The organism is Streptomyces flaveolus (genome assembly GCF_000716535.1).
GTDB classification, from domain to species: domain Bacteria; phylum Actinomycetota; class Actinomycetes; order Streptomycetales; family Streptomycetaceae; genus Streptomyces; species Streptomyces flaveolus_A.
Genome location: NZ_JNWV01000053.1, coordinates 1 through 45,042, shown reverse-complemented (window position 1 = coordinate 45,042; position 45,042 = coordinate 1). Strand labels below are relative to the sequence as shown.

The window sequence follows — 45,042 nt, the reverse complement described above, 5'->3', positions numbered from 1 at the left end:
GCCCCCGACGGCTCCGGACAACGCCTGATCCTGCTCACCGCCGAACCCGGCAGCCCCTCCCACGACGCCCTGCGCATCCTCACCTCCTGGACCGCCGCGGAGCCCAGCACCGACCGGACGGAGGATGTGACCCGATGACCGCTTGGACACCCGAGGACCAGACCCTGCTCTCCGAGACCTACGCCCTCACCCTCGTCGCCGGCGACGGCGCTCACGACGGCGTGGAGATCGGCATGGTGGTCGTCGACGGCGAACTGTACGTCCGCGCCTACCGGGGAGTCGGCTCCCGCTGGTACCGGGCGGCGCGGGACCTCGGCCACGGACGGATCCAGGTGGCCGGCGTCACCCGCGACGTCCTCCTCCAGACCCGTGACCTGGAACTCTCCCCCGGGCTCGACGCCGCCTTCCGCGCCAAGTACGGACCACTCGCCGACGCCCTCGTCAGGAGTCCGCAGGCGCGCGCCGCGACGATCCGGATCGACCCGGCGCCCGTGCCGGGTTCCGGCACCGCTCCGGCCCACTGAGTGCCCGCGGCCCGCGCCCGGAACACGTGGTCGTCGGCCATCGGCCACGTCGTGGAGTCCCGGCACTCCCGCTGGGCGAGGTGGTGAGCGCTACCCGTCCCCAGGCGAGGCGCCGGTGCACCTCGGCGCGCTACGACGAGACCCGCGTCGAACTCGCCGACCGGCTGTGCTCCGGGGGCTGGAGGAACACCGGCAAGGCGGCACTGACTGGCGGGGTGTGGCAGGGCGGTCGGGGTCACTTCCCCGGCCGGACGACCAGACGGCCCCGGACCGCGCCGCGGCGGATGCGGTCCAGGCCTTCGTTGAGGTCGGCGAACGGGATCTCCTCCACGACCGGTTCGATGCGGCCCTGGGCGATGAAGTCGAGCACCTGCCGGTACTCGTCCTTGCCGGCGCCGTACGAGCCACGCAGTTCCACGCTCTTGCGGATCAGGTTGCCGGTGGCGAAGCTCGTGGTCCTCGTCCCCAGGCCGACGACGACAACCCGGCCGCGGCGGCGTACGACGTCGACCGCGGCGGACGTCGTGGACCCCACGCCCGCGAAGTCGACGACGGCGTCGGGGCGCAGGTCGGCGAGTGCGGCGACGTCGGTGAAGCAGTCGCTCGCCCCCGCCGCGCGAGCCGCGTCGAAGGTGTCCGGGTTGATGTCCACGCCGTAGACCGTGGCTCCCGCGAGCACTCCCGTACGGACGCCGTTCAGGCCGAGGCCCCCCAGTCCGACGACGGCGATCACCTCCCCCGGCCTGGCGCGGGCCTCGGTGCGGACGGCGTGGTAGGCGGTGACGACCGAGTCCGTGGCGACGGCCGCGTGGACCGTGGAGACGCCATCGGGTATGCGAACGAGGGTGGAAGCGTGGGCCACGAGTCGTTCGGCGTAGCCGCCGTCGACACCGATGCCCGGCGCGTAGTGCGCCTGGACCTCGGGGTGCGCGATGATCGCGACGGCGACGCGGTCGCCCACCACGTACCCCCGCACGCCCTCGCCGAGGGCGGAAACGGTGCCCGCGACCTCGTGGCCGAGGGTGAAGGGCGGGCGCCGGGTCAGCTCGATCGTGCCGTCGAGGGCGTGGACGTCGGAGTGACACAGACCGGCGGCATCGACGTCCACCACGACCCAGCCGGCCTCCGGCAGCGGGTCCGGCACGTCCATCAGCCGTAGGGGCGTGCCCTGGGACACGTATCGGAAAGCCTTCATCGGCGAACTCCAAGCCTCGGTCCGAGCGGACCGGCGCGGTGCGGCACCGCGCCGGTCCTCCTCCATGAGGTGTACGGTCCGAAGGCCTCGGATGGTTCGCCCGGTCCGGCACCCGGGGTGTGTCCGGACACCTCATCTCGGCGGCTCCGGCGCCGGTTTGGCCTTCCCTCATCGCATGCCCACTGGCCCCCGGACAGGGACCGAAGTGACCGTCCGTCCGATGGACGTCGACGGCGCCTTCCGCGAGGCACGCGCAGCGGCAGCCCCGCCGTCGTCACTGAGCGCGGGCGAGGAGGGCGAGCAGCTCCGTCCAGTGCCGCTCGGCCGCTTCGGGGTTGTAGGCGGCGGTGTCGGACTGGGTGTAGCCGTGGTGCGCGCCCTCGTAGACCTCGCACCGGTGCTTGACGCCTGCCTCGGTGAGCGCCTGCTCCAGGCGGCTGACCTGCTCCTCGGGCATGGACGGGTCGTCGTCGGCGTGCGCGAAGTACAGCTCGGCGGTGACCCGGCCGGCGAGCAGATGCGGGCTGTCGGGCGCCTCGCTCGCCAGCCAGCCGCCGTGGAAGCCCGCCGCCGCGGCGACCCGGTCCGGATGGGCGCCCGCCGTGTACAGCGCGAGCCGGGCGCCCATGCAGTATCCGGTGATGCCCACCGGCCCGTCCGTGACCTGCGGCGCGTCGGCGAGCCACGCCAGGTAGGCCCCGGCGTCGCGCTCGATCAGGTCCGGCGTGAGCGACTCCATCAGCGGTACGACCTTCCCGACGATGTCGGGGCGGGCCTCCATGTCGATGAACTCGGGCAGTTCCACGACCGGGGCGCGTCCGTGCCGGTGGAAGACGTTCGGGACGAGCACCGTGTAGCCGGAGGCCGCCAGCCGGTCGGCCATCGCCTTCAGATGCGGGCGCAGCCCGAAGGCGTCCTGGTACATGAGCACCCCCGGGTGTGCCTTCCCGTCGTCCGGGTGGGCGAGATAGGCGTCGGCGGTGCCGTCCGCGGTGGTGATGTCGACGATGGTTCCGATCACGGCGTTCATGGGTGGGTGCCTCTCTGCCAGGGCGAGATCGAGCATGCGGCGGCTTCGCGGGGCGACCCCCCGCTCACACGTGTGAACACACCCGTTCGTCTCCGGATTCCCACGCATAAAAAGTGACGGCCGTCCCAACGGGGGTTTGGGGACGGCCGTCGTTGCCCCCCGCTCCTCGACCGAGCGACGGACGTGCACACATTACAACGAATCAGGTCGGCTTTGGGCCCACACCCGGGTCGGTGCTCCGGCGACGTGTGTGCTCTGGATCTCTGCCTTCCCCCAACTGTTCGCCCACGGCGGTGAGTTAATTTCCGCCAGCGGGCGGGTCTGCTGTCAGGCAGCCGCATATGATCCGTTGCGACATGCCATGACCACATGTCACGGAGCCGGTCGCCCGGCCCTTCCCTCACACTTCGAGGACGAGACTGACGTGAACGACTTCCACCCTGGCCGCCGACGCCTGCTGAAGATGTTCGGACTGAGCGCCACCGCGACCACCGCGGCCGTCCTCCAGGCCGACCCGGTGCTCGCCGCGACCCTCGGCCACGACGAGAAGACCGGTGTCTCCCCGGCCACGTACAAGGCGCCCAAGGGGCTGGCGCAGGACACCGCCGCCAAGCAGACCGCGCTCGGCTGGATCACCGCCAACGAGGACGTGATCACCAAGCTGAGCGACGACGTGTGGCAGCACGCGGAGCTGTCACTGCGCGAGTGGAAGTCCTCCCTCGCCCACGCCAAGCTGCTGCGGGACAACGGCTTCACCATCGAGTGGGGCCCGGCGGGCTTCCCGACCGCCTTCGTCGCCACCTACGGCACCGAGGGACCCGTCCTCGGCTTCAACGCCGAGTACGACGCCCTGCCGGGGCTGTCACAGAAGAAGGGCGTGGGCACCCACGACCCGCTGGTGTACAACTACGACGCCTACGGCCCCACCTACGGCGCCGGCCACGGCGACGCCCACAACACCCTGGGCGCGGGCGGCACCGCCGCCGCCATCGCCGTCGCGCGGGCGATCCGCGCCCACGGGCTGAAGGCCACGGTCAAGCTGTTCGGCAGCGCGGGCGAGGAGCAGCTGGTCGGCAAGGCGTACGCGGTGAAGGAGGGCGTCTACGACGGCCTCGACGCCTTCCTGGACTGGCACCCGTTCAACATCACGGTGCCGTTCTGGAACACCACCAGCGCACTGATTTCGGCCACGTTCACCTTCCTCGGCGCCTCCGGCCACGGCGGCACCCCGCTCGGCAACAAGAGCGGCCTGGACGGTGCCCTGCTGATGGCGACGATGTCGGAGTACCTGCGGGAGAAGAACGTCGCCCCGTCCGGGCGGTTCCACTACGCGATCATCAACGGTGGCGGCGCCCCCAACGTGACCCCGGACATGTGCTCCATCTGGTTCTTCGTCCGCGAGGGCAGTCCGGCACGCGCCCGGGTGCTGTACGACAAGATCGTGGACTGCGCCAAGGCCGCCGCGCAGGCCAGCCAGACCCGGCTGGTGCACAAGTTCCACTCCGCGACGTGGAACCTGCTGGCCAACAAGGCCGGCGCGGAGCTGCTCAACGACAACATGCGGCAGATCGGCGCTCCCAAGTTCACCGACGCCGACCACGCCCTGGCCAAGAGCATCCAGAAGTCGCTGGGCAAGCCCGAGGTGGGCATGCCGACCGAGCTGACCCCGCTCGCTCCCCCGGCGGCCGCCTACACCGGCGGGCTGGCCACCGACACCGCCGACATCAGCTGGCAGGCGCCGACCGCCGTGCTGCTGTCCGCTGCCTACCCGCCCGGCCTGCCCAACCACAACTGGGGGGTCACCGCGACGGCGGCCACCAACATCGGCCACCAGGCGCTGCTGTCCGCGGCGCGTTACCTGGCGGCGGGCGCGATCGACCTGATCGAGCAGCCGGAGCGGCTGGACGCGATGAAGCAGGAGTTCAAGGACCGCACCCAGGGCGTCGAGTGGGCCTCGATGATCCCCGACGGCACACAGCCGCCGCTGTACGAGCCGCCGGCCGAGTTCCTCAAGGCAACCGGGCAGAGCTGGCCGCCGAAGGGCGTGACCTGGCCGGTGCCGCCGGTGGTGGCGACCGAGCAGCTCGGCACCACCGGCCCGAACCTCCCGCCCGTCACCTGATCCCGGGGGCAGTACCCCGTTACGGGACCGGCCCCCGCTCTTCCCTCTCCCCCGCCCGTGGACTCCTCCCCGTCCCACGGGCGGGGGCTCGCGTCTGCGGCCCCGGGTCCCCCCGCGCCTCTTCCGGCCCCCTCACTCCGCCAGCGAGGCGGCGTCCCCCATCACGATCACCGGGTGCAGCGTCGGGTCGAGTGTGCGCAGCAGTTGCCTCATGTGCTCCTGCGACAGACTCACACAGGCGTGCGTGGGGCCGCCGTGGTCGACGTGCAGCCAGATGCCGCCGCCCTTGTCCGCGCCCTGCGGCCGGGTCCAGTCGAGCGGGGAGGTGCCCCGCACGCGGTTGTAGTCGATGGCGACGACGTAGTCGAACGACCCGGCGAGGGATTCGCCGTCGAAGCCGGTGCCGCCGACGGCGAACCCGCCGGACCGCGTGTACGGGAGCTTGGAGCCGGGGTCGGACAGCAGGCCTCCCGCGTCGCTGAGGGTGAACACACCGATGGGTGAGCGCAGATCACCGAGGTGGTGGTCCGTCGTCCAGCCCTTGAGGGCGTTGTGGGCCGGCCAGGTCGCGCCTCCCTCCCAGCCGGACGCGGTCCGCCGGTACAGCACCACGTGGGAGCGGGAGGAGTTCTTGTCCTGCCCGGTGACGAGGACGACCTGCCGGGCGTTCGCGGGGATGCGGGCCGACGTCTTCGGGCCCAGACCGGGGAGGTGGGTGACGGTGGCGGAGGCCGGGTCGGCTGCCGTCACCGTAGCCGGCGTCGCGTCGCTCGGCGTCGCGTCCGGTGCGACGGCCCGGGCCCCGTGGGCGGGATCGGCGGTGGTCGCGCCGGTGGTTCCGCATCCGCTGACGGAGACCACGGCGACCAGGGCGGCCGTGGAGAGCGGCAGCCGCCTGCCGGAGCCGGCGAGCAGTGCGCGTAAGCGGTCGCCGGTCGAGGGCGCGCGGTGACGGCCGGTACCGGCGCGCTGGTAGGACGAGGACATGTCTGCGGTGACCCCCACTTCAAGGTGCATGTCGGTGTGCGGCAGGAACTCGCACGGATGCGTGCCGGCGACGCCGGGATCCCGTCGTCCATGTGTGGCACATCGCCGATTGAGGCACGTATGAAGTTGAAGATACATGCACCGTGACCGCAGTCCGACGGCACCGGCCGCTCGGCGGCTTCCCGGCACGGGACAGCACATTTACTTACGTCGCGTTCCTCTTGCTCCGCAGGGCGCGTCGCCGCGCCGTCGGCTGCCCTCTCGCGCCCCGTCCTTTGACCGTCAAGTGACCGATGTGCGGGGTGGGCCCCGGGGCGAAGAGTGAGAGGCGCAGACTTCCTACCACGGAGGGGAACTCCCGTCATGCACCGTGATCAGTCACCACTGCGGGCGCGGTCGACGCCCCGGCATCTGCCTTCGCTCTTCCTGGACCTCGACCAGATGCTCGACGAATTCACCCGGCAGCCCATGCAGGCGGAGTTCCGGTTCGACGCGGACATGCCCGCGGTGATCACCGTCGAGTTCCTGGCGGAGCGAGGACCGAGTCTCAGCTGGCGGATCGGCCGCGAACTGCTGTACCGCGGTCTGACGTCGATGAGCGGGTACGGCGACGTACGCATGTGGCCGACACTGCCCGGCGAGCGCCCCTCGTCCTGGCTGCTCCTGGAATCGCAGGAGGTGGAAGCCCTCTTCGAGTTGCCCACCGGGCCGCTCGCCGAGTGGCTGGAGGCCACCTACCGGATCACCTCGGCCGAGGCCGAGATGGACGGTCTGAACTGGGACGACTTCCTCGTCCAGCTGCTCGACGGTCCGGCAGCGCCGTCCGAGTGAGCACGTCCGGGCCCGGGCGGGGATGACTTGCGCCCCGCTGCGTCACCTGTCAGAGTGGTGACGCACAGGGTTGCCGGACGTCGGCCCGGTGGGCGACACGGTCACACGTGTGCCGCCCCGGACACCCGACCACAACGCTGTGCCGCAGGCCGCACCCGCGGCGGACGTAGGAGGAATGACGTGAAGAGCAGCAACCCGATCTTCTCCCGCTGGGGCGCCGCCCGCGACGCCGCCCCCGCCGACGCGTACATGCGTCACCCGGTGGGCGCCCCGGCCGGAGCCCGGCCGTCGGACGACTACCTGACCAACCCCTACGCCCCGGCCGCCGGCACGGGCCCCGACACCGGCGTACGGACCACGGGGACCGCGGTCACGATGGACGACGTCGTCGTCCGCACCGCGACCACCCTCGGCACCGTGGTGCTGACGGCGGTGCTGTCCTGGCTCCTGCTGCCCGTCGACGAGGCGAACATCGGCCGGTCCTACGGCATCGCGGTGGGCGCCGCCCTCATCGCCTTCGTCCTGTCGATGGTCCAGGCGTTCAAGCGGGCGCCGTCCCCGGCACTGATCCTCGGGTACGCGGCCTTCGAGGGCGTCTTCCTCGGCGTCATCTCCAGCACCACCTCGACGTACATCGCGCCGGGCGTGGTCGTCCAGGCGGTGCTCGGCACCTTCGCCGTGTCCGCGGGCGTCCTCATCGCCTACCGGATGCGCTGGATCCGTGTCGATCAGCGGTTCGCCGGGTTCCTCGCCGCCGCCGCGACCGGGTTCTTCCTGCTGCTCGTCGCCGACCTGCTCTTCTCCGCCTTCGGCGCGGGCGACGGCCTGGGCTTCCACAGCGGCGGCCTCGGCATCGTCTTCGGCGTGATCGGCATCCTGCTCGGCGCGGGCTTCCTCGCTCTGGACTTCCGGCAGGTGGAGGACGCCGTCGCCTACGGCGCCCCCCGCGAGGAGGCGTGGCTGGCCGCCTTCGGTCTCACCACGACCCTGGTGTGGATCTACCTGGAGGTGCTCCAGGTGCTGTCCATCTTCAACAGCGACAACTGAGTTCTCCGACGCCGGAGGGGGCATGCGCATCGCGCATGCCCCCTCCGCGTGTCCGCTCGCGGGCCGGCCGGGCTGAACCCGCGCGGGACGCCGCTCGTTCTCACATCACGACGAGCCGACCCCGCGTCGGGTGCCGTCCGGGCCCGCCCCGGGACAGTGCCGGACCGCCAGAACGAGAGGCATCCATGAGCGCGCACGAGCACTGCCCGTACCAGGACGGCAGGGTGGTCATCGATCAGGCCTTCAAGGCGGACTCCCCCGCGCGGTACGCCCGGCTCCGGCGGCTCGGCCCCATCCACCCGGCCGAGTTCCACCTCGGCCTGAAGGGCTGGGTGATCGTCGGCTACGACCTGGCCCGGGAGGCGCTGACCCATCCCGCCCTGCTCAAGGACGCCACGCCCGCCGCGGAGGCCCTGGCCGCCGCCGGTTACGTCCTCCACCAGCCCTCGGTGGGACTCGGCGCGCAGATGATGGAGGCCGACCCACCCGAGCACACCCGCCTGCGCCGGCTGGCCTCGGACGCCTTCACTCCCCGCCGTACGGCCGAACTGGCACCGCGCATCGAGCGGATCGCCCACGATCTGATCGACGCGATGCCGCCGTCGGGCGAGCTGGACCTCGTCGAGGCCTTCAACGCCCCGCTGCCCGCCACGGTCATCGCCGAGCTCCTCGGCATCCCGCGCCGGCACCACCTGGACTTCCGCCGCTGGTCGGGGCAGGCGCTCCGGGTGGCCTCGCCCGAGCACCGCCCGGCGCTGGCCGCCCTGCACGGGCTGCTGGCCGGCCTGGTCGCGGACAAACGCCGCCGTCCCGAGGACGACCTGCTGTCCGCCCTGGTGGCCGCGCGCGACGAGGAGGACGGCCGGCTCTCCGAGGAGGAACTGGTCGGTACGGCCATGATGCTGGTCGTCGCGGGTCACGAGAGCACGGTGAACCTGCTGGGCAACGCCGTGCTGGCCCTGTTGCGACACCCCGGCCAGCTGCGGCTGTTGCGCGAGCGGCCCGAGCTGGTGCCCGGCGCGGTGGAGGAGTTCCTGCGCTACGACACGTCCGTCGAGCGCTCCACGAGCCGCTACGCCGCGGAGGACCTCGAACTGGGCGGGGTGTCGATCCCCCGGGGCAGCATGGTCGTGGTCGCTCTCGGCTCGGCCGGGCACGACGCCCCGCAGCCGGACGGCGACGACCCCGCCGTTCTCGACGTGACCCGGCCGAACGCCCGCCACCTGGCCTTCGGGCACGGCATCCACTACTGCCTCGGCGCCCCGCTCGCCCGCCTGGAGACGGCCATCGCCCTGCGCACCCTGCTGTCCCGCGTCCCCGAGCTGGAACTGGCCGCACCGCCGGACTCGCTCGACTGGATCGGTTCCGGGATCATCCGCGGCGTGCTGTCCCTTCCGGTGCGCTACCGCGTCGGCTGACGGCCACCACCGGCCACCGGCCACCGGCGAAGGGCCAACGGCGAAGGGTCCCGGCCCGGCGCACGGAAAAGTCCCGGCCCGCGCCACGGGGCGCGGGCCGGGACGACAACCGGTCAGGGGCGGTCAGACCGTCCGGGTGCGCAGCCGACGGGCCTTCCAGCCCAGCAGCAGAGCCTGGAGGATGAACCACACCCCGCCGCCCGTGGCGTAGACGGACAGCACGTCGAGCGAGGGATTGTCGCCCGCCGCCTGGATGTTGTAGAAGAAGCCGACCAGGAAGGACAGTCCGCCCGAGATCAGGGTCGGCCACTGCTTGCCCAGCTCGGGACCGCGCCGCCGCAGCCCGACGACCACCTGGGCGGCACCGGAGACGACGGCCCAGGCACCGAACACATGGAGCACCGGCGCGACGCCGCCGGCCCCGGCGATGCCGACCGCGATGGCTGCCACGGTGCTGAGAGCCCCGTTGAACGCGGTGACCCGGCGCTCGGAACCGTCCGGGGTGGCGCGGTAGTCGATCAGCGAGGAGACCGCGTCGATCAGCGGGTAGACGACCAGCAGGGTGATGGCCACGGCGTCGACGCTGTCATGGGCTCCGGCGAAAGCCAGGGCCCATGCCACGGCGAGCACGCCGCGGCCCAGGTACAGCCTCAGCAGGGAGGAACGTGCTTCCGCCGCCGTCGAGTTCGACGGTGCCGCTGTCTGCGTGCTCATGGGGGTGGGGCCTTTCTCGGGTGTTCAGGTGGTCAGCGGTCGGTCAGTGCCGGGACGGGAGGACGCACCGGAAGCTGGAGGCGACGGCCGGGTCGCCGTGGCCCTCGTACCGGGACACCTGCGGGTAGCTGCACAGGTTGCGGGTGACGGTCTTGCCGTCGGCGTTGACCAGGGTGGCGGGCAGCGTCTTGGGGGCCTTGCCCTGCTCGACCCAGGTGCGCAGCGCGCCGAGGTCGTCGGTCGTGGCACCGCTGCCGTTGTTGAGACCGCAGTGCGCCGTGCCCGGGGCGAGGAAGAGACGGTAGAAGTCGTCGACCCGCTTGGCGCCGCCCAGCTCCTGCTCGACCTGCTTGCGGTACTTCACCGTGCCCTGGGTGGGGATGTACTGGTCGGCCTGGCCGTGCCAGCTCAGCAGCTTGCCGCCGGACCTGCGGAAGGCGGACAGGTCCGGGTCGTCGGTGCCGATGACCTTGTCGTACTCGGCCTCGGACTGCTTGAACAGCCGCGTGAAGTCGCTGTAGGTGATCTTCGCGAGGTCGAAGGTCGGCTGCTTCTCCAGCCAGGTCTGGACCCAGGCGGCGGGCACCGGGAAGGGGGCGCCCTTGACGTTGCCGTTCGCGTCCGGCGGGGTGAGGCCGGCCAGGGCCGACAGGTCGGCCCCGATCGGGACGCCGGACCACAGCTTCTTGCCCGACGCGGTGCGCGGGCCGTCCCAGATCTTGCGGACCACGGCCGCGTCGGCCGCCGTGATGGTCAGTTCCTCGCCGTTGCACACCACCTTGGTGCCGATCAGCCGGCGCGGGTCGAAGTCGCACCGGGACGGGTCGTTGACCAGGCCGTCCTTGACGCCGTCGAGCGGGTCACAAGCCTTGACGGCGGCGTCGGTGAAGGCCTTGAACTCGCAGGACGTCGGGTAGGTCTTCTCGTTGTTCATGACCACCTGCGGCCACAGGGTGGCGACCTCGAACTCGTCCCAGTTGATGGCGGGCGCGTTGGCGAGGATGCCGTCGTAGTCGCCCGGGTAGCGCTGGGCCTCCATGTAGCCCTGGCGTCCGCCGGTGGAGCAGCCGTTGAAGTACGCGTAGGAGGCGGGCCTGCTGTAGAAGCCGTCGATGACGTCCTTCGCGACGACCGCGGCCTCGTGCTCGGAGCGGCTGGCGAAGTTCTTCAGCAGCGTCGTGTCGACCTTGCCCGCGCTGGTCAGCGCCCAGCCGGTGTCGATGTAGGTGCCGACGCCGGCGTCGGTGGTCGCGGCGGCGTAACCGTTCTTGACCGCGGCGGCCAGGCTCGCGCCGTAGTCGCCGGCGGCGTAGGCCGAGCCGCCGACCGTCTGGAGGCGGCCGTTCCACCCCTTCTGCGGGAGCCAGACGTGCACCTTGGCGTGGTCACCCTGACCCGGGTGGGTCAGGGTCACCGTCACGTCGCAGAACGCCGGTACGTCGGGGATCTGCGCCCCGGGCAGCGGGGGGACCGGGGGCACGTCCACGGTGCCCGCCGCGTGGCCGACCACGGTCACGCTCTCCACCTTGGTACCGGCGGGGGCCTTCACGGGCAGCGAGCGGCAGCCGAGCGACGTGGAGGCGGTGTTCTCCGGCGCCGCCGACGCGGTCGGCACCCACAGTGCCGCGGCCAGCGGCACACCGGCCGCGAGGACAGTCAGAAGTGTGCGTCTCATTGGTTTCCATCCCGGAAGTAGATGTGGCGCTGACCGCGGTGACACAGGCGCACGGCACATGAGGTGAACGAGGTCGGCGGGCCCCCCGCGGGCGGTGTCCGCACGCGTGCCTCCGCGACCTCGGTATGCGACCCGAGACGGCTCGGGTCGCCGAAGACTGAGCCAGACACTATCACCGGTCTAACCGGTGATGGAAGGGGTGGGGTCACATATCTCGGTGACACATGTGAACCGCGGCGGGTGACGCGGTCCCCTCGGCCTGTGGTCACACTCTGGCCCGGGCACCCGCGACACGACAACAGTCAGTTGACGGTCCCCGGCCACGGCTACGGGCGGGGCTGCCGTGAACGGGCTGTTAGGTCATTCGACGCTCTGCCGGGCCGCCGCCGCGACCCCGGGGATCTCCATCTCCAGCCAGACCGTCTTTCCCCGGCCGCTCGGAGAGGTGTTCCATGTGTGTGCCAACGCGTCGACCAGGTACAGACCGCGGCCGTGTTCCGCCCGCGCGCTGCCCTCGTCGGTGAGCGAGTAGGCGGTGGGCACGGGCGGGTCGCTGTCCGAGTCCCGCACCTCGAGACGGACCCGGTCGCGCGACGCCCGCAGCCGCAGGTCCACATCGCTGCCCGCGTGGATGAGCGCGTTGGTCACGAGTTCCGAGGCGATGAGTTCGAGGTCGTCCGACAGATCGGCCAGACCCCAGTCGCCCAGGCACCCGCGCACGAACCCGCGGGCCGCCCTGACCGCCCGCAGGTCCCGCCGGTGGATGTGGAAACGAGCGGTCCGGGGCGCCGCGGAATCGTCCGCTCCCTCGTAGCGGGCCAGCAGCAGGGCGGCGTCGTCGCGCCGGCCGGGTGCGTCCGTCAGCAGGCGGTCCGCCAGGATCTCCAGATCGGCGCCCGCTCCGCGGCCTTCGGCGGCCAGGCGTGCGACGACGTCGTCGCGATCCGGTTCGTGCACTCCGTCCGAGTAGAGCGCGAGCACGGTTCCGGGCGGGAGGGTGTGCTCCTGGGAGCGGTAGGGGGTGCGCCCGTGCAGTCCGAGCGGCACGTTGGCCGGTGCCCACAGCGGGCGGACAGTGCCGTCGGACAGCCGGGCGAGCGGCGCCGGATGCCCGGCCAGCGCCACCTCGGCCACCCCTGTCCCGGTGTCCACGGCCACCACACAGCAGGTGGCGAGCAGCTCGGTGCCCAGCCGGGACAGCAGTTGGTCGGTGCGTTCGAGCAGCGCGGCCGGCCCGTGGCCCTCGGTGGCGTAGGCGGCCACCGAGGTGCGCAACTGGCCCATGACGGCGGCGCTCTCCAGCGTGTGGCCCTCGACGTCCCCGAGGACGAGCATCACGCGGTCGTCCGGCATGGTGATCACGTCGTACCAGTCCCCGCCCGCCTCGCTCGCGGCCTGGGCCGGCCGGTAGCGGGCCGTGGTGGGCAGGCGGGGCGCCTCGGGCAGGACGGCGGGCAGCAGCCGCCGCTGCATGCCCTCGGCGAGCACGTGACGCGCGGCGCTCAGCTGGATGCGCTGAACCGCCGCGCCCAGCAGCCCGGCCATCATGGTCAGCACGGCCCGCTCCTCGGGCGGGAACGTCCGCGGCCCGTCGAACGACAGGCAGCAGACCCCGACGATCGGGGCGGCTCCGGCCATCGGCAGGTCGACCACGTGCCGGCTGCCGACGAGCGGCAGGTAGGCGGCGGCGTGCCGCCCGTCGCCGCCGTCGCGCGGCACACCGCTCGACGGGTCCCCGGGCTCGGCGTCCAGGTCGCGGCCCGCGGACGGTGGGCGGGAGGAACCATGGACGAACAGCGCGCGGCCCCGCATCGCCCGCGCGGCGGGTGTGTCCGCGAGCAGAGCGCTGCCGTGCAGCTCGGACACCAGGTCCCCGGAGTCCCCGCTGTGGCCCAGGACCCACAGCCGGCCCTCGGCCGCCGAGGTCAGTGCCAGCGCTCGGGCGCGCATCGGCGCCATGACGCAGAACTCCGCCGTCCCGACGACGTGTTCCATGGTGGTCGCCCGGTTCAGCAGGTCCGTCAGCCGCTGGAGGGCGTACAGCAGGGTCATCCCCGCGGAGCCGGGCACACCCGGCACACCCCGGACGACGGCCTGCTCCCCGGCCACGGCCGACGGTTCGGTGCCGAACACCGGCACCAGCACGGGCAGGCACCCGGGCGCGATCGTGGCGCCGCGGGCGTGGAGCCCGGCCAGCAGGACGGCCAGCCGGTCACCGATCCGGGTGAGCCCCCGGCAGTCCGCCTCGGTGTAGTCACCGCTGTCCTCGGTGCGCAGCACGGTCAGCGAACCGAAACGATGCCCTTCCGCCTCCAGAGGGACCGAGGCGACGGTGTAGGGGTAGGCCAGCGCCCCGCGCTCCGGTTCGGCGAGCGGATCCGGTTCGGCCAGGAGCGCCACACTCTGCCCGGCCAGGGCGCGCGCGGAGGCGTAGGGCGAGTCCAGCTTCATCCGGCCGGGGAGCGTCAGCACGGACGGCGGGCTGCCGCCGATCACGGCGGCGCGCAGTTCGCCGCCGTCGGGGGCCAGCAGGTACACGGCCGCCGCGACGGCCTCCAGACGGTGAGCGGCCTGGTGGACGGCACGGTGCAGCACCGCCGTCAGCTCGTCGCCGAGCACTCCGGCGGACTCACGTCGCCGGCCGTCCGGGGACCCGGCGTCAGGAGCGCTACGGTCGTCCATGAGCCCTTCCGGCCAGGCCTGCCCCTCCTCGGGGGACATGTCACACCTTGTCCGCTTCCTCGGTTTCACCGGTCACGGTACCCATCCCCTCCTCCTTCAGCCACCGGGAGTGGTACCGCTCCGCCCAGGACCGGCTGACATACCCGGTACGCATCCCGAGTCTCGCCTCCGGATCCTCGAACGCCCGGCGCATGTGTCCGAGGAGGACGAAGGTGATGGCCCAGGCCAGGAGGTCGTGGACGAAGATCGCGCTGGTACGGGAGATCAAGGGCAGCAGCCCCATGAACCACATCAGCAGACCGGTGAACATCATCACCAGCACGGCCCCGGCGATCCAGCCCGCGTAGAGCTTCTGGCCCGCGTTGAACTTGCCGGCCGGACGCGCCTCGGGCCACGTCCGGCGCTTGCGCACGGCCCGCAGCCACTGCCGGTCGTACACCGCGAACCGGTTCAGCCTGCGCAGGTCCGCGCGGAAATCGGCGGAGAGGAGCCCGAGCAGGAAGGGCAGCGGCAGCGAGATGCCCGACCACTCGTGCAGCGTGACCATCAGGTGGCGCCGCCCGACGAGCTGGGCCAGCGGCCCCAGGTACAGGCAGGCGGCGGTGACCAGGCACACGAGCATCAGGTAGCCGGTGGTCCGGTGGACCATGCGCTCCGCGGTGCTGAACCGGCGCAGACGGCCGGACGGTTCAGGCGGCGTCGCTGTGCCGGTCCGCGTCGTCGAGCCAGCCGTCGACCGCATAACCGCGTTCCTCCCAGTAGCCGGGAACGACCTTGTCGGTGACCGAGATGCCGGACAGCCACTTGGCCGACTTGTAGAAGTACATGGGGGCCACGTAGAGGCGGACCGGTCCGCCGTGCTCGTGGGTGATGGGTTTGTCCTGCATGTTCAGCGCCACCAGAACGTCCGAGCGGCGGGCCTGTTCCAGGGTGAGGCTCTCGGAGTAGGCGCCGTCGAAGCAGGTGAAGCGGACCGCCGCACCCGGGGAGCGCACCCCCGCGGCGTCCAGGATGTCCGCCAGCTTCACCCCTTCGAAGGGTGTCTTGTCCACACGCCATCCGTCCGTGCACAGCACGTCGTGGACGACCCGGGTCTGCGGCATCGCGCGCAGCTCGTCGAGCGTGTAGGTCTTCGGCTTGTCGACCAGACCGCCGACCTTGAGCGCGTAGTTCGTCGCGTCCTTGTGCGGCACCGAGCCGACGACGCTGTAGTACCGGAAACCGCCCGGATTGGGCAGCAGACCGGTCAGGCCCGTGGCGTCGACCTGGGAGGCCGCACCGAGGAAGCCCTCCCAGCCGCGCTGGAGGTAGGGCGCGGCGGCGAGGCCGGCGGCGCCGGCGCCGAGCATGCCCAGCATCGCCCGCCGTCCCACCGCTGCGCCCTCGGCCCTCCGCTTCGGCTTTCCTGCCATGGTCAGTGTGCTCCTTAGAGGTGGCGACGATCCCGGCGAGGTGCGACCGGGTGGGCAGGCGCCGGTTCGGGCCAGCCCACACGTGTGAACACCGTCGGCTGCTTGCGACACCGTCACCTATTCAACTGGTGACGATGGTGACACGACCGTCCACGCACTGTCAACCAAAGGGCACATATGTATGAACCTTCGCCTCCACGAACGCCGGGACGCCCACCTGTTACACTGGGGTGGAGCTTGGACCGTGTGAATCGAGGAGTCGCAGACGTGGTGGGTGAAGACGACATCTCCGGGTGAGATCCGGACCTGACGGCCACCGGCCGGTGCTTCAGGAGCGCCGCCGACGTGGTCCGTCCAGTCGTACCCATTTCTTCCATGTCTTCCCAGGGCAGAAGTCCATGCTCTGCCCTCAGTACCTTCGAGGTCGCCTTCATGTCCGACGCCGCCGTCGTCTGCTCGAACCTGTCCTTCGCCTGGCCCGACGACACCCCGGTCTTCCACGACCTGTCCTTCACCGTGACCACCGGCCGCACCGGCCTGGTCGCCCCCAACGGCTCCGGCAAGAGCACCCTGCTCAAGCTGATCGCCGGGGAGCTCAAGCCCGCCACCGGCTCGGTGTCGGTGGCCGGCACGCTGGGCTACCTCCCGCAGAGCCTTCCCCTGACCGGCAATCTCACCGTCGCCGAGGTGCTCGGCGTCGCCGCGGTGATCCGCGCCATCGACGCCGTCGAGTCCGGGGACGTGAGCGAGGAGCACTTCACCACCATCGGCGACGACTGGGACATCGAGGAGCGCACCCGCGCCCAGCTCGACCGCCTGGGCCTCGCCGACCTCACGCTGGACCGCAGCCTGAGCACGCTCAGCGGCGGCCAGGTCGTCTCCCTGGGGCTCGCCGCCCAGTTGCTCAAGCGCCCCGACGTGCTGCTGCTCGACGAGCCGACCAACAACCTCGACCTGGAGGCCCGGCGCAAGCTCTACGACGTGCTCGGGGACTTCAACGGCTGTCTGCTGCTCGTCAGCCACGACCGCGCGCTGCTCGACCGCATGGAGCGCATCGCCGAACTCGGCAGCGACGAACTGCGCTTCTACGGCGGCAACTTCACCGAGTACGAGGAGGCCGTGCGCGCCGAGCAGGAGGTCGCCGAGAAGAACGTGCGCAACGCCGAGGCGGAGCTGAAGCGGGAGAAGCGGGAGATGCAGCAGGCCCGCGAGCGCGCCGAGCGCCGCGCGAGCAACGCCGCCAAGAACCTCAAGAACGCCGGTCTGCCGAAGATCTTCGCCGGCAACATGAAGCGCGGCGCGCAGGAGGCCGCGGGCAAGGCCGGCACGATGCACGCCTCCCGGGTCAGCGAGGCCAAGGCCCGCCTCGACGAGGCCGGACGCGCGCTGCGCGACGAGCAGCGCCTCACCCTGGAACTGCCCGACACCCAGGTGCCCGCCGGACGCAACCTCTTCCTCGGCGAGGGCATGCAGGTCCACCACGCGGGCAAGGCCGTGTTCGCCGACGGAGGCGTCGACCTGACCATCCGCGGTCCCGAGCGCATCGCGCTGACCGGCCCCAACGGCGCGGGCAAGACCACGCTGCTGCGGCTGATCACGGGCGATCTCGCCCCGGACGGCGGGGAGATCAAGCGCAACGACGGCCGTATCGCCTACCTCTCGCAGCGCCTGGACCTGCTGGACCTGGACCGTACCGTGGCGGAGAACTTCGCCGCCTTCGCCCCGGAGCGGGCCGAGGCGGAGCGGATGAACCTGCTCGCCCGCTTCCTCTTCCGCGGCGCCCGGGCCCACCTGCCGGTAGGCGTCCTGTCCGGCGGTGAGCGGCTGCGCGCCACCCTGGCCTGTGTGCTGTGCGCCGAACCGGCCCCCCACCTGCTCCTGCTCGACGAGCCGACCAACAACCTGGACCTGGTCAGCGCGGGCCAGCTGGAGAGCGCGCTCAACTCCTACCAGGGCGCGTTCATGGTGGTCAGCCACGACGAGCGGTTCCTCGCCGAGATCGGCGTGAACCGCTGGCTGCGGCTGGCCGACGGGGCGCTCAAGGAGACCGGGGCCCCGACGGTGTGAGCCGCCGGCGTGTGCAGTGGCCCGCGTCCGAGGCCCCGTGCCCCGCGGGCCGACCACCGATCACGTTGGACGGTTCCCTGTGCCTCAACCCGCTCTGCTCGCCCGCGACATCGTCCGCGGTCTCGGTGGCCGTCGCGTCCTCGACGGTGTCTCCCTGACCGCCTCTCCCGGCCACCGCATCGGCCTGATCGGGGAGAACGGCGTCGGCAAGTCCACCCTGCTGCGGGTGCTGGCCGGCGTGGACGAACCCGACGCGGGGAGTGTCACACGCCCCGCCGACCTCGGCTTCCTGCATCAGGAGATGCCCTTCGACGCCGGCTCGACCATCGCCGCGGTGCTCGACGAGGCACTGCGCGAGGCCCGCGAGGACCTCGCGGAGCTCGACCGGCTCGGCGAGGAGCTGGCCCGTGTGCCGGAGGACGATCCCGGCCACGCCGAACTCCTCGACACCTACGGCAGGCGGCTGGAACAGGCCCAGGACCGTGAGGCCTGGGACGCCGACCGCCGCGCGGCGCTGGCGCTGGACGGGCTGGGCCTCGGCACGCTCGGGCACGAGCGCACGCTCGGCTCGCTGTCCGGCGGGCAGCGCGGCCGGCTGGCCCTGGCCGCGCTGCTCGTGCGCAGGCCGTCCGCGCTGTTGCTGGACGAGCCGACCAACCACCTCGACGACACCGCGGCCGCGTTCCTCGAGGAGCAGGTCCGCCGCCTGCCCGGAACCGTGGTCGTCGCCAGCCACGACCGGGCCTTCCTCGACGCGGTCTGCACCGACCTGATCGACCTCGACCCGGCGGTGGACGGCCCGGTCCGCTACGGCGGCAACTACAGCGCCTACCTGGACGAGAAGCGCGCCGAGCGGGAGCGCTGGGAACGGCGGTACGCCGAGGAGCAGGAGGAACTGGAGGAACTGCGCGAGTCGGCGGGCGTGACCGCGCACCGGGTCGCCCCCGACCGGGGGCGCGTCGACAACGAGAAGATGGGCTACGGCCACCGGGCGGGCCGGGTGCAGAACTCGATCTCCCGCCGGGTGCGCAACGCCACCCGGCGGCTGGAGGAACTGGAGCGCACCCAGGTCGCCGAGCCGCCCCGGCCGCTCCGATTCGCGGCCGGGGAACTGGCCGCCCGCGCGGAGGAGGGCCCCCAGCCGCTGGTGTCCCTGCGGGACGTACGGGTGCCCGGCCGGCTCGCGCTGGACGCCCTGGAGGTGTCGGCGACCGACCGGCTGCTGGTCACCGGTGGCAACGGGGCGGGCAAGTCGACACTGCTCGCCGTGCTCGCCGGACGTCTGCCGGCCGAGGGCGAGGTGCGCAGGCGGCGCCGGCTCACGGTCGGGCTGCTCACCCAGGACACCGTCTTCGACCGGCCCGAGCGTACGGTCCGCGACACCTACGAGCTGACGCTGGGCCCGGCGCGGGCCGAGAAGGTGCCGCTGGGCTCGCTCGGTCTCCTGCACGAGGCGGACCTGGACAAACCCGTCGGCCGGCTGTCCGTGGGGCAGCGCCGGCGGCTCGCGCTGGCCCTCCTGGTGGCCCGCCCGCCCCAACTGCTGCTGCTCGACGAGCCCACCAACCACCTGTCCCCCACCCTGTGCGACGAGCTGGAGGCCGCACTCGGCACCGGGCCCGGCGCGATCGTCCTCGCCAGCCACGACCGCTGGCTGCGGCGCCGGTGGCAGGGCCGCGAGATCCGGCTGGAGCCGGGAAGCGGACAGCAGCAGGACACGGTGACGGCCCGCTCCCGGACCTGAACCGGCCGCACGACGCCGGGGGCGAGGGCGGGGGCGCCACGCCAGCGGCGGGCCCGGGGGCGCCGGACGGATGCGGGCGCGCCAGACCGGGGGCGGGCCTCCACGTTCGCTGCTCTGCCGGTCACCGCCCCAGTCCACAATGCCTGACGCCCCACGCCGACCCGGCTGAAGCCGGCAAGCGGACAGCGGCAGGACACGGCGACGGCCCGTTCCCGGACCTGAACCGGCCGCACGACGCCGGGGGCGGGGGCGCCACGCCAGCGGTGAGGCCGGGGGCGCCAGACCGGGTGCGGGCCTCCCCGCCCGCTGCGATGCCGGTCACCGCCCCAGTCCGCAATGCCTCACGCCCCACGCCTACCCGGCTGGAGCCGGGAAGCGGACAGCGCGAGGACACGGCGACGGCCCGTTCCGGGACCTGAACCGGACGCGCGACGCGGGGCGGGGGCGGGGGCGCCACGCCAGCGGCGGGCCCGGGCGCCACACGGATACGGGCGCGCCAGACCAAGCGCGGGCCTACACCCCCGCTGCGATGCCGGTCACCGCCCCAGTCCGCAATGCCTGACGCCCCACTCCGGGTCCCCCCTGAGCCCACCCCGAGTGTCCTGTCCGGGTGCCCCCTGACGCCGATCCCGGTGCCCTGTGACCGTGATTCAGAGGCTGTACCCTCATCGCGCCCCGTCCGAGCGGCACCGCCCGGAACGGTGACACTTCTTGCGCTTCGGGACAGTCACCTGTCAAGATGGTGATGTGAACCTTGACCATGTCTTCGTATGCGGGCACCCGGCCCTCGACTTCGCGGCCACTCTCCGTGCCCGGCGCTCGACCCGGTTCGAGATGTTCGTGACACCGGAGCGGCTGAACGCCTGGTATCTGGAGTCCGGACTCGTGGACACGATCACGCCGGGCGACGAGGAAGACGTCCGGGAGGCGACCACCGTGCGCGAGGCCATCTACCGCCTCGTCACCAACCGCCGTCTCGGTGAGGAGTTCGACCGCGAGGCACTTGCCGTGGTCAACGGCGCCGCGCGCAAGACCCCGGTGACGCCGCAGCTCACCATGGCCGGGCGGCACAACGAGGCGACCCCCGGGCAAGCCCTGGCGACCGTCGCGCGGCAGGCCGTCGAACTGCTCAGCGGCCCGGACGTCCCCCTGATGAAGGAGTGCGGCAACCCGGAGTGCACGCGGATCTACATCGACCGCTCCCGGGGCATGCGGCGCCAGTGGTGCGGCATGGAGTCCTGCGGCAACAAGATCAAGGCCGCCGCCTACCGCGCGCGGAAGAAGACCGCGCCCGTCATGCCCGTGCGATGACCCACTGACCCGGGGGTACGCCCGGACCCGGCGGACGCGGGATCACTCGACCGCGAGGCCCTTGAGCGTCCTGCGGAATCTGCTCACCAGCATCCCCCGGGTCCAGCGCACAGACGGCGGGAGACCCGCGTACACCTGTTCCCGGCCGGGAAGGGGCTCGGGGTACTCCAGGAGCCCGAGGACCAGATGCGGCCCGCCGCGCGGGACGGATTCGGCGAGCGCCTTGCGGAGCCCTACGACGTCCTCGTCCGGGGCGATGGGGATCAGCCCCCTGAACAGCGGCTCCTCCACGCCGAGGCGCCTGGCCAACAGATCCTGTACCCGGTGCGAGGCGAGCGTCCCCTCCCGCATCGCGTGCCCCCAGCTCACCGACCCGCCGACCCGGCGCTCCTCGGCGATCCGCCCGATCACGCTCTCCAGCGCGTCGAGCGTCTCGACCAACGCGTCGGCGTCCTCCGCGAGTTGGCCCAGTCGGCGGACCCTCATGGGGAACCGCTCGCGCAGCACCGGCCAGATCCGTTCTTCCTTGCCCTGGTGAAGTCCGCGCGCGAAGTCGACGAACCACCGCACGGTCGTCACCAGCGTCTTCGTGTCGACGGCCGCACCGCCCGCCAGCCGCGTGAAGGACCCGGCGACGAGCTCGGCCGCCCGGGTCGCGATGCCGTGCACGGCACACAGTTCCTCGAAGAGCCGGGTGCCTTCCTTGGCCGGCACCTGTGTGGCGGACATCCGTACACCTTTCTTACCGTTTCCGTGCCGCGAGGCGAGGAGGGCGACCCTGCGGACCGGCAGCGGACAGCCGCTCGGGGCGGACCGAGGATCGCTTCCGACCGGTGAGCGTCTCCGATCGAACCAAGAGAGAGCCGGCCCTCGGGTACGCGCGCCACCTACACACCTGTGCGGGTGAGTGCATACGGATCATCAGACCGGCTGATCACGGAACGTACCACAGAGACACGTGTCAGAAGATCCTGTGGAGAAGAAGTGTTTCAGGTACGCGACACACAGCGCCACGGCCGAGATCCCGTCGCCGGGAAACCCACCCGCTCAGAGCCTTCCGGATGACGGTGGCCGTCTCGCGTAACGCATGTGGGCGATGTCCGCCAGACGGCCCTCGGGTGCGGGGCGACGGCTGTCCCGGTGAAGAGCCGCACGGCTGCCCGGCCCGGAGGACCAGAAGCAGCGCCGCGAACCGGAGCCGGCCGTGACGGACGCCCTGATCGGCCTGATCCAAGCACAGAGCGGGCACGCCAGGGGCGACGAACCACCGCCGAGACACCCGCCGACGGGTCCGCCCCCGCCGGCCCCACGGTGATGGAACGGGTCCGCGAGACCGGGCCGCGGCGGGTGCCCGGTGCCTCCCGGCAGGTGGTCCGTCAGTTGCTCGCCGAGTCCATCCGCCACGGGACCACTCCGCGCTCGCAATCCTGACAACAGGCGTAACGAACGGGCACACCCTGTGGTGCACCAGGTGTGCGCACTGGCGGCCCTGAGGGGGGACTCGGGCCGCCAGTGCGTGGACGGTCATCCGACCATCGAGGGGATGGTCAGCCCCCCAGCAGGGCCGTCCCCGGTCCCACCGTCCGCGTGTCCGACGGCGGAACCTCCAACTGAAGAACGCACCCGGGGGCCGAGAAGGTTCAGCGAACATCCGCCCCCGTCGTCCTGGAGGCATCCTCACAGGTACAGGGCGCGATGGCTGCGGTAGGCGAACGTGTCACCGGAGCTGAGGATGGTCACGATGTCCTCGCAGTAGCGCCGGTACTCCGTCTCCTCCTCGGCCGGCAGGGTCACGGAGCCGGCCCGGCCCTGGCGCATGACCTGCTGCAGGGTGCCCAGGAGCCGCTGAGGAGGCGGAAGCAGCAAGACCTCCATGACGCGCCGGAAGACGTCGACGAGGGTGTCCTTCCGTTCGGGCCGGTCGGCGTCCGCTTCGGTGTCCGCCTCGTCCGGCACCGCACGCCGGGTCCTGCCGGCCGCGGCGAACAGGTCGAGGCAGGCCGTCAGGTGTCCGAGGTCGGCCGCGGTCACCTCGATCGGGTAGAGACTCGTCAGCTGTGCGCCGCCCGCGCCGTAGAGGGTGTACCCGGCCGGCTCGCCCGGAGCATGCCCGTCGTACGTGTCCGTGGCGGGTTCGGAGGCGTCCGTGACCGGTGCGGACGTGTCCGTGGCGGGTACGGAGGTGTCCGTGGCGTGCCACTGGGACCACAGCGGCAGTTTCAGCAGCACCTGCACCCAGCTGTCGTAGGCATCGGCGATGATCCGCTCGTCGTCGGAGTCAAGGCCCGCGCTGTGGAGCAGGTAGAGCTGGCGGAGAAGCGGCTCTTCGAGGCTCTGGAACTTCGCGAAGAACACGGGGTCGTCGGGGACCAGAACGTACAAGGGGGCTCCTCCTCTCACCGGCGTGACGACGCGTGAAGGCAAGCCGTCGGCCGGACTGCCGTCCCGGAGCCGCAGGCCCCGCGGGCGAGTCCGTCGCCCGGTCGGGACCACCGCGCGGCCCGGCTGCGCCCCACCCGCGGGCGCCCGGACCGACCGGTCGGCGGAGCGGGCGCCCGTAGCAGCCGCCCAGGCGATCGAAGCCCGTCATGAGAACGAACGGTGCGGGCTTCCGCAAGGTTCACCTGCCGTCCTCGCGCCGTCGGCGTTCCGACGCCCTCGGCGTCCGGTGAAGAGCCGTCCTGACCCTCCGTGGCCGGCCGCCGGACCGGTGACGTCCTCATGTCGTTCTCCGCCCGCACCGCCCACACGTGGACGCGTGTACACGTGTCGAGGTGACCGAGGTGATGTGCCGCCCGCTCGGAACCTCCGACTGTCACCTCGACATGATCCACCATGCCGGGGGGATCCACACCTCCGCGGACGCCGCCCAGTGCCCTTTCCCTTCATTCGTCACCCCCTTGACCGGTGACGATCTGGCGGGCATGATGAAACCTGTCCCATTCGACATGCTGGCGAGGTGTACATGCCGGTCATACACACCCAAGGTCCGGTCGCGCGCGTCGAGCGCCCTCGGCCGTCGGGCCGGCGCGCGCACTCCCACCGTCATGTGACGCACCGAAGACCCGGACGGCGCTGGAACGGCAAGTCGACAGACTGATACGCCGACGGTCACCGACTGCCATGCTTACCCTGTGATTTCCTGTCGCCCCGGCGCGGACAGGCTGTCCGGGCAGTACGGCCTGTAGTAGAGTCGGGCGCCTATGCGGACTGCCGAGTCCACTTGCGGGCGGTCGACACGTCGACAGTGGTGGGTTCCGGACACGCCCGTTCCGTGCACCCCTTCCACTGCCCGTTCCTCCGGGGTGCCCTCACATGTCTGACATCCCCTCAGGCATGCCGGGAAGTACCCCCGCGGCGGACGGCCTCGTCCCGGACCGGAGCGGCGGCCCCATAGGACGGGCGACCAACGGCACGAAGTGAGATTGGCGAGGCCAGCGGCGAGATGGACGCGACAGTGCGCTACTCAATCCTCGGCACCGTGCGGGCATTGCGTGGTGACACCGAGATCGACCTGGGTCCCCCGAAAAGACTGGCCCTGCTCGCCCTTCTGCTGCTGCGCGCCCCCGGCCCGCTCACGGTGGACGAAGCCGTGGACATCCTCTGGGACGACGAGCCGCCGGCCAGCGCCGTCAATGTGGTGCACCGGCACATCGGCGCGCTGCGCAGAACGCTCGAACCCGAACTCCGCAGCAGGACGCACGCGGCACACCTGGTGCGCGCCGCCGACGGATACCGCCTGCTGGTCGACACCTCGACCTCTGACCTGCTGCACTTCCGCGACCTGCGCGCACAGGCACAGCTCGCGCTCAGGGGCGGCGGGCCGGCACAGGCCGCACAGGACTTCATGGCAGCGCTGCGGCTGTGGCGCGGTCCGGCCGTCGCCGCCGGCACCCACGTGGCCCGGCACCCGGTGTTCACATCGGTGGGGCACGAGTTCGTCGCGACGGTGAAGGAGGCGGCCGACGCCGTCCTCACGGCGGCGCCCGAACTGACCGAAGAAGTACTGACGATGCTGCGCCGCGCCGTGGAGTGCCACCCATTCGACGAGGCCCTGCACTGCCGGATCATCGCCGCGCTGGCCGCCAGCGGTCGGCAGGCCGCGGCCCTGGAGCAGTTCGAGAGCATCCGCCGGGGGCTGGCCGAGGAACTGGGCGTCGAACCCGGGCCCGAACTGCGCGCCGCCCAGCAGCACCTGCTCCAGCGCCGGATCGCCGCCGGTACGGACCACCCGGCACCGCGGCCCGTGGGTGCCGGCAGGCCGGCCCAGTTGCCCGCGGACTGCCTGTCCTTCGCCGGCCGTGAGCGGGCACTGGGCCAGTGCCTGGAGCTGCTTCCGCTGGAGGGTGAGAGCCGGCCGCCCACGATGACCGCGGCCATCTGCGGCATGGCGGGTGTCGGCAAGACGACACTGGCCGTGCACTGGGGCCACCGGGTGGCCGACCACTTCCCCGACGGTCAGATCTACGTGGACCTACAGGGTCACCACCCGTCCCTGTCCCCCCTGGAAACAGGCGCGGCCATCGCCGAGGTGCTCGACGCGCTGGGCGTGGAGAGCAACCAGTCGTACCCGAGTGCCGCCGCCCTCGGCTCCGCCTACCGCAGTGCCCTGGCCGGGCGCCGGCTGCTGCTCGTCCTGGACGACGCGGTGGACTGCGAACAGGTACGGCCGCTCCTGCCCGCCACACCGGGATGCCTCGCGATCGTCACCAGCCGGCGCCGGCTGGAGGGCCTCGCCGTCACCGACAACGCGCGGATCATCACACTCGACCCCATGACCCGGCAGGAGGGCCTCGAACTGCTCGACCGGCGGCTGGGCACGGACCGGATCCGTGCCGAGCGCGCCGCCGCGGAGGAACTGGTGGAACTGTGCGGCGGGCTGCCGCTGGCACTGGCCGTCGCCGGCGCCCGTGCCCTGACGCAACCGCAGTTCCCGCTGGCATCGCTCACGGCCAGGCTGCACGACACGGCCGACAGCCTCGACGCCCTGTCCGGCAGGGACGCCCGCACGAACACCCGCGACGCCTTCCACCGCTCCTACGACGCCCTCAGCAGCAGCGCCGCGAGACTGTTCCGGCTGCTCGGCCTGCACCCCTCGCGGGACATCGCCCTGCCGGCCGCCGCCAGCCTGGCCGGCACCGATCTGCGCAGGACCCGGCAGGACGTGGCCGAGCTGATGGACCACCACCTGCTGGTCGAGCTGGTCGCCGGGCGGTACACCTGTCACGAACTGCTGCGCACCTACGCCGCGGAACTCGGCTCGCTCCTGGATTCGCCCAGTGCCCGTTCGGAAGCGGTCGCCCGGATGGTCGAGCACTATCTGTACAGCGCCGAGGCCGCCACAGCACTGCTGGCACCGCACCGCAGCACCGTGATCCTGCCGCCGCCGCGGCCGGGTGTCCGTCCCCAGCACTTCGACGGACGCTCGGACGCCGCCGAGTGGATCGTCGCCGAGCAGTACCTGCTGCCCGAACTGGCACGCTCGCTCGGGCACCACCCGAGCGGCGAGACCTTCCGGCGACAACTGACCTCGGCACTGGAGATGTGCGTCAGGAACCAGTAGAGGTCGTCGTCGGCGACAGGGGGTGGTCCGCGCCGCGACGGTCACGGTGGAGACGTCCATGGCGGAGATGAACCGAGCGGTCAGGACCACGCCCCGGGCGCTGTGATCACATGGGTGCAGGGGTCACACGTGCGTCGCCGCTCAGGGCGAACTCCTCGGCCACCAGCGAGTAGGAGAGCCTGCGGGCCGGGAAGTCGTGGATCATCGACGTCAGCATCAGCTCGTCGGCGCCGGTGCGCCGCTGCAGGTCGGTCAGACCCGCGCGGACCGCCTCCGGCGTCCCGTGGACGACGGTACTCAGCAGGAGGTCCGTGATCCGGCGCTCCTCGGCGGTGTACGGGTGCTCCGCCGCCGTCTGCGCGGAGGGCAGCCGGGTCTGCCTCCCCTGCCGGGCGAGTGCCAGCATCAGCGCACCCGACCGGGCCAGGGACAGAGCCTCCGGCTCGGATTCGGCACAGACGACGTTGGCGGAGACCATCAGGTACGGCGCGTGAAGCGTCTTCGAGGGGCGGAACTCCTCGCGGTACGTCTCGACGGCCTTCGGAACCTGAGCCGCGTTGATGTGGTAGGCGGCGACGAAGGGCAGCCCGAGCCGTGCGGCCACCATCGCCCCCGTCGTCCCCGAGCCGAGCACCCACACCGGCAGGCCGGGCGCTGCGGGCACCACGTGCACATGGTCGCGGGTGTACGGGTGGTCCTCCGGGAACTCGGTCTTCAAGAAGCCCAGGACTTCGTCCAGCTGCTCCCGGAAGGCGTCCGGCCCGGGGTCCTCATCACCGCGGCGCAGCGCCTGGGCGACGCTGGGAAGGCCGCCCGGGTTGCGGCCGAGCCCCAGATCGATGCGCCCGGGGTGCAGGGCGTTGAGTACGCCGAACTGTTCGGCCACCACGAGTGGCGCGTGGTTGGTCAGCATCACTCCGCCCGAGCCGAGCCTGATGCCACTGGTCACGCCGGCGAGGTGGGCCAGCAGTACCGCGGGGGCCGGGCTCGCCGAGGCGGGGAAGCTGTGGTGCTCGGCGACCCAGAAACGGCGGTAGCCCCGGCGCTCGGCCTCCTGCGCCAGTGCGACGGTGTGGGCCAGCGCCTCGGCGGCGCTGTCGCCCTCTCCCACCACCGAGAGGTCGAGGACCGAGAGCGGAGCCGGGGCGCTTCCGTGTGGCCCGGCGGCCGCCACCGCGGTGTCGGCCACGGCTGTGGTCGAGGCCGCCGGGGGTGTTCCGGTGCGAGCCCCGCCCGGTGTCGCCGTGTCTTCCATGTGCCGCTCTCCCTGCCGAGACGCTTAACCGGACCTATGGGTCCACATATCTCGGCCAGAGTAGACGGACCGCTGGGTCCGGTCAAACCCCGGAAGGGCTCAGAGGTACGTGTGAGCGGTGCCTCGGGTCGGGCCACGGAGCGAAGACAACGATGTCTAGGCCGCCTCGGGTCGGACGACGGCGCGCAGCTTGCGCAGCGCGTTGTGCTGGCGGCTCTTGACCGTGCCCGCCGGAACCCCGAGGATGCCGGCGGTTTCCTGAATGGTGCGGTCACACAGGTAGATGTGGACCAGCACGGCTCGGTGTTCCGGAGACAGCCGGCGCAGCAGCGGCCTGACCACCATGGCATCGTGCACCGCCTCGGTGCCCTCGGTACCCGATACGGGGTCGTTGTAGGTGTCTCCGATGACTTCCCTTCGGGCGTGGGGCTTGCGCACCCAGTCGATGACCAGATGCCGGGTCACGGTGAAGAGCCAGCCGCGGACCGATCCCTCCATCCCGAGCAGACGGTCGATGTTCCGCCAGGCCCGGATGATGGCCTCCTGGACGATGTCCTCGGCCAGTCCGTGGTCACCCAGCATCTTCTCGGCGTAAGAGACAAGACCGTCCCGGTGTTCCCTCATGATCGTGCCGAGCAGGTCGGACCGGGACATAGCCGTGAGGGGCGTAGCCATAGTGTTCTGAACCATCCTGGTTCTCTTTTGTGCGGCGACCGGGGGCCGGATGTAACCCCCGCATTCGCACTGTAGGCATCGGCAAGTGCCAGAAAACTGCTGCATTTGTGTCGCCGCAGTGCCGCGCCCCCGTCAGACCGGAACATATGAGCGCACGATGTCCGGGGCGGTCCGCAGAACCCCTTCTCACCAGGTGGTTTTCTGCTCCGCACGGTATTTCCCGCTCTTAACAGAATCCAAACATGTACGAGCGGTGAGTTGTATGTCACGTACGTCAAGCCGCCTTGACCTGCCGCACGCCGCGGTGCCCAAGGTAAACACATGTGCTCGTCGTGGGGCAATCGGGTGGAGAGTGTGGGGGCTTGGTCGCACCGGCCACAGGTGTGACAGTGTCTGCTCGACACCCGATGCGCGCGGCACGGTGCCACCGGTGCCGGCAGCGCCGGTCTGTCCCGCGTGTTTCTGCGATGCACTGCGCCGGCCGGGCCCGGACCCGTCGGCCGCTGTCGGCGCACTGCGGATCCACCTGAAAGGTTTGACCCACATGCGCAAGAATTCGCTGCGCCTGGCAGTGACCATGGCCGCGGCCGTCGGCCTCTCCCTCGGCGCGGGCACCGCGTTCGCCACACCGGCCGGTCCCGGTGTGAAGGGCACGATCATCAGCCAGACGACGTTCGGCGGAAGGGACTACGTACTGCGGCAGATCACGATTCCCCCGGGCCAGAGCACCGGCTGGCACTACCACGACGGAACCCTCTACGGCGTCGTCCAGCACGGCACCCTGAGCCACTTCGACTCCGACTGCGCCTCCGACGGCGTGTACCACGCCGGCAGCAGCATCACGGAGCCGGCCGGCGCCGACCACGTGCACATCGGCCGCAACCTCGGCACGACCGACGTCGTCCTCGACGTGCTCTACGTACTGCCGCACGGCGCCCCGCTGTCGGAGGACGCCCCCAACCCGGGCTGCGACTTCCAGTAGGGACCCGGCCCCGCCCGGCTCACGGGTGCGCGAGCCCGCCACGGCAGCACACCGTGGCGGGCTCGCCGTACGAGGAGGCCGGCGGCCGGGTCACCCGGCCGCCGGTGACCAGGAGCGGAAGACCGCTGCCTGGCCGTGGATCCTGCCACGGGTGTCCATCAGGTCCCACATGGTCACGTCCTCGATCCAGAAGGGGCGGCCGTCCTTGCCGACACGGATCCCCCGGTATCCGGTGGCGTAGTGGTCGGCCCGCACGGCGCGCACGAAGGCGTCTCGGTCCGGCTGGCCGTCCGGGCGCGCGGACAGCCGGGACGGCATGCCGACGAACTCGTCCCAGGAGTAGCCGAAGCGTTCCTGCGCGGTGCTGTTGGCGTAGACGAAGAGCGGATCGGCGGAGGTGTCGTGCGCGAGCAGACCGAACGGTGCCCGGTCGTACAGCCATCGCGCGGCTGACCGGTCGGTGTCCCACCGCGCCGGGCACAGCGGCTCGCCCACCAGCCGGAGATGGCTGGAGAGAAGCAGGGCGGCGAACGCGGGGTCCGCGGCCGACATGTTCAGCGTTATCGGCGTGCCGCCGTCATCGAGGGATGTCATCACCGTTCACAGTTCCTTTGTCTGGCGCGAGTCGGCGTCCGATGGTCACATGTGTGGCCTGGCGGGAGGACAGCGGCCCGGCGGCACCACGCGCTCCGGGCGGGGCCTGTCGGGGCGTCCCCGCCCTTCATCGGCGTCCCAGCCTTGACAGGGAACTGTCCCAGCAACAGCCTATGGCAACGTTGTCAGACCACGGGAGTGGCTCCTGCTCGGCAACACGCACCTCCCCTTCCGACCCACCCCTGTGATAGGACGGCGCACTCATGGCCGATCAGTCGAGTCGATCGCAACGCCCCTCCCGGCGCGCCGTCGCCACCGGCTCGGCACCACCGGCCGCCTCCGGCCCCGGCACCGAGGACGGCCACGGTCCGGCCAACGCCACCGACGGCGACCCGGGCACCCGCAGGTCCTCCGCCTGCGTCGACGGCCAGAGGATCCGCGTCGGCCTCGGCTCCGTGCGGTCCGTCGACCGGGTCGACCCGGTGTGGGAGCAGGCCTACCCGAAGGCCCACGTCGTCCGGGTCTCCGAGGAAGGCGAGCAGTGCACGCACGCCGCGTCCATGGACGACACGACCGTCCCGCTGCCCTTCGACAGCGGCGACGCCGGCCGGCAGGTGACCGACTTCGAGGCCTGCACCGCCCGTCACGTCCGCCTGCCCTGCGGCATCCGCGACACCAGCCGGGCCGACTCCCCGTGGTCCCCGGGAGCCGTCGACAGCGCCATGCCCGGTACCGACCCGCCACCGCACCCGCGGGCCACGGCCTACGGCGAGGAGGACGGCCACCCGGCCGCGCGCGTCACCGACAGGAACTCCGGCACCCACAGGTCCCCCGCCCGCGAGGACCACCAGCGGATCCAGGTCGGCCTCGGCTCCACCCGGCGCTTGGACCGCGTGGCCGTGCTGTGGGAGCGGGCCTGCGCGAAGACGTACGTCGTCCAGGTCTCGGATGACGGCTTCACCTGGACCGATGTGCGGACCGTCGGCGACACCCCCGACCCGCTGAATGTCAGCGTGAACGGCGTGCGTGTGCCGGTGCGCGGCGGCGACCGGGGCCGGGACGAACCGCCGCTGCGGATGCCCGCCGAGCGGGTGGACGCGCCCGGGCGGACGCACCGGGCCACGGACCGCGCGATGATCCGCGACGGGGTCGACGGCAGCGACCGCGAGGAGTTCCACGCCGTCCGCGACGCGCACGACGCCTCGGTGGGGAACGACGTCACCAACGCCTGGAGCACGGACCCGCCGGACCGCGAGGCGTTCGTCCCCGTGGCCCGTGACACCGAGCCGCGCCACCGTGCCCTTCCGTGCGTGGCGGCGTGGTGCGGCGCCGCCGAGGGCGACCCGCCCGCCACGATCGACCAGGGCGTGCGCGCGGCTGTCGAGAGCCGGACACCGGGAGACCTCCACCAGGGCAACTCGGCCCAGGGCGTCATCACGGGCGGCCCCTGCGCGTGGGTCGGCCCGCGGCGCCACTGCGCCCCGTGGGCGTACGGCCGCGAGGGTTTCGGCTTCCGCACCGAGACCGGCAGGCCCGCCGTCTCCACCGCCGCGAGCACCCGCGCCATGGCGGTGGGCGACGACCGGCCGGAGTGGCCGATCGGCGGCGCGTGGTACTGCCACGACCGCGACGAGCGCGGGACCCAGGCGCCCGGGAGCTACCGGGCCGCCATCGAGAGCCGCCTCGGCACGGCCGCCGCCATCGACACCCGCCTCGGCACGGCCCGCGACCTGGACGACCTCACGCGCGAGACGCCGTTCGTCGACCACGAGGACGGTACAGCCTGGCTGACCTACGACCACGACTTCGACGTCACAGGCGCCCACTTCGGCCGCCCACGTGTCCACGAGTCCCTGCACGTCCGGGCGGATCCGGTGAAGTGGCAGATCATCGCGGTCAACCACACCAGGAGGGCGCTGACGCACGCGACGGTCACCGCCGAGACGTACGACCTGTCCGGCCGGCGGATCGCGAGCACCCGGCGGGCCCGCGTCGACGTGGCACCCGCCGGGTCGGCGGTGGCGTTCACCGCGGCGCCCTCGGACGACCTGCCGGACCTGCACCTGCTGCGGCTGACCCTCACGGACGACCGGGGACGGGTGCTGTCCCGCGACACCTACTGGCGGTGCCGCACCCCCGAGGCCCTGCGCGCCCTGGACCAGGTGTCGCGGACCAGGCTGTCGGCCTCCCTCTCACCGGTGTCGCGCGACGGAGACCGCCGGGAGATGAGCGCGACCGTCCGCAACACGGGTTCCATGGTCGCCGCGATGGTCCGGCTCTCCCTGCTGGACGCCGAGGACGGCGCCCGGGTGCTGCCCGCTCTCTACGACGACAACCACCTGTGGCTGCTGCCCGGTGAGACGCGCTCGATCACGCTGTGCTGGTCGGCCACCGCCCTGCCCTCGGGCCGGCCGAAGCTGCGGGTCGAGGGGTACAACACGCACCCGGTCACGGTGCGCGGCTGAGCACCCGAACGCCCACGCCACCGCTCCCCTCGGCGGCGCGGGCCCTCACGTGCCGATCACACGTGCCGCTCGTAGGACGCCCAGGCGATGTGCGACTCGTGCAACGTCACGGCCACCTCGCGGATCCCCCGGGCTCCCTCCCCCAGCGCCCCCGCGTGTATCTGCTCGACCAGACGGTCGGCGATCACCTTGGCGAGGTACTCCGTCGAGGTGTTGATCTGCTGGAACTGCTCCTCGTCGTCGAGGTTGCGGTAGTTGAGCGCGCCGACCACCTTGCCGAGTTCCGTGGTGGCGAGACCGATGTCGACGACGATGTTGTCGTCGTCCAGGTCGGGGCGCCGGAACGTCGCGTCCACGACGAACGTCGCACCGTGCAGCCGCTGTGCGGGCCCGAAGACCTCACCCCGGAAGCTGTGGGCGACCATCATGTGGTCACGTACGGTGATGCTGAACAAGAGTCCTCCAAGGTGGGTCCGCGGACGGGCACGACCGGATACCCGACGCACCCGTGACGGAGATGTTTTCATACCTGGCCGCGGACGAGAGAACGACGTTTCCGGTTCCCCGGCATGTGAACCAAGTGCGCCCTCGGCTCGTGTCCATCATGTGTCTGAAGGCCCCACGGCCCGGTTCCGCCCTCGGAGATCGCCGGGTCCGGACGCGAGCAGACGCCCGGAACGTGTCCGCGGCAAACGCGGCCCGCCCGGCCGCTTCGAGGTCATGCCGCCTGCGGGTGGCTTCACCGGCAGAGGAGGACGATGGACAGGCCACCGGGGAGCCGTTTGGAGAAGATCCTTGCTGACTTCGCCGAGCAGCACGGTGTGCTGAACAGGGCTCAGGAGCAGATGAGGGCACTGTCGGTGACGGCGTGCTCGAAGGACGGTGTCGTGGAGGTCACCGTGGGTGCCGACGGCCGCGCGGCGGGCGTCCACTTCGTCAGCCGGCGTTTTCGCGAGTTGGCCGCCCCCCAGCTGGGCGACAGCGTCTTGGAGGCTCTGACGACCGCCCGTGCCGAGTTCGCGGCCCGCGCCACCGCCGTGCTGACGGCCGCGAACATCCGTCTGCCGGTGGCCGCGGAAGGCGCGGGCGAGGGCGAACCGCGCAGTCCGGAGGCGATCCGTGAGGCACCGTCCGTGTGCTGGCGCCGCCTGGTCGGGGAGGCCCGAGCGGTGACGGTCGGCCCTGTCCCGGTCAACGACTCCGCGTGGGCCAGACCGTTGTGGGGCCGCCGCCCCGGTACTCGCTCCACCTCCCCGCACACTCCCCTGCCGGCCGAACTGCGCGAGGCCGTCACGGCGCTGAGGGACGCCGTGTGCGATGCCGTGTGCGGTTCCCGGGACGCGTCCACGCCGGCGGGGCGTCGGTGATCGAGGAACACACACCCGGCCTCCACAGCAACGGTCACTGATCCGACGGACCGCTACGAACGCTGGAACGACGGCCTCGTCCCGTCGTCCCGCGCTCAGGCTGGTGCGAGCCGATCCCCGGCCCAGCGGTCCCCCAGCCTTCCATCGAGGAGCCATACGGCCATGCCGAGAATTCTGCGCGACGACGACGTCGTCCGTGTCCAGGACAACGTCTACGCGGTGTCCGGCAGCAACACCAACTGGGTGATCGTCAAGGACGGCGACAGCTGCACTCTCATCGACACCGGCTATCCCGGCGACCGCGACGCCGTGCTGGCCTCGCTGCACGCGGTCGGGCTGAACCCGCGTTCCGTGGCCGCCGTGCTGGTCACGCACGCGCACAACGACCACATCGGTGCGGCCGAACACCTGCGCGCCGCGTACGACGTGCCCGTCCTCATGCACCACGAGGAGGTGCCGCACGCACGCCGCGACTTCCTCGACCAGGTTTCCGTCGGACAGGTGCTCGCCCAGGCATGGCGGCCCGGCGTGCTTCCGTGGGCCGTGCACGCCCTGCGCGCGGGCGGAACCACCCATGTGCCGGTCCGTGAGCCGCAGGCCTTCCCCGTGCCGGGAGCCCTGGACCTGCCCGGCGCCCCCACTCCCGTGCACACACCCGGGCACACCAAGGGCCACTGCGCCTATCACCTGCCCGGCAGCGGCATCCTGATCAGCGGTGACGCCCTGGTGACCGCGCACCCCACGTCCCGGATCAGCGGCCCGCAACTGCTGCCCGACATGTTCCACACCGACCGTGCCAGGGCTCTCGACTCCCTGGCGGCGTTGGAGGCGATCGACGCGGACACCGTCCTGCCCGGCCACGGACCCGTGCACCACGGTTCGGTCGCAAAGGCCGCCCTGACCGCCCGGGAACGCGCGGCGATGTGACCCCGGGTACCGGTGGGACGAGGCGCGACGCGTCCCACCGGGCCGCGCACGGTTCGACGACACACTCACTGGGCAGTCTGTTCGAGGGGAACCTCGTGCGGGTGGCGGTCACATGCCGGAGGCCGTGGCGAAAAGCCGGCGCTCGCTACGTGCATCGGGCACATCGCGCTTATCGTGAACAGTGAACATGCCCGACGAACCGTCTGGCGTCGACACTTATCTGCACGGGACCCTCGGCGTGGGTACCATGCGCAACGTCATCCATATCGAGGGAGTGAACGGTTGTGACCAGCCAATCAGCCGCCACGCTCCGGTCGCGGTACGTGGAACAAGCCGCGTCGGACCTGGAGGAGAACCGCCGGCGACAGCAGGAGCTGGAGGAAAGGATCAGGGTGTTGAAGCAGGAGGAGGCCCTCCTGGCGGACATCCTGAACCTCGCCGAGCGGTACGAGGGCTTCGCTGACCCGTCACGTCTGCCCGAGCAGTTGCAGGACGAGCCGGTCCTCGCGAAGGCGAAGCACGGCTCCGGAGCCGCTTCGCGGCGTTCGGCGTCGGTCGGGACCGCTCCGAAGAGCAGGACGGCGAAGGCCGGTGCGAAGGGGAAGTCGCACCGGCCTCTGCTCGGGGACCTGCTGGCGGATCTGCTCGCCGGCCACGACGAGCCGCGCCTGGCCAAGGAGCTGCGGGACGAGCTGCTCGAGAAGTACCCGGACCGCAACCCCACGCCGCAGGTGGTGCGCAACACCCTGGAGGCACTGGTCGCCAAGGGCCGCATCCGGCGTCACAAGCAGCAGCGTTCCGTCATGTACACCCTGGTGCAGCCGGCCCCCGCCACTGCGGACGCCGCCGGCTGACACCTGTGCGCCCGTCCCGCCGGCTGCGGTCCGACCACCGGACACCGGTACGTGTCCGGTGTGGCGGCCTTCGCCACGCGGGACGGGTGAGCCACCTCCGGGCGGTGCGCCGAGGATGCCGCCGACGCCGCGGCGGCCCACCTCGCGGCCCCCGCAGGAAAGCCCGACACCGATCTTCACAAGCGCATCTTCTCCCATGACCGCGCCGGCGGGCGGACCCGCCCCGTGGTTTGCCTCCGGTCTCCCTATGTCCACGGACGGGCAGGGCCGAAAGGTTCACGCGGAGCCGTCCCCGCGTCCGACGAGCCGGCGCCCCCGGCGAAGGCAGGCGCCGTGCGGGGTCCCGACCGGCAGCCGGGCCGTCGCGTCAACGCGATGGCGGAATCCGCCCCGTTCGCTCATATGCGTCGCGGTCCCTCCACGGCGACACACGCCCGACCACCGGTCGCTCCTAGCCCCGCCACATGTTGTCGAACGCGGCGTTCTCGACGTCCCTCCGCAGCCGCAGCGCCTCCAGTTGCGTCACCGCGTCACCGACGGCGGCCAGCACTGTCGTGACCGCGTCCGGGGTTCCGCTCTCGTCCTCTTCCGACGGGTCGGCCCCGATTCCCACGGCTGCCAGCAGAGAACCGAGGACGGGCTCGCCGGACTCCCGGCGTTCCTCGGCTCGGGCGTGTTCCGGCGAGTCCGCCGGCACGGCCGGCCCGGACCGCAGGTGGAAGCCATGGCGCCGGGGGTGGGCGAAGAGCCCGGCCCGCTCGAGGTCGTCGACGTAGGCCGCGGCGAGTTCTCGGCCGCGGCGCCACAGCCAGTCCTCGACCGTCTCGTACGGCTCCTGCCGGGCGAGCGAGGCGGCCGCCTGGTCCAGCAGGAGGTCACCCGTCGCCACCCGCGGGCCGGGAACGATGCGTTCGTCGTCCAGCGTCAGCGCCCCGCTCTCCAGCAGATCGATCATCTCGGCCCCCGCCAGCGCGAGGGACAGGTCGCCCTGCCCCACGGGCCGGTCGGGCGGCAGCCCCAGGACGACGAGCGCGAGGTCTTGTGCGGTGGTCATGAGTCCCTCCACGTCTCCAGCAGGCGCAGCCACACTTCGCTGATGGTGGGGAAGGCCGGTACGGCGTGCCACAGGCGCTCGACGGGCACCTCCCCGGTGATGGCCACGGTGGCCGAGTACAGCAGTTCACCGACGCCCGGTCCGACGAACGTGGCGCCGACGACGACGTGGCGGTCACGGTCGATGAGGACGCGGGCCCGGCCCCGGTAGTCGGGGCGGTACTGGACGGCACCCGCGAGGTGGCCGATCTCGTAGTCGACGACGTCGACGGCGCGACCGTCGCGCTCGGCCTGAGCCGCGGTCAGACCGACGGAGGCGACCTCGGGGTCGGTGAACACGACGCCGGGGACGGCCTCGAGGTCGGCCGTGCTGCTGTGCGGGGCCCAGCGGTCGGTGTCGAGTTCCTCGCCCCGGGCACGGGCGGCGATCACGGCCCCGGCGATGCGGGCCTGGTACTTGCCCTGATGGGTGAAGAGCGCCCGCCGGTTGACGTCACCCACGGCGTACAGCCAGTTCCCGGGGACGGCGGTGACGGTCAGGCTGTCGTCGGTGGGGAGCCAGTCGCCGGGGGTGAGCCCCACGGTGCCGAGCCCGATGTCCTCGGAGCGCGGAGCGCGGCCCGTGGCGAAGAGGATCTCGTCGGCGGTGAGTTCATCGCCGTCCGACAGGGTGATCCGCACGTCGCCGTCGCCCAGCCGCCGCGCGGCGACGACCGAGACGTCGAACCGTACGTCCGCACCGGCCTCCCGCAGACGCTCGGTGACCAGTTCGCCCGCGAAGGGTTCCATGCGCGGCAGCAGCCCGTCCTCGCGGGCGAGCAGGGTCACCCGGCTGCCCAGGGCCTGCCAGGCGGTGGCCATCTCGACGCCCACCACACCGGCGCCCACGATCGCCAGGCGCCCCGGCGGCCGCTGGGCGCTGGTCGCCTCCCGGCTGGTCCAGGGCCGCAACGTGTCCATGCCGGGCAGGTCGGGCAGGGCCGCCCGGCTGCCGGTGCACACCGCGACGGCATGCCGGGCCCGAAGCCGGACGGTGTCGCCGTCGGGTGTCTGCACGGACACCTCACGAACCCCATCCAGGCGTCCGTGGCCGCGCAGCAGGTCGATGCCGGCCGACTTGATCCACTCGACCTGGCCGTCGTCCTTCCAGTCGGCGGACATGCGATTGCGGTGTGCCAGGACGGCCTCGACGTCCAGCGGGTTCTTCACGGCGGGGTCGAGCCCCGGTACGTGCATGGCGTCCGCACGGAGCAGGGCGGGCCGCAGCAGTGCCTTGCTGGGCTCGCAGGCCCAGTACGAGCACTCGCCACCGGCCAGTTCGCTCTCGACGATCACGGTGCTCAGGCCGGCGGCGGTGGTGCGGTCCGCGACGTTCTCGCCGACCGGGCCCGCGCCGATCACTATGACGTCGTAGGTCCGGATGTTCTCGGTCGGCATGTGTCCTCCGGTGGATGCGTGCCGGTCGGGTGGGGGTCGTGGTGCCCGAAGGTGGGCGGCCCCGGCGCGGCGGGGTCGTCGGCCGCGCCGGGGCCGGGTCTCAGCGGCCGGGCGCGCGCTCGGTGACCTCCTGGAGGAACCACTCGTTGCCGTCGAGGTCCTTGAAGGCGGCGAAGGTGCCGTAGCTGGCCCGCTCCGGGTGCAGGCCCGGGACCCGGTGGGCGTCACCGGCGTGGTGGAAGGCACCGGTCTCGTCACGGAACGGTCCGGAGACCTCCACACCGAGGCCGGTCAGCTCCTCCTGGGCCTTGACGATGTCCGTGACGGTCAGCTGGAGGCCGTGGAGGGTACCCGCCGGCTGCTCGGTGAGGCCTTCCCCGAAGATGATCGAGCACTCGGAACCGGGCGGCGTGACCTGCACGATCCGGTAGCCGTCGTTGATCGGGAAGTCGGCGTCCAGACGCCAGCCCAACTGCTCCACGTAGAAGCCCTTGGCGCGGTCCACGTCGGAGACGGGAAGGATGACGACTTCGAGCTTCATGTCCATGGTGGTGATCTCGCTTTCGGTTCGGATGTGGTGGTGGGTTTGTGGGCGGTGTGGTGTGTGTTGCGCCGCCCCGGGCCGAGCCGTCGGCGGTCCCGCTGCGGTGGACGCGCCGAGCACGTACCTGAATGCCGGCGCTCGCCGCGTTCGTCCTCACTGTCGTCCGGGAGCGGCATGTCCCGCATCAGTCACCTGACGGTGTGTCCTGGTCGGCCCCGTGACTGACGGCCTTAAGCCGCCGGTGCCGGGGTGTTACGGCCCCTCCGTCTCGACGGCGGTCACATGTGCCGCGTCCCGGCCCGCCCGCCGGTGATCAATTCGTGACCGTCGTCGGCCGCACCTGACGGCCGCCGAATACGTGTGTCTGTTGGACGGCTCGACGCGAGCGCTCGGCCTCACACGGATGTGCCGCCGCCCGCGTCCGAAGACCGATCACCACCCGACAGAAACACGGAAGGACAGATCTTGAGGAGACTGTTTCCCACCTCTCGCGCGGGACGCGCACTCACGGTGGGTGCCGCACTGCTCTCCGCCGGGGCGGCCCTCGCCCCCGCCGGTACCGCTGCGGCGAGCACCGGCACGGAGGGCCGGCACAAGCTGGATTACGTCGCTCTCGGTGACTCGTACGCCTCCGCGCCGCTCGTGCCCACTCAGGTCGACACGACCTGCCTGCGCTCCAGCCGGAACTACCCCTCGCTGGTCGCGGAGGCGCGCGGTGCGACCCTGACGGATGTCACCTGCTCGGGTGCCACCACCGCCGCCATGACGGCTCCGCAGGCCGACGGTGTGCCGGCGCAGCTGGACGCTCTCGACCGGGGCACCGACCTGGTCACGCTCACCGTCGGTGGCAACGACATCGGTTTCTCGACCGTGCTGGGCACCTGCGTCCAGCTGCTGGGCACCGACCCGGCGGGCGCCCCGTGCCGGACCCATTACACGGGTACCGGCGCGGACGAGATCTCGGCCGCGATCGCCCGGACCGCGCCGAAGGTCGGGCAGGTGCTGCGCGGCATCCACCGCCGCGCGCCGCACGCCCGGGTCGTCGTGGTCGGCTACCCCGATCTCTTCCCCGAGGACGGCGTCGGCTGCACCAGCAGGAGCGTGCCACTGGCCGCGGGTGACTTCGCCTGGCTCCGGGACAAGGAGAAGGAGCTGAACACCATGCTGGCCCGCCAGGCGCGGCGTGGCGGAGCCCGGTACGTGAACACGTACACGCCGACTGTCGGACACGACCTGTGCAAGCCGACCGGCGAGCGCTGGATCGAGACCTTCGCCCCCGAGACGCCGGCGGCGCCGGTGCACCCGAATGCCACGGGTGAGAACGCGATGGCCGACGCCGTCGACGCGGTCCTCCCTCGTCACACCGGCCGCCACTGACACCCATGTCATAGCGCGGTCCCCGATCCGGCCGGGCGTGCGGAGGGCATTCCTCCCTCCGGCCGGGTCGTCACGCGAAGCTCGCAGCCGCCGGGCCGTAACCCGACAGCACCGCGCTCTCCGCCCAGTTCCACACCTGCGTGTCGTCGGGCCACGCCCGATCCGTCGAGCTTCCGGCACGCCGGGGTGGTTGCTCGTCGCAGCGAGCGGAGACCCTGCCGTCGACGAAGCGACGGTGTCCGGCCGTCCGTCGGGATGTGAACGTGATGGCGGCCATGTCGTGCCCTCGCTCTTGGGTAGGCGGTGCTGGTGTGGCCCGAAAAGCGGGTCCCGTACCGGGGGAAGGGGCACGGGACCCGCGGTCTGGGGGATCAGGCGGCGACGCCGGCCTTGATGATGACGGGGACGTTGTCACGCGTGGCCTTGGAGTACGGGCAGATCTGGTGGGCGGCGTGCGCGAGTTCCTCCGCGGTGGCCTGGTCCACGCCGCCGAGAACGGGGCTGAGGACCGCGGAGAGGGAGAACTCGCCGTCGTCGCCGTGGGTGAGCGTGATCTCGGCCGTGATGGTGGTGCTGGTCAGCCGGATCTTGCGGGTGGTGGCGGCACGGCGAAGGGCGCCGAGGAAGCAGGCGGCCCAGCCGGCGGCCAGGAGCTGCTCGGGGTTGGTCGCGGTGCCGGCACCGCCCAGCTCCTTGGGGAGGGCGAGGCTGGTCTCCAGCAGACCGTCGGAGGAGCGAACGTGACCGCCGTTCCGGCCCTCTCCGTCGACGTCGACGACCGCGGTGTAGCTGACTGCCATGACTGGTGCTCCCCATCCGGCTCGAAAGGCTTTCGGTCACCTCCTTCCCGGACACTTTCGTGTCACCGGTTGAGGTGGTGACGTAATCATGGCAGGGCTTCGCGTCACCCGTCAAGACGGTGACTGATGTCTTTCGGTGGCACGTCGGTATGAACGGCAGGCAGCACGCCGGGAGGGCACGATCCGATGAGACACGGCCCCTTGGCCGGCGACCTACGCAACAGGTGTCGCACTGGCCACCGCCGGTCGCCGGGCTGTCCGGATCACGCGCGACAGCGTGACCGCGGAAGGACCCAGCCGGGCACCGACGGCCGCCGTACACGCGAGTCCCGGATGCGCCGACGTCGTCTTGCGCGCCTCAGAAATCCCGGAACAGGACGGTCACCTCACGGTCCCGCCCGCCGATGCCACTCCCCCGGCTCCCCAAGCCCGCCTGAACCAGGCGCTGTTCGACCAGCACGCCCTCGTCTTCCATTCCGGCACCACCGACGAGCCCCGCCACCGCTCCCGGGGCCACAATCCTCGGACTGTCCATGCCACGACAAGCGACGCGCGCGCCGACGCCCTCGTCCGGCGCACAGATGTGAACCATTCCGATGGCACACGTGTGCGGGAATCACTGGTGCGTCGGGACCGACCAGCCAGACGGCCCGCCACACCTGGGGTGTGCCGGGCCGTGCCCCGGACGTGGCGCTCCACCCCGCATGCAGCACACCACCGACGCGCTGGAGACGGCGTGGGCGGAGGCGCACCGGCTGCTGGAGGCGCACCGCGAGACCGTGCGCCGCCATGACGCCGGAGTTGCGGGAAGGAGACGCCGGCCGGCAAGGCGATCACATCGTGCATGGCCTCCGGCCGCAGAACCGCCCAACGCCGCATCATCCAGGACCTGATGGAACAGGCTAGCGGTCAACGACCGTACGGCGGCGGCTCGTTACGGCAGCGGGAAGCCGAGCTGCTCGGCGGTGACCGCCACTCCGGCGGGGCCCCACCGCTTCACCACCTGCTCCATCGTGGACAGGGACCGCAGCTCGGCGCGGTCGAGGTAGAGCACCCCGTCAAGGTGGTCGGTCTCATGCTGCATGATCCGCGCCCCGAGCCCCGCGTGCTCCTCCACGAGGCGCCGTCCCGTCTCGTCCTCGCGGGTCAGCCTGATCCGGTCGGGACGAGCCACCACAGCCTGCCAGCCGGCCACGCTCAGGCACCCTTCGAAGCTCACCGCCTGCGGTCCGCCCGCAGCTTCGTACGAAGGGTTGATCAACACGGTGAACGGCACGGGCTGTTGCCCGCTCTCGATCAGCCGGGCGGTGAGCGCCTCGGGCGTCGCCAACACCGCGAGCCGCAGCGGAAGCCCGACCTGGGGCGCGGCGAGTCCGACGGCGTTGTGGGTCTTCTCCATCGTCTCGCGCATTCTGCCGACGAGGTCCTGCAACACCTCGTCGCCGAGCTGCCCGTCGTAGGAAGCCGTCTTCTGTCGAAGGACGGGATCGCCGGCCTGGACGATGCTGAGGGGCCCCGGCTTCTCGAGGAGCTGAGCGACCCTGTCGGCAAGTTCACGGTTTTCCATGTCTCACCTTTTCGGATGACTTGAGGAAGAGACACATGTGCGTCCTCCGGCATACGACATGGGTCACGACGTCAGTATAGAGACACGTATCCAAAGAATCCGCCGCCTCAGTAAACCCACACACATGTGTTCGAGGTGTTCACCGGACCATGGAATGGAGGCATCTGGCAAGCAGCGGGCGATCGCGCAGGCGGCGCGTGATCACGCTGGGCGAGAACGACTCACCGAGGCACAGGCGGAGAGCGTCGTCCGCAGCGGGGCAGAGCCCATGCCGAGGGCCGCTGAGAGACCGCCCTCAATGCAAAAACGTCTCCGGCGCTCCGAGAGCGGCTACGGGAGAATCGTTCTGAGCGAAGAATCGAACTGTTCGAAAGTTGGGTCTATTTGAGAAGACTCGACCGATTTGTACGCATCGAGCGCTCCACCCAAAGCCCGCAGTCTCCTCCCCCTCAGGGCGGAGGGCAGGCCGCAACGTCGGCACGACAACGGACCAGACCATTGTCAGGACGACAGGCAGAGGCGTCCTACGGATCGCACCTCATTAACGTGAGGTACATCTAGCGCGATCCGCAGAGCGTCTCAGGTGGCCCGGCGGAACGGGACCACGACCCGCTCCCCCAGCTGCCCCGGGGTCAACCGGTAGTACTTGATGTGACCGATCTTCTCCGTCTGCTCCAGCCACCCGAGTTCGATGACCTGCTTGCGCGTCCTGGAGAAGACGGGCGGCGCCATGCCGACCAGCTTGGCCAGCTGAGCGGCGGTTTCCAGGACGGCGCCCGAGCGATCAGTCGGGTGCAGGGCGTAGAGCATGACGACGAGGCGCTGGTTGGCGGTCATGCCGGCCGTGGCCTCCAGCAGCCTGAGGTTTTGCTGCCTGTCGTCGCTGGTCACTTTGCCTCCCACCGTGCTGGCGTGTTCTCGTCGAAGCCCGGGATGTCTGGTGGATTACATGATTTCACCGCTTCACGCTGCTCCAACCCTGTGCCGTGGAAAGCGATGTAAGGACTGATGCGGTAAAGGTTGTAATTTCCGATACGTCCACGCACAACCAGGATGCGGTGCTTGGTCAGCTTTCTATTGATTTTCCCCACGGCGTCGGTCGACATGCCCACCCGTTTGGCGATGTCGGCCCCCGTGGCCCGCAACGGCTCCATCCCCTCCGGAGAGACGCCGATCCACCAGAGAACCAGGAACTTCTGGCTGGGCGTGAAGGCCTTCGATTCCGTGATGGCCTCCACCCTGGCTTTGTCCACCTGGGTGTGCCTGCCGGAGAAGGCATATGGCGCATAGAGGACTGGCTCGCCCGTGTCGGCGTCGACCAGTCTGCGTGCTGCTCCCAACAGGCCCTCCGTGCATGGGTCATTGCCGCGCTGTTCCTTGAGGGCGGCCTTCGAGCCGCCCTCATGAACCTAACGTACATGAGCAGGAAGTCAATCAACTCCGCCTGTCGGCCGTGTCGTCTGTCGTAAGGGATCACCTCGCGATCCCCTCGACGCCGACCGCACCTGCCCGAGAGATGTACCTGACGTCAATCTACCGCTGCTGTAGAACAGCGGTACTCAGTTCCTGTGGACGTGGTGGCAGTCCCTGGGAACTGCCTGGCAGTCCCTCAGAACCGCCTGGCGGTTCTCCCAACCGTGGTAGCGGTCCAGGGAAACTGACTGCCACGATCCGCGGAACTGGGCACTCGGTTCCACGGATCCGCCTCTGCTGTCACAGGAACTGCCTGGCAGTTCCCACGGTCTGGGTCCCGACACCTGTTTCCGCAGGTCAGAGCCCTTTTGAGCGCATCGCTCTCTTTACCTACAACTAAGCGCCGTACGGGGTTCCCGCACTAGGCTCAGGCCCGTGAAACGGGGTGCAGTGACACCAATCGCGTACTCCCCCTCCCCCACTGCTCCCGCACCACAGAAAGTCAGCCACGACGTACCGGTACGTGCACGACCAGGCGCGCGTATGTCTCCATCAGCCCCCCACCCGGCTCAACCACGTCATTGAATTTCGGGAAGCCGCCACGGCCAGGTAGCGGTTGACGATGCCTCAGGCACCACGTCGGGGATACCCAAGCCACCCACGCCGAGAAGCTGGAACCTCGCCCCATCCGAGGGGGCGTGCGCCCAGGCAGCAGAGCCACGTCGGATCAGCGAGCGGGAACGCCCGGAGACCGACGGTCGGTGGGTGATCAGGCAGCGCGCACGTCTGAGAAGTCGCCTCGATCATCCGACGGTTGGATCGGTGAAGGCAGGGCTGACCTGGCTGCTGCGCCGCAGCAGGGGCCAGATGCCCTCGACGGGGTTCGTCGTGGACGTTGAGGTTGTCCCACACCAGCACGCTGGGTGCGCCGATCTGCTGATGCGCGGCGATGAGCAGGTCGCGGTAGTCGGTCCAGGTGAAACCGCGGCGGCCGCCGCGCTTGTGTAGCAGGCCAGAGCGGCGACGGAGTAGCGGCGCTGAGAGCGTCCCTGAACCCCCGGTGACGGGTGTGTCCGCAATGGGTCCAGGTTCATACAGTGGGCGGCGTCATCGAGAAGCCGGCTTCGTCTTCGAGGCACAGCCAGGCGTTGAGCGTCGCTACGGGCCTTCCACCTGCGGTCAGATCTCCTTCACCCAGCTCGCCACGACCTGCTCGTCCCGCTCGATGGCTCGACGGGCCGGGACCTGGTGGCTGAAGCCGTGCCGGTGCAGCATCTGCGCGATGGCAGACAGCGTCATGCTCTAGTGAACCGGGTCACGTCCGCTGGAGTGGTGTATCGACGGCCACTCGGTGATCTCGTTTTGAGGCTATGCGGTGAGTTCGGTGGGCAGGACGGTGTCGTCGGTTTC

The 45,042-nt window shown here is 71.2% G+C and carries 36 protein-coding genes and 2 pseudogenes; 16 read left to right on the top strand and 22 right to left on the bottom strand.

The annotated features are described in order from the left end of the window. Together OO52_RS53425 and OO52_RS40900 are read left to right on the top strand one after the other, a co-directional pair. Nucleotides 1–138 (top strand): annotated as a pseudogene (locus tag OO52_RS53425) (transcriptional regulator); the annotation flags it as partial. Then, nucleotides 135–524: a DUF2255 family protein gene (locus OO52_RS40900; RefSeq protein ID WP_030656532.1), complete on the top strand. Its 390-nt coding sequence runs from the start codon at nucleotides 135–137 to the stop codon at nucleotides 522–524. The pseudogene OO52_RS53425 and the gene OO52_RS40900, both read left to right, overlap by 4 nt. A gap of 235 nt (nucleotides 525–759) precedes the next feature. Here OO52_RS40900 and OO52_RS40895 read toward each other — a convergent pair whose 3' ends face one another. Continuing rightward, nucleotides 760–1,719: a zinc-binding dehydrogenase gene (locus OO52_RS40895; protein ID WP_030656530.1), complete on the bottom strand. Its 960-nt coding sequence runs from the start codon at nucleotides 1,717–1,719 to the stop codon at nucleotides 760–762. A 274-nt stretch (nucleotides 1,720–1,993) separates the two neighbouring features. Beyond that, a complete protein-coding gene (locus OO52_RS40890; protein WP_030656528.1) occupies nucleotides 1,994–2,749 on the bottom strand; it encodes a dienelactone hydrolase family protein in 756 nt (251 codons plus the stop codon). A gap of 424 nt (nucleotides 2,750–3,173) precedes the next feature. On the opposite strand from OO52_RS40890, the gene OO52_RS40885 reads away from it, so the two are divergent. After that, the gene (locus OO52_RS40885; RefSeq protein ID WP_030656526.1) at nucleotides 3,174–4,871 is read left to right on the top strand and encodes an amidohydrolase; all 1,698 of its coding nucleotides are present in this window, start codon (nucleotides 3,174–3,176) and stop codon (nucleotides 4,869–4,871) included. A gap of 132 nt (nucleotides 4,872–5,003) precedes the next feature. Here OO52_RS40885 and OO52_RS40880 read toward each other — a convergent pair whose 3' ends face one another. After that, nucleotides 5,004–5,858 (bottom strand): L,D-transpeptidase family protein, encoded by an 855-nt coding sequence (locus OO52_RS40880; RefSeq protein ID WP_030656524.1) that lies wholly within the window; start codon nucleotides 5,856–5,858, stop codon nucleotides 5,004–5,006. A gap of 363 nt (nucleotides 5,859–6,221) precedes the next feature. On the opposite strand from OO52_RS40880, the gene OO52_RS40875 reads away from it, so the two are divergent. From OO52_RS40875 to OO52_RS40865, 3 genes are all read left to right on the top strand, one after another. Further along, nucleotides 6,222–6,689, top strand: coding sequence for an SsgA family sporulation/cell division regulator (locus tag OO52_RS40875; RefSeq protein WP_030656522.1), 468 nt, complete (start codon nucleotides 6,222–6,224; stop codon nucleotides 6,687–6,689). A 180-nt stretch (nucleotides 6,690–6,869) separates the two neighbouring features. Continuing rightward, nucleotides 6,870–7,736 (top strand): Bax inhibitor-1/YccA family protein, encoded by an 867-nt coding sequence (locus tag OO52_RS40870; RefSeq protein WP_030656520.1) that lies wholly within the window; start codon nucleotides 6,870–6,872, stop codon nucleotides 7,734–7,736. Nucleotides 7,737–7,921: 185 nt separating this feature from the next. Then, nucleotides 7,922–9,154, top strand: a complete 1,233-nt coding sequence (locus OO52_RS40865; protein ID WP_030656518.1) for a cytochrome P450 family protein — start codon at nucleotides 7,922–7,924, stop codon at nucleotides 9,152–9,154. 123 nt (nucleotides 9,155–9,277) lie between these two features. On the opposite strand, the gene OO52_RS40860 is transcribed toward OO52_RS40865, so the two are convergent. The 5 genes from OO52_RS40860 to OO52_RS40840 form a co-directional block, all read right to left on the bottom strand. Then, nucleotides 9,278–9,868, bottom strand: a complete 591-nt coding sequence (locus tag OO52_RS40860) for a DUF308 domain-containing protein (RefSeq protein ID WP_030656514.1) — start codon at nucleotides 9,866–9,868, stop codon at nucleotides 9,278–9,280. 43 nt (nucleotides 9,869–9,911) lie between these two features. Beyond that, nucleotides 9,912–11,543, bottom strand: a complete 1,632-nt coding sequence (locus OO52_RS40855) for a DUF6351 family protein (RefSeq protein ID WP_030656512.1) — start codon at nucleotides 11,541–11,543, stop codon at nucleotides 9,912–9,914. Nucleotides 11,544–11,903: 360 nt separating this feature from the next. Beyond that, the gene (locus tag OO52_RS40850) at nucleotides 11,904–14,264 is read right to left on the bottom strand and encodes an ATP-binding SpoIIE family protein phosphatase (protein WP_030656510.1); all 2,361 of its coding nucleotides are present in this window, start codon (nucleotides 14,262–14,264) and stop codon (nucleotides 11,904–11,906) included. Nucleotide 14,265: 1 nt separating this feature from the next. Next, entirely contained in the window at nucleotides 14,266–14,967 is a 702-nt protein-coding gene (locus OO52_RS40845) for a cytochrome b/b6 domain-containing protein (protein ID WP_030656508.1), read from the bottom strand. Then, nucleotides 14,915–15,637 carry a molybdopterin-dependent oxidoreductase gene (locus OO52_RS40840; protein ID WP_030656506.1) on the bottom strand — a complete coding sequence of 241 codons (723 nt, stop codon included), beginning with the start codon at nucleotides 15,635–15,637 and terminating at the stop codon, nucleotides 14,915–14,917. Before OO52_RS40840 ends, OO52_RS40845 begins: the two co-directional genes overlap by 53 nt. Nucleotides 15,638–16,069: 432 nt before the next feature. On the opposite strand from OO52_RS40840, the gene abc-f reads away from it, so the two are divergent. The 3 genes from abc-f (at nucleotide 16,070) to OO52_RS40825 (ending at nucleotide 20,759) form a co-directional block, all read left to right on the top strand. After that, complete coding sequence (gene abc-f, locus OO52_RS40835) at nucleotides 16,070–17,704, top strand: ribosomal protection-like ABC-F family protein (protein WP_030656504.1); 1,635 nt, start codon at nucleotides 16,070–16,072, stop codon at nucleotides 17,702–17,704. 79 nt (nucleotides 17,705–17,783) lie between these two features. Next, entirely contained in the window at nucleotides 17,784–19,448 is a 1,665-nt protein-coding gene (locus OO52_RS40830; protein ID WP_030656502.1) for an ABC-F family ATP-binding cassette domain-containing protein, read from the top strand. 747 nt (nucleotides 19,449–20,195) lie between these two features. Continuing rightward, nucleotides 20,196–20,759 (top strand): CGNR zinc finger domain-containing protein, encoded by a 564-nt coding sequence (locus tag OO52_RS40825; RefSeq protein WP_030656500.1) that lies wholly within the window; start codon nucleotides 20,196–20,198, stop codon nucleotides 20,757–20,759. 42 nt (nucleotides 20,760–20,801) lie between these two features. Here the strand turns inward: OO52_RS40825 and OO52_RS40820 are convergent, their stop codons facing one another. Both OO52_RS40820 and OO52_RS40815 read right to left on the bottom strand, forming a co-directional pair. Then, a complete protein-coding gene (locus OO52_RS40820; protein ID WP_030656498.1) occupies nucleotides 20,802–21,488 on the bottom strand; it encodes a hypothetical protein in 687 nt (228 codons plus the stop codon). 948 nt (nucleotides 21,489–22,436) lie between these two features. Then, nucleotides 22,437–23,141 carry a hypothetical protein gene (locus tag OO52_RS40815; RefSeq protein WP_030656496.1) on the bottom strand — a complete coding sequence of 235 codons (705 nt, stop codon included), beginning with the start codon at nucleotides 23,139–23,141 and terminating at the stop codon, nucleotides 22,437–22,439. Nucleotides 23,142–24,240: 1,099 nt separating this feature from the next. Here OO52_RS40815 and OO52_RS40805 point away from each other — a divergent pair. Beyond that, nucleotides 24,241–26,322 carry an AfsR/SARP family transcriptional regulator gene (locus OO52_RS40805; RefSeq protein ID WP_234339936.1) on the top strand — a complete coding sequence of 694 codons (2,082 nt, stop codon included), beginning with the start codon at nucleotides 24,241–24,243 and terminating at the stop codon, nucleotides 26,320–26,322. Between the two features lie 106 nt (nucleotides 26,323–26,428). Here the strand turns inward: OO52_RS40805 and OO52_RS40800 are convergent, their stop codons facing one another. Both OO52_RS40800 and OO52_RS40795 read right to left on the bottom strand, forming a co-directional pair. Next, entirely contained in the window at nucleotides 26,429–27,577 is a 1,149-nt protein-coding gene (locus OO52_RS40800) for an LLM class flavin-dependent oxidoreductase (RefSeq protein WP_078877433.1), read from the bottom strand. A 156-nt stretch (nucleotides 27,578–27,733) separates the two neighbouring features. Next, nucleotides 27,734–28,231, bottom strand: a complete 498-nt coding sequence (locus tag OO52_RS40795; protein WP_030656486.1) for a sigma-70 family RNA polymerase sigma factor — start codon at nucleotides 28,229–28,231, stop codon at nucleotides 27,734–27,736. 565 nt (nucleotides 28,232–28,796) lie between these two features. Here OO52_RS40795 and OO52_RS40790 point away from each other — a divergent pair. Beyond that, nucleotides 28,797–29,234: a cupin domain-containing protein gene (locus OO52_RS40790; RefSeq protein ID WP_030656484.1), complete on the top strand. Its 438-nt coding sequence runs from the start codon at nucleotides 28,797–28,799 to the stop codon at nucleotides 29,232–29,234. Between the two features lie 90 nt (nucleotides 29,235–29,324). On the opposite strand, the gene OO52_RS40785 is transcribed toward OO52_RS40790, so the two are convergent. After that, nucleotides 29,325–29,828 carry an MEKHLA domain-containing protein gene (locus OO52_RS40785; protein ID WP_030656482.1) on the bottom strand — a complete coding sequence of 168 codons (504 nt, stop codon included), beginning with the start codon at nucleotides 29,826–29,828 and terminating at the stop codon, nucleotides 29,325–29,327. 263 nt (nucleotides 29,829–30,091) lie between these two features. Here OO52_RS40785 and OO52_RS40780 point away from each other — a divergent pair, with 263 nt between their 5' ends. Beyond that, the gene (locus OO52_RS40780; protein ID WP_051818979.1) at nucleotides 30,092–32,293 is read left to right on the top strand and encodes a discoidin domain-containing protein; all 2,202 of its coding nucleotides are present in this window, start codon (nucleotides 30,092–30,094) and stop codon (nucleotides 32,291–32,293) included. A 56-nt stretch (nucleotides 32,294–32,349) separates the two neighbouring features. On the opposite strand, the gene OO52_RS40775 is transcribed toward OO52_RS40780, so the two are convergent. Continuing rightward, a complete protein-coding gene (locus OO52_RS40775) occupies nucleotides 32,350–32,748 on the bottom strand; it encodes a 6-pyruvoyl trahydropterin synthase family protein (protein ID WP_030656478.1) in 399 nt (132 codons plus the stop codon). A gap of 303 nt (nucleotides 32,749–33,051) precedes the next feature. On the opposite strand from OO52_RS40775, the gene OO52_RS40770 reads away from it, so the two are divergent. From OO52_RS40770 to OO52_RS40760, 3 genes are all read left to right on the top strand, one after another. Then, complete coding sequence (locus OO52_RS40770; RefSeq protein WP_106972155.1) at nucleotides 33,052–33,660, top strand: YbaB/EbfC family nucleoid-associated protein; 609 nt, start codon at nucleotides 33,052–33,054, stop codon at nucleotides 33,658–33,660. Between the two features lie 162 nt (nucleotides 33,661–33,822). Next, nucleotides 33,823–34,587: an MBL fold metallo-hydrolase gene (locus tag OO52_RS40765; RefSeq protein ID WP_030656474.1), complete on the top strand. Its 765-nt coding sequence runs from the start codon at nucleotides 33,823–33,825 to the stop codon at nucleotides 34,585–34,587. Nucleotides 34,588–34,871: 284 nt separating this feature from the next. Next, nucleotides 34,872–35,441, top strand: a complete 570-nt coding sequence (locus tag OO52_RS40760; RefSeq protein WP_196944328.1) for a hypothetical protein — start codon at nucleotides 34,872–34,874, stop codon at nucleotides 35,439–35,441. A gap of 451 nt (nucleotides 35,442–35,892) precedes the next feature. On the opposite strand, the gene OO52_RS40755 is transcribed toward OO52_RS40760, so the two are convergent. The 3 genes from OO52_RS40755 to OO52_RS40745 form a co-directional block, all read right to left on the bottom strand. Beyond that, nucleotides 35,893–36,495 (bottom strand): GOLPH3/VPS74 family protein, encoded by a 603-nt coding sequence (locus OO52_RS40755; protein WP_030656470.1) that lies wholly within the window; start codon nucleotides 36,493–36,495, stop codon nucleotides 35,893–35,895. Beyond that, on the bottom strand, nucleotides 36,492–37,931 hold the full coding sequence (locus OO52_RS40750; RefSeq protein WP_030656468.1) for a dihydrolipoyl dehydrogenase family protein: 1,440 nt from the start codon (nucleotides 37,929–37,931) through the stop codon (nucleotides 36,492–36,494). The genes OO52_RS40755 and OO52_RS40750 overlap by 4 nt, the downstream gene beginning before the upstream one ends. 100 nt (nucleotides 37,932–38,031) lie before the next feature. Beyond that, nucleotides 38,032–38,478: a VOC family protein gene (locus tag OO52_RS40745; protein ID WP_030656466.1), complete on the bottom strand. Its 447-nt coding sequence runs from the start codon at nucleotides 38,476–38,478 to the stop codon at nucleotides 38,032–38,034. 462 nt (nucleotides 38,479–38,940) lie between these two features. On the opposite strand from OO52_RS40745, the gene OO52_RS40740 reads away from it, so the two are divergent. Then, the gene (locus OO52_RS40740) at nucleotides 38,941–39,852 is read left to right on the top strand and encodes an SGNH/GDSL hydrolase family protein (protein WP_420711457.1); all 912 of its coding nucleotides are present in this window, start codon (nucleotides 38,941–38,943) and stop codon (nucleotides 39,850–39,852) included. 371 nt (nucleotides 39,853–40,223) lie between these two features. On the opposite strand, the gene OO52_RS40735 is transcribed toward OO52_RS40740, so the two are convergent. The 5 genes and pseudogenes from OO52_RS40735 to OO52_RS54805 all read right to left on the bottom strand — a co-directional run. Beyond that, on the bottom strand, nucleotides 40,224–40,652 hold the full coding sequence (locus tag OO52_RS40735) for an organic hydroperoxide resistance protein (protein WP_030656463.1): 429 nt from the start codon (nucleotides 40,650–40,652) through the stop codon (nucleotides 40,224–40,226). 934 nt (nucleotides 40,653–41,586) lie between these two features. Then, nucleotides 41,587–42,219 carry a peptide deformylase gene (locus tag OO52_RS40730; protein WP_030656461.1) on the bottom strand — a complete coding sequence of 211 codons (633 nt, stop codon included), beginning with the start codon at nucleotides 42,217–42,219 and terminating at the stop codon, nucleotides 41,587–41,589. 579 nt (nucleotides 42,220–42,798) lie between these two features. Further along, the gene (locus tag OO52_RS40725) at nucleotides 42,799–43,110 is read right to left on the bottom strand and encodes a replication initiation protein, RepL2 (RefSeq protein WP_014669002.1); all 312 of its coding nucleotides are present in this window, start codon (nucleotides 43,108–43,110) and stop codon (nucleotides 42,799–42,801) included. Next, complete coding sequence (locus OO52_RS48660; RefSeq protein ID WP_078611565.1) at nucleotides 43,107–43,559, bottom strand: MarR family transcriptional regulator; 453 nt, start codon at nucleotides 43,557–43,559, stop codon at nucleotides 43,107–43,109. Before OO52_RS48660 ends, OO52_RS40725 begins: the two co-directional genes overlap by 4 nt. An 888-nt stretch (nucleotides 43,560–44,447) precedes the next feature. After that, nucleotides 44,448–44,934 (bottom strand): annotated as a pseudogene (locus tag OO52_RS54805) (helix-turn-helix domain-containing protein); the annotation flags it as partial. Between the last annotated feature and the right edge of the window lie 108 nt (nucleotides 44,935–45,042).

Bases quoted from the DNA above. Each gene is read 5' to 3' on its own strand.
- OO52_RS40820 (WP_030656498.1), bottom strand. From the start codon at position 21,488: ATGTCCGCCACACAGGTGCCGGCCAAGGAAGGCACCCGGCTCTTCGAG.
- OO52_RS40845 (WP_030656508.1), bottom strand. From the start codon at position 14,967: ATGCGGTCGACGGCTGGCTCGACGACGCGGACCGGCACAGCGACGCCG.
- OO52_RS40855 (WP_030656512.1), bottom strand. From the start codon at position 11,543: ATGAGACGCACACTTCTGACTGTCCTCGCGGCCGGTGTGCCGCTGGCC.
- OO52_RS40875 (WP_030656522.1), top strand. From the start codon at position 6,222: ATGCACCGTGATCAGTCACCACTGCGGGCGCGGTCGACGCCCCGGCAT.
- OO52_RS40865 (WP_030656518.1), top strand. From the start codon at position 7,922: ATGAGCGCGCACGAGCACTGCCCGTACCAGGACGGCAGGGTGGTCATC.
- OO52_RS40850 (WP_030656510.1), bottom strand. From the start codon at position 14,264: ATGTCCCCCGAGGAGGGGCAGGCCTGGCCGGAAGGGCTCATGGACGAC.
- OO52_RS40755 (WP_030656470.1), bottom strand. From the start codon at position 36,495: ATGACCACCGCACAAGACCTCGCGCTCGTCGTCCTGGGGCTGCCGCCC.
- abc-f (WP_030656504.1), top strand. From the start codon at position 16,070: ATGTCCGACGCCGCCGTCGTCTGCTCGAACCTGTCCTTCGCCTGGCCC.
- OO52_RS40840 (WP_030656506.1), bottom strand. From the start codon at position 15,637: ATGGCAGGAAAGCCGAAGCGGAGGGCCGAGGGCGCAGCGGTGGGACGG.
- OO52_RS40900 (WP_030656532.1), top strand. From the start codon at position 135: ATGACCGCTTGGACACCCGAGGACCAGACCCTGCTCTCCGAGACCTAC.
- OO52_RS40730 (WP_030656461.1), bottom strand. From the start codon at position 42,219: ATGGAAAACCGTGAACTTGCCGACAGGGTCGCTCAGCTCCTCGAGAAG.
- OO52_RS40880 (WP_030656524.1), bottom strand. From the start codon at position 5,858: ATGTCCTCGTCCTACCAGCGCGCCGGTACCGGCCGTCACCGCGCGCCC.
- OO52_RS40785 (WP_030656482.1), bottom strand. From the start codon at position 29,828: ATGACATCCCTCGATGACGGCGGCACGCCGATAACGCTGAACATGTCG.
- OO52_RS40750 (WP_030656468.1), bottom strand. From the start codon at position 37,931: ATGCCGACCGAGAACATCCGGACCTACGACGTCATAGTGATCGGCGCG.
- OO52_RS40795 (WP_030656486.1), bottom strand. From the start codon at position 28,231: ATGTCCCGGTCCGACCTGCTCGGCACGATCATGAGGGAACACCGGGAC.
- OO52_RS40890 (WP_030656528.1), bottom strand. From the start codon at position 2,749: ATGAACGCCGTGATCGGAACCATCGTCGACATCACCACCGCGGACGGC.
- OO52_RS40895 (WP_030656530.1), bottom strand. From the start codon at position 1,719: ATGAAGGCTTTCCGATACGTGTCCCAGGGCACGCCCCTACGGCTGATG.
- OO52_RS40780 (WP_051818979.1), top strand. From the start codon at position 30,092: ATGGCCGATCAGTCGAGTCGATCGCAACGCCCCTCCCGGCGCGCCGTC.
- OO52_RS40735 (WP_030656463.1), bottom strand. From the start codon at position 40,652: ATGGCAGTCAGCTACACCGCGGTCGTCGACGTCGACGGAGAGGGCCGG.
- OO52_RS40860 (WP_030656514.1), bottom strand. From the start codon at position 9,868: ATGAGCACGCAGACAGCGGCACCGTCGAACTCGACGGCGGCGGAAGCA.
- OO52_RS40800 (WP_078877433.1), bottom strand. From the start codon at position 27,577: ATGGAAGACACGGCGACACCGGGCGGGGCTCGCACCGGAACACCCCCG.
- OO52_RS40765 (WP_030656474.1), top strand. From the start codon at position 33,823: ATGCCGAGAATTCTGCGCGACGACGACGTCGTCCGTGTCCAGGACAAC.
- OO52_RS40745 (WP_030656466.1), bottom strand. From the start codon at position 38,478: ATGGACATGAAGCTCGAAGTCGTCATCCTTCCCGTCTCCGACGTGGAC.
- OO52_RS40790 (WP_030656484.1), top strand. From the start codon at position 28,797: ATGCGCAAGAATTCGCTGCGCCTGGCAGTGACCATGGCCGCGGCCGTC.
- OO52_RS40770 (WP_106972155.1), top strand. From the start codon at position 33,052: ATGGACAGGCCACCGGGGAGCCGTTTGGAGAAGATCCTTGCTGACTTC.